At 66.8% G+C, this 57,671-nt stretch carries 56 protein-coding genes (2 of these 56 running past the window's edge); 38 read left to right on the top strand and 18 right to left on the bottom strand.

Annotation, left to right across the window (positions count from 1 at the left end):
* From J3476_RS21685 to J3476_RS21700, 4 genes are all read left to right on the top strand, one after another.
* Window positions 1-1,377, top strand: the 3' portion of a protein-coding gene (locus J3476_RS21685) for a methylmalonyl-CoA mutase family protein (protein WP_207068410.1). 213 nt of this gene lie to the left of the window's left edge; the window shows 1,377 of its 1,590 coding nt (coding positions 214-1,590); its start codon lies beyond the left edge, outside the window; its stop codon occupies window positions 1,375-1,377.
* Window positions 1,378-1,464: 87 nt separating this feature from the next.
* Window positions 1,465-1,866: a cobalamin B12-binding domain-containing protein gene (locus J3476_RS21690; RefSeq protein WP_207068411.1), complete on the top strand. Its 402-nt coding sequence runs from the start codon at window positions 1,465-1,467 to the stop codon at window positions 1,864-1,866.
* An 82-nt stretch (window positions 1,867-1,948) separates the two neighbouring features.
* Window positions 1,949-2,902, top strand: a complete 954-nt coding sequence (locus J3476_RS21695; protein WP_207068412.1) for an LLM class F420-dependent oxidoreductase — start codon at window positions 1,949-1,951, stop codon at window positions 2,900-2,902.
* Window positions 2,903-2,941: 39 nt separating this feature from the next.
* Window positions 2,942-4,036 (top strand): CaiB/BaiF CoA-transferase family protein, encoded by a 1,095-nt coding sequence (locus J3476_RS21700; protein ID WP_207068413.1) that lies wholly within the window; start codon window positions 2,942-2,944, stop codon window positions 4,034-4,036.
* Here J3476_RS21700 and J3476_RS21705 read toward each other — a convergent pair.
* A complete protein-coding gene (locus tag J3476_RS21705; protein WP_286183524.1) occupies window positions 4,024-4,347 on the bottom strand; it encodes a 2Fe-2S iron-sulfur cluster-binding protein in 324 nt (107 codons plus the stop codon). The two genes, J3476_RS21700 and J3476_RS21705, sit on opposite strands and share 13 nt — an antisense overlap.
* A 156-nt stretch (window positions 4,348-4,503) precedes the next feature.
* On the opposite strand from J3476_RS21705, the gene J3476_RS21710 reads away from it, so the two are divergent.
* The 4 genes from J3476_RS21710 to J3476_RS21725 are packed head-to-tail and all read left to right on the top strand — an operon-like array spanning window position 4,504 to window position 8,547.
* Window positions 4,504-5,901 carry an AMP-binding protein gene (locus J3476_RS21710; RefSeq protein WP_207068414.1) on the top strand — a complete coding sequence of 466 codons (1,398 nt, stop codon included), beginning with the start codon at window positions 4,504-4,506 and terminating at the stop codon, window positions 5,899-5,901.
* Window positions 5,886-6,704: an acyl-CoA dehydrogenase family protein gene (locus J3476_RS21715; protein ID WP_207068415.1), complete on the top strand. Its 819-nt coding sequence runs from the start codon at window positions 5,886-5,888 to the stop codon at window positions 6,702-6,704. Before J3476_RS21710 ends, J3476_RS21715 begins: the two co-directional genes overlap by 16 nt.
* Window positions 6,691-7,779, top strand: coding sequence for an acyl-CoA dehydrogenase family protein (locus J3476_RS21720; RefSeq protein WP_207068416.1), 1,089 nt, complete (start codon window positions 6,691-6,693; stop codon window positions 7,777-7,779). The genes J3476_RS21715 and J3476_RS21720 overlap by 14 nt, the downstream gene beginning before the upstream one ends.
* Window positions 7,780-7,782: 3 nt before the next feature.
* Window positions 7,783-8,547: an enoyl-CoA hydratase/isomerase family protein gene (locus tag J3476_RS21725; protein WP_207068417.1), complete on the top strand. Its 765-nt coding sequence runs from the start codon at window positions 7,783-7,785 to the stop codon at window positions 8,545-8,547.
* Window positions 8,548-8,595: 48 nt separating this feature from the next.
* On the opposite strand, the gene J3476_RS21730 is transcribed toward J3476_RS21725, so the two are convergent.
* Together J3476_RS21730 and J3476_RS21735 are read right to left on the bottom strand one after the other, a co-directional pair.
* The gene (locus J3476_RS21730) at window positions 8,596-9,351 is read right to left on the bottom strand and encodes an SDR family NAD(P)-dependent oxidoreductase (protein ID WP_207068418.1); all 756 of its coding nucleotides are present in this window, start codon (window positions 9,349-9,351) and stop codon (window positions 8,596-8,598) included.
* A complete protein-coding gene (locus J3476_RS21735) occupies window positions 9,348-10,112 on the bottom strand; it encodes an SDR family NAD(P)-dependent oxidoreductase (protein ID WP_207068419.1) in 765 nt (254 codons plus the stop codon). Before J3476_RS21735 ends, J3476_RS21730 begins: the two co-directional genes overlap by 4 nt.
* A gap of 101 nt (window positions 10,113-10,213) precedes the next feature.
* Here J3476_RS21735 and meaB point away from each other — a divergent pair, with 101 nt between their 5' ends.
* Entirely contained in the window at window positions 10,214-11,086 is an 873-nt protein-coding gene (gene meaB, locus J3476_RS21740; RefSeq protein WP_207068420.1) for a methylmalonyl Co-A mutase-associated GTPase MeaB, read from the top strand.
* 12 nt (window positions 11,087-11,098) lie between these two features.
* Here meaB and J3476_RS21745 read toward each other — a convergent pair whose 3' ends face one another.
* Window positions 11,099-12,712 carry an FAD-dependent oxidoreductase gene (locus J3476_RS21745; protein WP_207068421.1) on the bottom strand — a complete coding sequence of 538 codons (1,614 nt, stop codon included), beginning with the start codon at window positions 12,710-12,712 and terminating at the stop codon, window positions 11,099-11,101.
* Between the two features lie 34 nt (window positions 12,713-12,746).
* Entirely contained in the window at window positions 12,747-13,460 is a 714-nt protein-coding gene (locus tag J3476_RS21750; RefSeq protein ID WP_207068422.1) for an IclR family transcriptional regulator, read from the bottom strand.
* Window positions 13,461-13,597: 137 nt separating this feature from the next.
* On the opposite strand from J3476_RS21750, the gene J3476_RS21755 reads away from it, so the two are divergent.
* The 18 genes from J3476_RS21755 to J3476_RS21840 all read left to right on the top strand — a co-directional run bounded on the left by J3476_RS21755 (window position 13,598) and on the right by J3476_RS21840 (window position 33,556).
* Window positions 13,598-14,464: an alpha/beta fold hydrolase gene (locus J3476_RS21755; protein WP_207068423.1), complete on the top strand. Its 867-nt coding sequence runs from the start codon at window positions 13,598-13,600 to the stop codon at window positions 14,462-14,464.
* Window positions 14,461-16,212, top strand: coding sequence for a bifunctional 3-(3-hydroxy-phenyl)propionate/3-hydroxycinnamic acid hydroxylase (locus J3476_RS21760; protein WP_207068424.1), 1,752 nt, complete (start codon window positions 14,461-14,463; stop codon window positions 16,210-16,212). Before J3476_RS21755 ends, J3476_RS21760 begins: the two co-directional genes overlap by 4 nt.
* Entirely contained in the window at window positions 16,157-17,077 is a 921-nt protein-coding gene (locus J3476_RS21765) for a 3-carboxyethylcatechol 2,3-dioxygenase (RefSeq protein ID WP_286183505.1), read from the top strand. Before J3476_RS21760 ends, J3476_RS21765 begins: the two co-directional genes overlap by 56 nt.
* Window positions 17,074-18,885 (top strand): FAD-binding protein, encoded by a 1,812-nt coding sequence (locus tag J3476_RS21770; protein WP_207068426.1) that lies wholly within the window; start codon window positions 17,074-17,076, stop codon window positions 18,883-18,885. The genes J3476_RS21765 and J3476_RS21770 overlap by 4 nt, the downstream gene beginning before the upstream one ends.
* Window positions 18,886-18,891: 6 nt before the next feature.
* Complete coding sequence (locus J3476_RS21775) at window positions 18,892-20,199, top strand: LLM class flavin-dependent oxidoreductase (RefSeq protein ID WP_207068427.1); 1,308 nt, start codon at window positions 18,892-18,894, stop codon at window positions 20,197-20,199.
* Window positions 20,200-20,201: 2 nt separating this feature from the next.
* Entirely contained in the window at window positions 20,202-21,047 is an 846-nt protein-coding gene (locus tag J3476_RS21780; protein ID WP_207068428.1) for a coniferyl-alcohol dehydrogenase, read from the top strand.
* Window positions 21,048-21,059: 12 nt separating this feature from the next.
* On the top strand, window positions 21,060-22,058 hold the full coding sequence (locus J3476_RS21785; RefSeq protein WP_207068429.1) for a cyclase family protein: 999 nt from the start codon (window positions 21,060-21,062) through the stop codon (window positions 22,056-22,058).
* A gap of 8 nt (window positions 22,059-22,066) precedes the next feature.
* On the top strand, window positions 22,067-22,657 hold the full coding sequence (locus J3476_RS21790) for an NADPH-dependent FMN reductase (RefSeq protein ID WP_207068430.1): 591 nt from the start codon (window positions 22,067-22,069) through the stop codon (window positions 22,655-22,657).
* Window positions 22,654-23,481 (top strand): alpha/beta fold hydrolase, encoded by an 828-nt coding sequence (locus J3476_RS21795; RefSeq protein ID WP_207068431.1) that lies wholly within the window; start codon window positions 22,654-22,656, stop codon window positions 23,479-23,481. The genes J3476_RS21790 and J3476_RS21795 overlap by 4 nt, the downstream gene beginning before the upstream one ends.
* Complete coding sequence (locus J3476_RS21800) at window positions 23,478-24,305, top strand: SDR family NAD(P)-dependent oxidoreductase (protein ID WP_207068432.1); 828 nt, start codon at window positions 23,478-23,480, stop codon at window positions 24,303-24,305. The genes J3476_RS21795 and J3476_RS21800 overlap by 4 nt, the downstream gene beginning before the upstream one ends.
* 3 nt (window positions 24,306-24,308) lie before the next feature.
* Window positions 24,309-25,019: a TetR/AcrR family transcriptional regulator gene (locus J3476_RS21805; protein ID WP_207068433.1), complete on the top strand. Its 711-nt coding sequence runs from the start codon at window positions 24,309-24,311 to the stop codon at window positions 25,017-25,019.
* A 1-nt stretch (window position 25,020) separates the two neighbouring features.
* A complete protein-coding gene (locus J3476_RS21810; protein WP_207068434.1) occupies window positions 25,021-25,215 on the top strand; it encodes a ferredoxin in 195 nt (64 codons plus the stop codon).
* 65 nt (window positions 25,216-25,280) lie between these two features.
* Window positions 25,281-26,516 (top strand): cytochrome P450, encoded by a 1,236-nt coding sequence (locus J3476_RS21815; protein ID WP_207068435.1) that lies wholly within the window; start codon window positions 25,281-25,283, stop codon window positions 26,514-26,516.
* Window positions 26,517-26,558: 42 nt separating this feature from the next.
* Complete coding sequence (locus tag J3476_RS21820) at window positions 26,559-27,767, top strand: amidohydrolase family protein (RefSeq protein ID WP_207068436.1); 1,209 nt, start codon at window positions 26,559-26,561, stop codon at window positions 27,765-27,767.
* A 2-nt stretch (window positions 27,768-27,769) separates the two neighbouring features.
* Window positions 27,770-29,056: a Xaa-Pro peptidase family protein gene (locus J3476_RS21825; RefSeq protein WP_207068437.1), complete on the top strand. Its 1,287-nt coding sequence runs from the start codon at window positions 27,770-27,772 to the stop codon at window positions 29,054-29,056.
* Window positions 29,046-30,179 (top strand): Xaa-Pro peptidase family protein, encoded by a 1,134-nt coding sequence (locus J3476_RS21830; protein ID WP_207068438.1) that lies wholly within the window; start codon window positions 29,046-29,048, stop codon window positions 30,177-30,179. Before J3476_RS21825 ends, J3476_RS21830 begins: the two co-directional genes overlap by 11 nt.
* A complete protein-coding gene (locus tag J3476_RS21835; protein ID WP_207068439.1) occupies window positions 30,172-31,131 on the top strand; it encodes an enoyl-CoA hydratase/isomerase family protein in 960 nt (319 codons plus the stop codon). Before J3476_RS21830 ends, J3476_RS21835 begins: the two co-directional genes overlap by 8 nt.
* A 7-nt stretch (window positions 31,132-31,138) precedes the next feature.
* On the top strand, window positions 31,139-33,556 hold the full coding sequence (locus tag J3476_RS21840) for a CoA transferase (protein WP_207068440.1): 2,418 nt from the start codon (window positions 31,139-31,141) through the stop codon (window positions 33,554-33,556).
* Window positions 33,557-33,659: 103 nt separating this feature from the next.
* Here the strand turns inward: J3476_RS21840 and J3476_RS21845 are convergent, their stop codons facing one another.
* Entirely contained in the window at window positions 33,660-34,721 is a 1,062-nt protein-coding gene (locus J3476_RS21845) for an NAD(P)-dependent oxidoreductase (protein ID WP_207068441.1), read from the bottom strand.
* Window positions 34,722-34,782: 61 nt separating this feature from the next.
* Between J3476_RS21845 and J3476_RS21850 the strand changes: the two genes are divergently transcribed.
* Both J3476_RS21850 and fadD12 read left to right on the top strand, forming a co-directional pair.
* Window positions 34,783-35,577 (top strand): lysophospholipid acyltransferase family protein, encoded by a 795-nt coding sequence (locus J3476_RS21850; protein ID WP_207068442.1) that lies wholly within the window; start codon window positions 34,783-34,785, stop codon window positions 35,575-35,577.
* A 2-nt stretch (window positions 35,578-35,579) separates the two neighbouring features.
* On the top strand, window positions 35,580-37,223 hold the full coding sequence (gene fadD12 / locus J3476_RS21855; RefSeq protein WP_207068443.1) for an acyl-CoA ligase FadD12: 1,644 nt from the start codon (window positions 35,580-35,582) through the stop codon (window positions 37,221-37,223).
* On the opposite strand, the gene J3476_RS21860 is transcribed toward fadD12, so the two are convergent.
* The 4 genes from J3476_RS21860 to J3476_RS21875 form a co-directional block, all read right to left on the bottom strand.
* A complete protein-coding gene (locus J3476_RS21860; RefSeq protein WP_207068444.1) occupies window positions 37,220-38,668 on the bottom strand; it encodes a wax ester/triacylglycerol synthase family O-acyltransferase in 1,449 nt (482 codons plus the stop codon). The two genes, fadD12 and J3476_RS21860, sit on opposite strands and share 4 nt — an antisense overlap.
* A 156-nt stretch (window positions 38,669-38,824) precedes the next feature.
* Complete coding sequence (locus tag J3476_RS21865; RefSeq protein WP_207068445.1) at window positions 38,825-39,661, bottom strand: mycofactocin-coupled SDR family oxidoreductase; 837 nt, start codon at window positions 39,659-39,661, stop codon at window positions 38,825-38,827.
* A 37-nt stretch (window positions 39,662-39,698) separates the two neighbouring features.
* Window positions 39,699-40,823 carry a cytochrome P450 gene (locus J3476_RS21870; protein ID WP_286183525.1) on the bottom strand — a complete coding sequence of 375 codons (1,125 nt, stop codon included), beginning with the start codon at window positions 40,821-40,823 and terminating at the stop codon, window positions 39,699-39,701.
* A 325-nt stretch (window positions 40,824-41,148) separates the two neighbouring features.
* Entirely contained in the window at window positions 41,149-41,868 is a 720-nt protein-coding gene (locus tag J3476_RS21875; protein ID WP_207068447.1) for a TetR/AcrR family transcriptional regulator, read from the bottom strand.
* A 223-nt stretch (window positions 41,869-42,091) separates the two neighbouring features.
* Here J3476_RS21875 and J3476_RS21880 point away from each other — a divergent pair, with 223 nt between their 5' ends.
* The gene (locus J3476_RS21880; RefSeq protein ID WP_207068448.1) at window positions 42,092-42,877 is read left to right on the top strand and encodes an enoyl-CoA hydratase; all 786 of its coding nucleotides are present in this window, start codon (window positions 42,092-42,094) and stop codon (window positions 42,875-42,877) included.
* Window positions 42,878-42,893: 16 nt separating this feature from the next.
* Here the strand turns inward: J3476_RS21880 and J3476_RS21885 are convergent, their stop codons facing one another.
* The 7 genes from J3476_RS21885 to J3476_RS21915 are packed head-to-tail and all read right to left on the bottom strand — an operon-like array spanning window position 42,894 to window position 48,700.
* Window positions 42,894-43,697 carry an acyl-CoA dehydrogenase family protein gene (locus J3476_RS21885; RefSeq protein WP_207068449.1) on the bottom strand — a complete coding sequence of 268 codons (804 nt, stop codon included), beginning with the start codon at window positions 43,695-43,697 and terminating at the stop codon, window positions 42,894-42,896.
* Between the two features lie 2 nt (window positions 43,698-43,699).
* Window positions 43,700-44,821 carry an acyl-CoA dehydrogenase family protein gene (locus tag J3476_RS21890; RefSeq protein ID WP_207068450.1) on the bottom strand — a complete coding sequence of 374 codons (1,122 nt, stop codon included), beginning with the start codon at window positions 44,819-44,821 and terminating at the stop codon, window positions 43,700-43,702.
* The gene (locus J3476_RS21895) at window positions 44,818-45,264 is read right to left on the bottom strand and encodes a nuclear transport factor 2 family protein (protein WP_207068451.1); all 447 of its coding nucleotides are present in this window, start codon (window positions 45,262-45,264) and stop codon (window positions 44,818-44,820) included. The genes J3476_RS21890 and J3476_RS21895 overlap by 4 nt, the downstream gene beginning before the upstream one ends.
* Window positions 45,248-46,498 carry an amidohydrolase family protein gene (locus J3476_RS21900; RefSeq protein ID WP_286183515.1) on the bottom strand — a complete coding sequence of 417 codons (1,251 nt, stop codon included), beginning with the start codon at window positions 46,496-46,498 and terminating at the stop codon, window positions 45,248-45,250. Before J3476_RS21900 ends, J3476_RS21895 begins: the two co-directional genes overlap by 17 nt.
* Window positions 46,498-46,827, bottom strand: coding sequence for a hypothetical protein (locus J3476_RS21905; RefSeq protein WP_207068452.1), 330 nt, complete (start codon window positions 46,825-46,827; stop codon window positions 46,498-46,500). Before J3476_RS21905 ends, J3476_RS21900 begins: the two co-directional genes overlap by 1 nt.
* Entirely contained in the window at window positions 46,820-48,163 is a 1,344-nt protein-coding gene (locus J3476_RS21910) for an aromatic ring-hydroxylating dioxygenase subunit alpha (protein WP_207068453.1), read from the bottom strand. The genes J3476_RS21905 and J3476_RS21910 overlap by 8 nt, the downstream gene beginning before the upstream one ends.
* Window positions 48,164-48,169: 6 nt before the next feature.
* Entirely contained in the window at window positions 48,170-48,700 is a 531-nt protein-coding gene (locus J3476_RS21915; protein ID WP_207068475.1) for a carboxymuconolactone decarboxylase family protein, read from the bottom strand.
* A gap of 258 nt (window positions 48,701-48,958) precedes the next feature.
* Between J3476_RS21915 and J3476_RS21920 the strand changes: the two genes are divergently transcribed.
* From J3476_RS21920 to J3476_RS21955, 8 genes are all read left to right on the top strand, one after another.
* Entirely contained in the window at window positions 48,959-50,254 is a 1,296-nt protein-coding gene (locus J3476_RS21920) for an amidohydrolase family protein (RefSeq protein ID WP_207068454.1), read from the top strand.
* Window positions 50,255-50,288: 34 nt separating this feature from the next.
* Window positions 50,289-51,467: an acyl-CoA dehydrogenase family protein gene (locus J3476_RS21925; RefSeq protein ID WP_207068455.1), complete on the top strand. Its 1,179-nt coding sequence runs from the start codon at window positions 50,289-50,291 to the stop codon at window positions 51,465-51,467.
* An 85-nt stretch (window positions 51,468-51,552) separates the two neighbouring features.
* Window positions 51,553-52,788, top strand: a complete 1,236-nt coding sequence (locus tag J3476_RS21930; protein ID WP_207068456.1) for a CaiB/BaiF CoA-transferase family protein — start codon at window positions 51,553-51,555, stop codon at window positions 52,786-52,788.
* Window positions 52,785-53,585 (top strand): enoyl-CoA hydratase/isomerase family protein, encoded by an 801-nt coding sequence (locus tag J3476_RS21935; protein WP_207068457.1) that lies wholly within the window; start codon window positions 52,785-52,787, stop codon window positions 53,583-53,585. The genes J3476_RS21930 and J3476_RS21935 overlap by 4 nt, the downstream gene beginning before the upstream one ends.
* 2 nt (window positions 53,586-53,587) lie before the next feature.
* Window positions 53,588-54,733 (top strand): thiolase family protein, encoded by a 1,146-nt coding sequence (locus J3476_RS21940; protein WP_207068458.1) that lies wholly within the window; start codon window positions 53,588-53,590, stop codon window positions 54,731-54,733.
* 13 nt (window positions 54,734-54,746) lie between these two features.
* Window positions 54,747-55,895, top strand: a complete 1,149-nt coding sequence (locus J3476_RS21945) for an acyl-CoA dehydrogenase family protein (protein WP_207068459.1) — start codon at window positions 54,747-54,749, stop codon at window positions 55,893-55,895.
* A gap of 196 nt (window positions 55,896-56,091) precedes the next feature.
* The gene (locus J3476_RS21950; RefSeq protein ID WP_207068460.1) at window positions 56,092-56,742 is read left to right on the top strand and encodes a TetR/AcrR family transcriptional regulator; all 651 of its coding nucleotides are present in this window, start codon (window positions 56,092-56,094) and stop codon (window positions 56,740-56,742) included.
* Window positions 56,739-57,239: a hypothetical protein gene (locus tag J3476_RS21955; RefSeq protein WP_207068461.1), complete on the top strand. Its 501-nt coding sequence runs from the start codon at window positions 56,739-56,741 to the stop codon at window positions 57,237-57,239. Before J3476_RS21950 ends, J3476_RS21955 begins: the two co-directional genes overlap by 4 nt.
* Here J3476_RS21955 and J3476_RS21960 read toward each other — a convergent pair whose 3' ends face one another.
* A protein-coding gene (locus J3476_RS21960; RefSeq protein ID WP_207068462.1) for an NADPH:quinone oxidoreductase family protein crosses the window boundary here: on the bottom strand, window positions 57,240-57,671 show its 3' portion. Its footprint extends 534 nt past the window's final position; only the last 432 of its 966 coding nucleotides appear in the window; its start codon lies beyond the right edge, outside the window — the gene reads right to left on this strand; its stop codon occupies window positions 57,240-57,242.

The raw sequence follows: 57,671 nt of genomic DNA on the forward strand, positions 1-57,671 counted from the left end.
TACCTGCTCGACCAGGGCGGCACGGGGCTGTCGGTGGCGCTGGACTTGCCCACCCAGTGCGGCTATGACTCCGACGATCCCGAATACGGCGAGGAGGTCGGACGGGTCGGCGTCGCGGTGGACACGCTGGCCGACGCCGAGATCCTCTTCGACGGCATTCCGCTGGACAAGATCAGCACCAGCTTCACCATCAACGGCACGGCGGCCATCCTGCTGGCGTTCTACGTCGCAGCGGCCGAGAAGAAAGGCGTGCCACGGGAGAAGCTCACCGGCACGATCCAGAACGACATCCTGAAGGAATACGCGTCCCGAGGAACCTGGATCTGGCCGCCCGAGCCGTCGCTGCGACTGATCGCCGACACCATCGAGTTCTGCGCGGCTGAGGTGCCGCGGTTCAATGCGATCTCGGTCGCCGGCGCCCATTTTCGGGATGCGGGCGCCAACGCGGTGCAGGAGATGGCTTTCACACTGGCCGACGGAGTCACCTACTGCGACACCGTGGTCGAACGCGGACGGATGACCATCGACAAGTTCGCTCCGCAGATCTCGTTCTTCTTCTACACCCACGGGGACTTCTTCGAAGAGATCGCGAAGTACCGGGCCGGTCGGCGCCGGTGGGCCACGATCGTGCGCGAGCGTTACGGGGCGAGCACCGACAAGGCCTCGATGTTCCGGTTCGGGTGCGTGGCCGGTGGGGCATCGCTGTACGCGCCGCAAGCCCAGAACAATCTGGTGCGGGTGGCCTACGAGGCGATGGCGGCGGTCCTCGGCGGCGTGCAGTCCATGTTCACCGCCGCCTGGGACGAGCCTTTCGCCCTTCCCAGCGAGGAATCGGCGACCCTGGCGCTGCGCACGCAGCAGATCCTGGCTTACGAAACGGGAGTGACGAAGGTGGCCGACCCGCTCGGCGGGTCCTATTTCGTCGAGGCGCTCACCGATGCCACCGAGGAGAAGATCGTCGAGATCATGCATGACCTCGAGCTGCACGGGGGCATGGTGCGCTGCATCGAAGACGGCTACCTGCAAGGCCTGATTGCCGACGAGGCCTACAAGATCCACCAGGAAGTGGAATCGGGTGCGCGGCCCGTGGTCGGCGTCAACAAGTTCGTCACCGAAGAGGACCCGCCCGAGATCGCGACGTACGAACTCGACGCCGAAGGCCGCGACATGCAGCTCAAGCGGCTGAAAGCGGTGAAGGCCGAACGTGACGGCGCCGCGGTCGAGGCGGCCCTGGCGGCGCTGGCCAGATCCGCCGACGGTGACGACAACCTGATGCACAAGCTCATCGACTGTGCCAACGCCTACTGCACGGTGGGGGAGATGGTCACCACACTGAAATCGGTGTGGGGCGAGTTTCAGCAGCCTGTCGTCTTCTAGAGGAGGAGCTGTTCTAGTGCGCACGCGAGGAGCACAGCCGGTGATGCCGCGGGATGCCGCGCCGAGTCGGAGTGGAGGAGCGGGCACATGAGTGTGCGGGTACTCGTGGCCAAACCCGGACTGGACGGTCACGACCGGGGCGCCAAGATCGTGGCCAGGACACTGCGCGACGCCGGATTCGAGGTCATCTACACCGGCATCCGGCAGCGCATCGAGGATATCGTCTCGATCGCGCTGCAGGAAGACGTTGCACTGGTGGGTCTTTCGATCCTCTCGGGCGCGCACGTGGCACTGACCACCCGCACCGTCGACGCATTGCGGGCTGCCGACGCCGGCGACATCGCCGTCGTCGTCGGCGGGACCATTCCGCAATCCGATGTCCAGAAGCTCCTGGACGCCGGTGCGGCAGCCGTGTTCCCGACCGGTACGTCGCTGGAGGATCTGGTGCGCGACGTGCGGGCTCTGACCGCCAAGGTGGAGCAGGGGTGAGCGCGCCGACGGTGTGCGGGTTGCGACTCCGGCCGCTCGTGGTCGCAGGGGCCGCATATTCGGTGACATCGAGGGAGGGTGTATGAGACTCGGCGTGATGATCGGTGCCGAACGAGGCGACATGGCGCGCAAGGTGACCAAACTGGTCGCCGACATCGAGTGGGCCGAGCAGGCCGGTCTGGCCACGGCGTGGATGCCGCAGGTGCCCGACGACTTCGACTGCCTGACGATGGTGGCGCTGATGGCCGCGCACACCTCGCGCATCGAGCTGGGTACCGCGGTGGTGCCGCTGCAGGCTCAGCATCCGATAGCACTGGCCCGCCAGGCCCTTTCGGTGCACGCCATGGCGCAGGGCCGGCTGGCGCTCGGGGTCGGTCCGTCACACCACTGGATCGTCCGGGACATGCTGGGGCTGCCCTACGAGAAGCCGGCGGCCTATACCCGGGACTACCTCGAGGTGCTCGACGCCGCACTGACCGGCCCGGGGTCCGTCGACGTCCAGAACGACACGTTCACCGTGCACAATCCCACCGCATTGGGCGCCGAAACGCCGATGCCTGTTCTGGTCGCCGCGCTGGGCCCGGTGATGCTCCAGATCGCCGGAGCGCATGCCGACGGCACCGTTCTGTGGATGGCCGACGAGAAGGCCATCGGCGAGCACATCGCACCCAAGATCACCAAGTCTGCAGCCGAGGCCGGCCGGCCGGCCCCGCGCATCGTCGCCGGCATCCCGGTGTGCCTGTGCGCGAACTCGGAAATCGACGCCGCCAAGGAACGCGCCAACCGGATTCTCGCGGAGGCCGAGACGTCGCCGAACTATCAGCGCCTGCTCGACCGCGGTGACGCGCGTGACGTCGGTGACCTCTGTGCGGCCGGCGACGAAGAGGCCATCCTGGCGCGCTTCAAGCGGTTCGCCGATGCCGGTGTCACCGACCTGTCGGTGCGACTGCTGCCGATCGGAGACACCCGCGACGAGTTGATCGCGTCGAAGTACCGCACCCGCGAGGTGATCGCCGAACTGGCCAAGGCCGTATGATCACCGTCTGCCGTGGATGAGACGCCGAAGGGAACCGCAGTGAACAGCCCGGGCCCGTTGGCCGGAATCCGGATCCTCGAGGTCGGCGTCATGCTGGCCGGTCCGTACGCCACCATGATGCTCGCCGATCTCGGCGCCGAGGTCATCAAGATAGAGCCGCCCGGCGGCGAGATCTCTCGGCAGGTGTCCGACAGCTACTTCGCCAGCCTGAACCGCAACAAGCAGAGCGTGTGCCTGGACCTGCGCTCGGCGCAGGGTCGGCAGGCACTCGGAGAGCTGGTCGCCGAATCCCATGCGCTGCTGGTCAACATGAAGCCCTCCGCGATCCGACGTCTCGGCCTGACCTATGACGCGTTGCGGAAGTTCAACGAGGCGATCGTATGCGTCGCACTGACCGGCTTCGGTCTCGACGGTGGCGACGACCCGGCATTCGACTACGTCATCCAGGCGGCTACCGGGGTCGCGGCCATGACCGGCGATCCCGACGGCCCGCCGACCCTGCCCGGGTACTCGTCGGTGGACAATTCCACCGGTCTCACCGCGGCGCTGGGGCTGCTGGCCCAGATCCTCTCGGGCCGGGGCGGGCAGGTGGATGTGTCGCTGCGTGACGTCATGCTCTCGCAGCTGAATTACCGGGCGTCGGCATTCCTCAACGACGGCGCGGCGCCCCGCCGGTACCCGATGGGCGCGCACTCGTATTACGTTCCGGCGCAGTTGTTCACCACCGCCGAGGGTTATCTGGCGCTGTTCATCACCCATGACGCGTTCTGGGCCGCGTTCGCCGGCGAGGCCAGCATCGAGGGCTTCCCGACCATGGCAGAACGGGCAGCCCGGCGGGACGAGGTTCTTGCGGTCGTCACCGCCGCGTTGGCCCGCGATTCGGCTGCCAACTGGGAGGCGCGGCTCAAGCCGCTGGGGATCCCGGTGTCGGCGGTGCGCACACTGCCCGAGGCGCTGGCGGCCACCCCCGAGGTCGTCGTGTCAGCGGGTCGGTTCCAGTTGGTGCGCAGCCCGATCCGCATCGCCGGCTACGAACCGCACTACCGGGCGGCGCCTCAGCTCGACGAGCACGCCGACGTGATCGACGATCCCGCCCGGCCGTCTCACTCGGCTCATTCGGCTCACTCGTCATAGGTGACCGTCACCGTGGGTGTGTCCGGGACCGCCTGGCATGTCAGCACGTACCCCTCGTCGACCTCGTCTTCGGTCAGTGCATCGTTGGTACGCATCGTGGCGCGGCCTTCCTTGAGCAGCGCCATGCAGGTGCCGCAGTTTCCGGCCTCGCAGGAGAACGGGGGCCCCAGCCCGGCGCGCCGGGCGCTGTCGAGCAGCGTCTCGCCGGGCTTCGGCGGCACCGATGCGGTGCTGCCGTCCAGGTGGATCGTGATGGTGCCCGGGCTCTGGTCCTCCGCTGCCTGCGACTGTGTCTCCAACTCTGCGTCCACCCTTGCGTCCAACTCCGTCACTGCGGGCCCCTGTTCCGCGGCCAACTGACCGTCTCGACATTGTCATTCTGATAATAGGAGAATAGTATTCTCCTGAACAAGCGGTAGCGCTCTCTCCATTCCTGTTCTGTGCTACCGGGAAGGGGCGCGCGCAACGTGACAGGGCGATCGGTGCTCGCCTTCCAGGAGCGGCACTACACGCTCGCCGACCTCGACGCACTCGCTGCCGGCCTGGCCGCAGAATTGCACGAGCACGGGGTGCGGGCCGGTCACCGGGTGGCGGTGATGTCGTCGAACCGGCCGGAGTTCGTCGTCGCGTTGCGCGCCCTCTGGCGTCTCGGCGTGGCCGCGGTGCTGCTCAGTCCCGCCTGGAAGCAGCGCGAGGTGCGACATGCGCTGACGTTGACCAGTCCGGTATTCGCTGTCGGCGACCACCCGGTGCTGGCCGAGGTGATGCCGATGCGGCACCTCGATGAGCCGCTCGACGCCGCGGACCCCGGCCCGGCCCAAGCGAACGATCCGTCGTCAGATGCGGTGTTGGTGTTCAGTTCCGGCACGACGGGCATGCCCAAGGCGGTGCGGCACACCCACGCCTCGCTGGCCGCGGCGGTGCGGCACTGGCGCGAGGCTCTGCAGGTGTCACCGTCGGACCGCCTGCAGGTGATGACGCCGCCGTCGCACATTCTCGGCCTGCTGAACATCGTGATGGCGCTCGATGCCGGGGCATGGATACGCCTGCATCCTCGCTTCGACATCGACACCATGCTCGCCCACATCGAATCCGACCGGATCACCATCGAGATGGCGGTCGCCCCCATTGCGCTGGCCCTGTCGGCGCATCCGCGCCTGGAGTCGTTCGATCTGTCCTCGCTGCGCTACATCATGTGGTGCGCCACCCCGGTCACCGAAAGCGTCGCCGCGGCGGTCGCTGCGCGGACGGGTGTGCGCTGGGTGACTGCGTACGGCGCCAGCGAGTTGCCGGTGATCTCGTGCAACGACCTGTACGACGCGAAGTTGGACACCGTGGGTAGGGCGGTTCCCGGTGTCGCGCTGCGCATCGTCGCGCTGGACACCGGTGAGCTCGTCGGACCCGGTACCGAAGGCGAGATCCAGGTGCGCTCCGAGTCGGCGATGGCCGGGTACCTGCCTGCGGATTCCACCGCAGCGGCATTCGCCGACGGGTGGTACCGCACCGGTGACGTCGGCTCCGTCGACGGTGACGGTTGGTTGCGGATCACCGATCGCGCCAAGGAGATGATCAAGGTGCGCGGCTTCCAGGTCGCGCCCGCCGAGATCGAGGCGGTGCTGCACGGTCACCGCGCTGTCGAGGACTGTGCGGTGTTCGGTGTGCCCGCCGCCGACGGGGAGGCCATCGTGGCCGCCGTCAAGCTCTCGGCCGCGGTACCGCCCGACGAACTCGCCGAACTGGTCTCTGATCAGTTGGCGTCCTACAAGCGGCCCGGCCGCGTCGTCGTCGTCGACGAGATACCCCGTCTGCCTTCGGGCAAAGTGCTACGCCGAATATTGAAGGAGCGTCTGTGGACGTCCGTCTGAACGAAGAGCAACGGCAGTTGCGCGCCGCGGCAGCGGATCTGGCCGACGACCTCGGACCCGACTCGGTCGCCGATCTCGAGGACGAAGCTCGCCGCGCAAGACTGGAAAAAGCGTTGGATGCCACTGGTTTTCGTTCGCTGCGTGCCGACGGAGCATCTGGTGTCGAGATCGCCATCGTGGCCGAAGAACTCGCGCGCGGCCTCGTCGACGTCCCCTACCTCGGCCCCGTTCTCGCCGACGACCTGCGTGGCAGGCTCGGACGCGAGGTGCCGCATGGGGCCGGCTCCGGGCCGGCGTCGGTGGACCTCACCGGCAGCCTCGCCGGGGTGGTCGAATCGCCCGTCGAGCTGCCAGAGCTGTCCGACGAGGACTCCGGCCGGTGGTATGCGCTGGCGCTGTCGGCGACCGCGGCAGACATCCTCGGAGCCGCCCGGGGAACGCACGCACTGGCGACCGAATACGCCAAGGTGCGTGAACAGTACGGCGCGCCCATCGCCTCGTATCAGGCTGTCGGACACCTGCTGGCCGAGGCGCTGGCGTTGATCGAGGGGTCGGTCAGTGTCGTGCGGCATGCCGCGTGGGCGGTCGACGCGCTGCCGGTGCGTGAAGCCGTCGAGGCCGCCCGCGTCGCGAAGCTCTACTGTGCCAAAGCGGGATTGACGGTCTGTGAGACGTCGATCCAGGTACACGGCGGCATCGGCAACACCTGGGAGTGCCTGGCGCACGTGTATCTACGCCGGGTCCTGGCCGCGACCGAATGCTGGCCCGTCAACCTGGAGGAGCTGACCATTGGACTTTCGTGATTCACCGGACGAGGCCGCATTCCGCGAACGGCTGCGCGGCTGGCTGGCCGAGCAGAAGGGCAGATTCCCGACCTCCGGCGACGCCTACTGGGCCAAGGCCGGGGAGTGGCATCAGGCGCTCTACGCCGCCGGCTTCTTCGGGACATCGTGGCCGGAGAAGTACGGCGGCCAGGACCTACCGCCGGTGTACGACGTCATCGTCGACGAGGAGATCGCCAAAGCCGGCGCACCGGCTCGGCCCAGCCTGGGCTACCTGGTCGTAGGGCTCTCCCATCACGGCAACGAGGAACTGCGGCAACGCTTTCTGCCCGGCATGATCAACGGGACCGAACGCTGGTGTCAGGGCTTCTCGGAACCCGGGGCGGGTTCGGACCTGGCGTCGCTGGCGACGACAGCGGTCCGCGACGGGGACGACTACCTCATCACCGGGCACAAGATCTGGACCAGCTATTCCGACGTCGCCGACTGGTGTCTGGTGCTGGCCCGCACCGACAGGGACGTGCCCAGGCATCGAGGCATCTCGGCGTTCATCGTCTCCATGCACCAACCCGGCATCGAGCAGCGGCCGTTGAAGATGATGAGCGGGGTGACCAAGGAATTCGGTCAGGTCGCGTTCGACGGCGCGCGGGTCCCCGCCGAGAACATGGTCGGCGCACCGGGCGAGGGCTGGAAGCTGGCGATGACGATCGTCAGTCATGAGCGGGAGCCCTCCACCCTGGGATTCTCGGCCCGCTACGGGAAGACCGTGCGTCAGATGGCATCTCGGTTACAGGGGGCGCCGCCGGAGGAGCTGTCTTGGGCGTGGGTGCAGACCGAGATGCTGCGGCTGCACGTCCGGCGGCGGTTGTCCGAGCAGCTCGACGGGCTCACCCACGGCCCCCAGGGATCGCTGGACAAACTGCTCATGACGTGGGTCGAGCAGTCGGTCGGACACGCCGCGCTCAAGACCGTCGGCACCGCCGACGAGGAGTTGTTCGGCGCCTACATGTACAGCCGCGCGCAGAGCGTCATGGGCGGCACCTCGCAAATCCAGAAGAACATCATCGCCCAACGCATCCTCGGCCTGGGAGGCTAAGCCATGTACGACATGCCGGAAGAGATCGACGTCCAGGCCGACGGAGCGCTGCGCATCATCACGCTGAACCGGCCCGATGACCTCAACGCGGTCAACGACAACCTGCACGTGGGGCTGGCACGACTATGGGACGCTCTCAACGAGGACGCGGGCGCCCGCGCAGCGGTGATCACCGGTGCGGGACGGGCGTTTTCCGCCGGCGGCGATTTCCACTATCTCGACGAGTTGCGCAAAGACGAAGCCCTGCGGCAGAAGACGATCAAACACGGCCGCGACATCGTGATCGGTATGGTGCGCTGCCGGATTCCGGTTGTCGCCGCGGTCAACGGACCGGCTGTCGGTCTGGGCTGCAGCCTGGCCGCGCTGTCCGACGTGGTCTACATCGCCGAGAATGCGTTTTTCGCCGATCCGCACGTGTCCATCGGCCTAGTGGCCGCCGACGGCGGGCCTCTGGTGTGGGGAAGCCAGATCAGTCTGCTCCAGGCCAAAGAGTTCGCGCTCACCGGAGTGCGCATCAAGGCGCAGCGCGCGGTGGAACTCGGCCTGGCGAACCACGTGGTGGCCGACCCGTTGGCCGAGGCGGTGACGTGTGCCAATAAGTTGCTCGAGCTACCGCAGCAGGCCGTCGAGGCCACCAAGCGGCTGATGAACATTCAATTGGAGAAGTCGGTGATGGCCTCGCTGGACTACGCCAACCTCGCCGAGTACGTGTCGTTCGGCACCGCCGACTTCAACAGGATCGTCGACGGCCTGATCGCCAAGAACTGACCGCACTCGCGGTCAGAAGGTGCTCTCGGTCCAAAGGGTGCTTGCCGGTCAGAAGGTGAGGGCTTCGGAGCGTTGGATGGTGCCGGTGACGCCGGCGGCATCCTGCTGTGCGAGCCGCACCGCCGCATCGGCCATCGCCTCGGGCGGTTCGATCATCTCCGGTGGCACCCGCATCCCGGCGCCACTGGCCTGCCATCCCTCCGTCATCACGACCCGAGACGGGCTCAGGCAATTCACTGCGATGTTGTCGGGCCGCAGGTCGGCCGCCAATCCCAGATAGAGCCGCTCGACGGCGGCCTTGGACACCCAGTACGCGTTGGCGCCGAGCTCGGTCGTCGTGACACCGGTGGTGGTGACGGCGATCAGCGAGCCTCCACCGCGGGCACGGACATGCGGGATCACCGCCTTGGTGACCAGGAAAACGCCGGTGGTGTTGACGTCGATACACAGCTGCCAGCGCTTGAGCGGGGTCGACTCGACGGGTCCCAGCCACAACACTCCGGCGTTGGCGACCAGAATGTCGATGCCGCCGAATTCGGCAACGGTTGCGGTGACCGCGCCATCGACCGATTGTTCGCTGGTGACATCACACGGCACCGGGAGCGCACGGCCGCCCTGCTCGACGATGCCGGCCGCGACCGAGCCGATGGTGCCGGGCAGCTTCCCTTCCTGCTCGGAGCGGGCCGCGACGGTGACGGCGGCGCCCGCTCGGGCCAGCGCGCCCGCGATGGTCGCGCCGATGCCGCGGCTGGCGCCGGCGACGAACGCCACCTTGCCGACCAGCGGTCGACGCGTTGCGGTCATTTCGGCGGGAACCGCAATGCACCGTCCAGGCGGATGATTTCGCCGTTGAGGTAGTCGTTTTCGATGATGCTCTGCGCCAGCTGCGCGTACTCCGACGACCGGCCCATCCGCTTGGGGAAGGGCACCTGAGCGGCCCAGTACTGCTCGAGCTGGTCGGTGGCCTTGCCGTAGGCCGGCGTGTTGATGGTGCCCGGCGCGATCGTCACCACGCGGATACCCAGCGGGGACAGGTCGCGCGCGGCCACCAGCGTCATTCCGAGGACGCCGCCCTTGGCCGCTGCATAGGGCAGCTGACCGATCTGTCCCTCGTATCCGGCGATCGAGGCGGTGTTGACGATGACGCCGCGGCCGCCTTCACCGAGCGGTTCGGTGGTGGCGATGGCCGCCGCCGACAGCCGCATCACGTTGAACACCGCTGTCAGGTAGAACTCGATGGTGGTCTTGAAGCCGTCGAGATCCAGTGGGGTGCCGTCCTTGCCGACCAGCCGCCCACCGGTGGCCGGGCCGCCGTGGGTGTCCACCGAGATACGCAGGGGTGCAAGGGCTTGCGCTTCGGCGACGGCGATGTTCACCGACTCCTCGGAGGTGGCGTCGGTCCGCACGTAGCGCACGCCGAGTTCGGATTCGAGCGCCTTGCCCTTGTCGTCGGCCATGTCGGCGACGACGACCTTGGCGCCGGCTCCGTGCAGACGCCGTACCGTGGCTTCACCCAAGCCGCCCGCGCCGCCGACGACGAGGGCCGAACACCCGTTGATCTGCATTCGCCCTCCTGAAACGGCTACTCTCCTCAGTAGAGAATATCATTCTCGCAAATGGTAGGGATGCTGCGGAAGGGGGAACGCCTCTGCGTACTCTCGGTGACGTGATCATCGACGAGCTCATCGCCGCCGCCGCGGGTGGTTCGGCGCGCGCGACCGGGCGTCTGCTCAGCCTCGTCGAGAGCCCGCGCCGCGACGAGGTGCTCGGAGCGCTCGGTGACGTGACCGCCGCCCGCGTGGTCGGCATCACCGGGCCACCCGGCGCGGGCAAGTCGACCACAGTCGGCGCGCTCGTCGGCGCCTACCGTGCACACGGCCAGCGGGTGGCCGTGCTCGCCGTGGACCCGTCGTCGCCCTACAGCGGCGGCGCCCTGCTGGGCGACCGCATCCGGATGGCCGCTCACATCAACGATCCCGACGTGCTGATCCGCTCGGTCGCGACGCGCGGGCATCTCGGTGGCCTGGCGGCAGCCGTCCCCGCCGCGGTCACGTTGCTGTCCGCTCTGAACTACGACCTGGTCGTCGTCGAAACCGTGGGCGTCGGTCAGTCCGAGATCGAGATCGCCGCGGTTGCCGACCCGACCGTGGTGGTCCTCAATCCCGGTGCCGGCGACGCCATCCAGGCGGCGAAGGCCGGTCTGCTCGAGGTCGCCGACATCGTGGTGGTGAACAAGGCCGACCGCGAAGGCGCCGACCAGACCGTCCGTGACCTGCGTGCCGAGACCGGGGTCCCGATCCTCAAGCTGATCGCTGCGCAGGGCGACGGAATCACCGAACTCGTCGAGGCCATCGACGCGCATCACCGGACAGACAGCTCCGAACGCAGGAATGCGCGCGCCCGTTCACAGGTCCTGTCCCTGGCCCACACCATGCTGCGCCAGCACCCCGACCTCGATCGGCTCGCCGAGTCAGTCGCCAGCGGCTCCCTCGACCCCTACAGCGCTGCGGCCCAACTGGTCGCCGGCGGCCCCCACTGAACGCAGAGCCGCTCAGGGCGCGGACCTCCCGGTGGCTGCGGCGTAACCCGCGCGGTAGCCGAAGACCATGGCCGGACCGAGGGTTCCGCCCGCCCCGCCATAGGCCTTGCCGGTCGGCCCGGCCATCGCGTTGCCCGCGGCGAAGAGACCGGTGATGGCGGTTCCGTTGACGTGCAATACCCGGCCGTCACGGTCGGTGCGGGGGCCGCCCTTGGTGCCCATCGCGCCGATGTGCACCGGTACGGCGTAATACGGTGCCGTGTCGATCGGGCCGAGCGTCTTGCCGGCCGGGGTGGACGCCTTGTCGTCGCCCCAGTAACCGTCGTAAGCGCTGGCACCGCGACCGAATTCGGGATCCTGGTCCTGGGACACGTTGGTGTTCCACGCCGCCAGTGTCTCGGCGAGCCCGGTGGGGTCGATCCCGGTCTTCTCGCCGAGCTCGTCCAGGTCCGCGGACTGGCAGAACCACTCGGGCACAGGCCCGTCCGGATCGACGCCGAGGAATCCATAGTGCTTGAGGTGCAGTGAGTCGAACACTATCCACGCGGGGTCGTTGGCATAGCCGAGCTTGGGGTCCAGGAAGTGGAACGGTCCCGCCATCGAGTTGTACTCACCGGCCTCGTTGAGAAAGCGCTTGCCGGCCCGGTTGACGATGATGCTGCGGGGGCGGGTTCGTTCCAGCCGGACGCTGCGGCTGCGGGGGTGCCCGGCATAGGTGTCTCCGGGAATCTGGATGACCGGCACCCACCAGGCCTCACCCATGTTGGCCAGGTCCGCGCCGTGCGCCATCGCCATCCGCAGTCCGTCGCCGGTGTTGTTGGGCGGCGAGACCGCGCCGCGCATCGGGCCGCGCAGGTAGACCTCGACCAGCCGCTCGTCCCACTCGAAACCGCCGGTGCCGAGCACCACGCCGCGGCGCGCCCGAACCCGGAAATCTCTGTCGCCCTGCTCGATACGGACGCCGATGATGCCGAGCGGATCGGCGACGAGCTCGACCGCTCGCGCCCCGGTCCGCGGCATCACCCCGGCGTCGAGCAGCGCCTTGAGGAGGCCCGCGATCAGCGAGGTACCCGCGACGCAGTAGTCACCGGATTCGTCGTCGACGGCGGCGTGGATGCGTGCCCGGGTCTCGGCGTCGATTCCGACGTTGCTGAAGTCGGCGGGAAACGTGGTGATCCGGTCCCGCCACTCACCGAGTTCGGCCAGATCGAACGGCTTGGTGTTCAGCGACCGCCCGCCGCCGGGCTGACCGCCGGGCAGCTCGGGTTTGTAGTCGGGAAAGCCCTGAGCGACCTCGAATCGCAGATCGCTGTGCGCCTCGACGAAGTCGAGCATGTCCGCGCCGGTGTGCACGAACGTCTCGACCAGCTCGTCGTCCATGTACCCCAGCGACTGCGCCCGCAGATACGCCATCGCATCCTCGGGGGTCAATTCACCTGCGCTCGAACGCTTGTGGGCCGGAATCCACATGATCCCGCCGGATACGGCGGTGGTGCCGCCGACCGTGGCGGATTTCTCGTACACCTGAACCGAAGCACCGTGAACGGCCGCGGTCAGCGCTGCGGTCAGCCCGGCGCCCCCGCTACCCAGTACGACGACGTCGACGTCGTGGTCCCAGTCGGTCACCTCCATCTCCCTTCTGTGCTCTCGGTCGGCGTCCTCAGGACAGGGCCGCCGACAGTTCGTGTGCCGCCGCCATGACGGCGGGCCGTCCGCTCAACACGACGTCTTCGCGGTGTGAGATCAGGTTGATGCACGTGGGCGGGGCGGGAAGTCGACGATGCACCGGAACCGCGAGGCCGTAGGTGTTGGGCTCGATCTCGCCGTGGGTGATGACCCAGCCGCGCAGCCGGGTCTGAGGCACCAGCTCGCGTTCGTTCGGTCGCGGCGGCATGCTGGCCAGCAAGGCGATGCCGGCGGCGCCGCGCTCGAGGGGATAACGGCTGCCCTCGTGAAATGCCATCTGGTAGTTGACGTTCGTCGGTGCGATCACTGCGACCGCGACCTGCTGATCACCCTCGGCCACCAGCAGTGACACGGTGCTGCCGAGTTCGTCGGCCAGGTTGCGCAGGGTGGGCACGCACAGCTGCCGGACGTTGTTGTCGAACGACGCGCCGAGAACCGCCAGTGCTGCCGCCGGACGGTAGCGACCGTCTTCGCCTTTGGTCACGAACCGGAACTGGGCCAGCGTGCTGAGCAGGCGGTAGGCGATGGTTCGGTGCACCCCGATGTCGTCGGCGACCTGGGCGACGCTCATGCCGTTCGGGGAGCCGGCGACCAGCTGCAGTGCGTTGAGGCCGCGGGCCAGAGTCTGCGAGCCGGGCGCGCCGAGGCCCGCGGCGGTCGCCCGGGTTTCGGTGGACGGTCGATTCATGCGGGCCTTCCTTGACAGATCACTCTTGCGAGAGTGATGCTCTAACTATAGTGCACATGGTTGTGCGATAAATGAGCAGAACGCTTACAAAATATGAGAATACGATTCTCGCAGTCAAGGTCTCGGGAGAGGATTCGGTGACGGAATTCGAGAGCGTGTGGAGCGACCTGCAAGGTGTCGCGTTCTCACAGGGCTACCTCGACGCCGGGGGAGTGCGAACCCGTTATCTGCACGCCGGGGATCCTGCGGCACCGGTGCTGGTGTTCCTGCACGGTTCCGGTGGCCACGCCGAGGCCTATATCCGCAACCTGGAGGCGCACGCCGAACACTTCTCGACCTACTCGGTCGACATGCTCGGCCACGGTTACACCGACAAACCTGGGCATCCGCTCGAGATCGCGCACTACATGAATCATCTTGCGGCGGTGCTGGATACCCTCGGTGCCGACAAGGCCCACATCAGCGGCGAATCTCTCGGGGGCTGGGTGGCGTCGCGGTTCGCGGTCGACCACGCCGAACGGGTCGACCGACTGGTGCTCAACACTGCCGGCGGTTCGCAGGCCGACCCGGAGGTGATGAGGCGCATCATCACCCTGTCGATGGCCGCAGCGGAGAACCCCACCTGGGAGACCGTGCAGGCGCGCATCAAATGGCTGATGGCCGACAAGACCAAGGACTACGACGACATCGTTGCCAGTCGGCAGCGCGTCTATCGTCAGCCCGGGTTCGCCTCGGCGATGCGTGACATCATGGCGCTGCAGGATCCCGAGGTCAGAGCCCGAAATCTGCTCGGGGCGCGGGATTACGGTTCGATCGCCGCCCCGACCCTGGTGGTGTGGACCAGTGACGATCCGACCGCCGACGTCGCGGAGGGGCGCCGGATCGCCTCGATGATCCCGGGTGCGCGGTTCGAGGTGATGGCCGGGTGCGGGCACTGGCCCCAGTACGAAGACCCCAAGACCTTCGACCGGCTGCACCTGGACTTCCTGCTGGGGCGCGGATGACTGTGCCCGCGGAGCAGCGGACTCGGGACGCCGACGCCGATGTCGATGCCGCTGTCGATGTCGTCATCGTCGGCGCCGGTCCCGCGGGCCTCACGCTGGCCAACATCCTCGGCCTGCAAGGGGTCCACACCCTCGTCGTCGACGAGCGCGAAACGCTGATCGACTATCCGCGTGGAGTCGGGCTCGACGACGAATCGTTGCGCACCTTCCAGTCGATCGGACTGGTCGACCGTGTGTTGCCCCACACCGTGCCCAACCAGATCCTGCGATTCTTCGACGGCAATCGCCGACTGCTCGCCGAGATGGCGCCGCCTGACGCCCGCTTCGGCTGGCCCAAGCGCAACGGTTTCGTCCAGCCGATGGTCGATGCCGAGTTGTACGCCGGTCTCGACCGGTTCGACTGCGTCGAGGTTCGATTCGGACACCGCATGCACACCTGCGTCGAGACGACCGACGATGTCACCGTCGAGTTCGCCGACGGAGAGCGGGCCGTGCGCGCGCGTTACGTCGTGGGCTGCGACGGCGGGCGAAGTGCCACCCGGCGGCTGATGGGCGTGTCGTTCGACGGCACCACCTCGTCAACCCGATGGCTGGTGGTCGACTGCGCCAACGATCCACTCGGACATCCCAACAGCGAGGTCGGGGCCGATCCGCGGCGCCCTTACGTGTCGATCGCGATCGCCCATGGCATCCGCCGGTTCGAATTCATGATCCATCCCGACGAGACCGACCAGGAGGCCGACGACCCGGCTTTCGTGCGGCGGATGCTGGGGCAGCTGGTGCCCCATCCGGAGCGCGTCGAGATGATTCGGCACCGGGTCTACACCCATCACTCCCGCATCGCCTCGTCGTTCCGCAAGGGTCGGCTGTTGCTGGCCGGCGACGCGGCGCACCTGATGCCGGTGTGGCAGGGCCAGGGCTACAACAGTGGCATCCGCGATGCCGCGAACCTCGGCTGGAAGCTCGCCGCGGTGGTGACCGGCAATGCCGGTGACGAGCTCCTCGACACCTACGACGTCGAGCGCCGCAAGCATGCCCGGGCGATGATCGATCTGTCGACGATGGTGGGGCGGGTCATCTCCCCGACGAACCGGCGGGTGGCGGCACTGCGCGACCGGGTCATCCACGCCGCGTCCGTCGTCCCGACCCTGAAGCGCTACGTCCTGGAGATGCGGTTCAAACCGATGCCGCGCTACCAGCAGGGCGCCGTCTGCCACCCCGAGGGCGGGTCACCCGACTCGCCCACGGGCACGCTGTTCATCCAGCCCCGCGTCGACACCCGCGACACCCAGAACGCGATGCTCGACGACGTCCTGGGAACCGGCTTCGCCGTGCTGTGCTGGAGCAACAACCTGCGCGCCGTGCTCGGCGAAGCAGCATTTCGGCACTGGAAGGCGTTGGGCGCCAAATTCGTCGAGGCGAGACCGATGACGCAGCTGCCGTGGACGGGCCATGACGATCCCGAGGTGGTCATCGTCGGTGACCGCACCGGTGCGCTGAAGTCCTGGTTCGACGTCCACCCCGATTCGGTGCTGTTCCTGCGGCCGGACCGCTGCATCGCCGGCGCCTGCATCGCACAACGTGCTCCTGAGATGTCCGAAGCCTTGACTCGTGTGCTGCATCTGACCCAGGGAGGAGGCTCCGGTACCGATGGCGCAACCACAGACGGAAAGTCACATCGCGCTGTGCTGCATGTCGCACAGTCCGCTTCTGAATCTTCCGGGACCGTCACGCGAACTCCTCGATGACATCGAGGAGGCCATCGACGGCGCTCGCGCGTTCGTCGCCGAGTTCGACCCCGACCTCGTGGTCACCTTCTCCCCGGACCACTACAACGGATTCTTCTACCGGGCGATGCCGCCGTTCTGCATCGGCACCTCCGCCGAAGGGGTCGGTGACTACGGCACCCACAAGGGTCCCCTCGATGTTCCCGCCGATCTCGCCACCGACTGTGCGCGAGCGGTTCTCGATGCCGACGTCGATGTCGCGATCTCTGCGGCGATGGATGTCGACCACGGCACCGTCCAGCCCCTGCAGAAGCTGTTCGGCGACGCGACGGCCAAGCCGGTGATCCCCATCTTCATCAACTCGGTCGCCACGCCGCTCGGACCGCTGCGCCGGGTGCGGGCCCTGGGCACGGCCGTCGGCCGGCACCTGGCCACCCTCGGCCGACGTGTGCTCGTCATCGGTTCCGGCGGGCTTTCGCACGATCCGCCGGTGCCGACCCTGGCCACCGCCCCGCCGGCTGCCCTGCAGCGCATCGTGCATGGCGTTCCGATGACCGACGAACAGCGACAGGCTCGCCAGACCGCCGTCGTGGCGGCGGCTCGGGAGTTCGCGTCCGGAGCCGGAACGCTGGCGCCCCTCAACCCGTCTTGGGACCACGCTTTCCTCGACCTGCTCGACACCGAGCGTCTCGCCGAGGTCGACGGCTGGGACAACGCATGGATCGCCGAGCAGGCAGGGAATTCCGCGCACGAGGTGCGGACCTGGGTGGCCGCCTTCGCGGCGCTGGCCGCCCACGGCAGCTATCGAACGGCTGACCACTTCTACCGAGCGGCGCCGGAGTTGATCGCCGGCTTCGCGATCAGAACGGCGGTGACGACACCATGACCCCGGACACGGATCCGCCCTTCGACCGCGTCACCGATGTGCTGGTGGTCGGCTCAGGAGGCGGCGGGATGACGGCAGCGCTGGCCGCCCACGCGGCCGGGCTCGACACACTCGTCGTGGAGAAGGCATCCCGCTTCGGCGGCTCCACGGCGTTGTCCGGCGGCGGGATCTGGGTACCCGGCGCGCCGCCGCAACGCCGGGAGGGGCACGTGCCCGATCCGGAGCAGGTGTTCACCTACCTCAAGACGATCACCGAGGGCACTGTCAGCGACGCGCGGCTACGCATGTATGTCGAGGCTGCTCCGAAGATGATGGAGTTCCTCGAAAAGCTCAGCCCGTGGCTGCAATTCGTCTGGAAGCCCGGATACGCCGACTATTATCCCGAACTGCCCGGCGGTTCCGCCCTGGGCAGCACGATCAATGTGCCGGAAATCGATCTGCGCGCACTCGGTGACGAGGAGGAGCGCCTACTTGCGCCGCTGGCGTTGGCGCCGAGGGGTATCTGGTTCGCGCCCAAGGATCTGCGGTTGTTCTACCAGGTTCGGCAATCCTGGCGGGGCAAAGTCGTTCTGCTGAAATTGATCTGGCGGATGTTTCGGGCGCGGTTTTTCGGTGAGCGGATGGCGGCGATCGGCCAGTCGCTGGCTGCCCGGCTGCGCCTGGCGATGAAGCAGGAGAACGTGCCGCTGTGGCTGGACGCGCCGATGACCGAGCTGATCGCCGATGCCGATGGTGCCGTGGTCGGCGCTGTCGTCGAGAAGGTTGGCCGGCAGATCCGCCTGCGGGCCAGGCGTGGCGTGGTGTTGGCCAGCGGTGGCTTCGATCACGATATGGAGTGGCGGCTGCAGCACCTTCCCGAACTCAAGCGGATCGAGGAGATGCCCGGCGACGCAAAGGACTGGAGCTTCGGCAATCCGGCTGCCATGGGGGACGGGATCCGGGCCGGCGAGAAGGCCGGCGGCGCCACCGCGCTGCTCGACGAGGCGTGGTGGTTCCCGGCCATCTGCTGGCCGGACGGACGTCTGCAGTTCATGCTCAACGAACGGATGATGCCGGCACAGTTCGTGGTCAACGGTGACGGTGTGCGCTTCATCAACGAGGCGGCGCCCTACATGGATTTCGCCCACGCCATGATCGAAGGTCAGCGTTCGGGGGTGACCCACATCCCGTGCTGGCTGATCACCGACATCCGGTCATTTCACCGGTATGTGGTGGGCGGACACCTCCCCATCCCCAAGGTGCCGTTCGCGCCCGTGCCGACGGGACGCACAGTGCCTCAGGCATGGCTCGATTCCGGTGTGGTCAAGCAGGGTTGCAGCTGGGAGGAACTCGCGGCCGCGATCGGGGTGCCCGGCGACCGGTTGCGCGCGACCGCCGAGCGATTCAACGAACTTGCCTGCCGGGGCCACGACGACGACTTCAACCGCGGGGACAGCGCCTACGACAACTATTACGGCGACCCGACCCTGCCGAACCCGAATCTGCACCCGCTGGGGGATCCGCCCTACTACGCCTTCCAGATCATCCTCGGTGATCTCGGAACGTCGGGCGGTCTGCGCACCGACGAGCACGCGCGGGTGCTCCGCGCCGATGACAGTGTGGTCGCCGGCTTGTACGCCGTCGGTAACGCATCCGCGGCGGTGATGGGCCGCAGCTATGCGGGCGCGGGGGCGACCATCGGCCCGGCCATGACGTTCGGTTATGTCGCCGCCCGGCACATTGCCGACACGACCCCGGAGGCGGCCGGCCGGTCGACCTCTGCCGAACCCGGCTCAGCCATCGATTCACCCGGAACTTCAAGGAGGTAACCGACAATGAAGATTTCCCTGTTCTACGAATTCCCGTTGCCCCGACCGTGGTCGGAGGACGACGAACACCAGCTGTTCCAGCACGGCCTCACCGAGGTCGAGGCGGCCGACAAGGCGGGTTTCTCCACGGTCTGGCTCACCGAGCACCACTTCCTCGAGGAGTACTGCCATTCGACGGCGCCGGAGATGTTCCTGGCCGCGGCGAGCCAGCGCACCGAGAACATCCGGCTGGGTTTCGGGGTCATGCATCTGCTGCCGAACATCAACCCGCCGGCGCGCATCGCCGAGCGTGTCGCCACCCTCGACCACCTGTCCAACGGCCGGGTGGAATACGGCACCGGTGAGGGTTCCTCGGTGGCCGAGCTCGGCGGCTTCAACGTCGACCCGGCCGACAAGCGGGCCCAGTGGGAGGAGGCGCTCGAGGTCTCGATCCGGTGCATGACCGAGGAACCGTTCAGTGGGTTCAAGGGTGAGCACGTCGAGATGCCGGCCCGCAACGTGGTTCCCAAGCCGCTGCAGAAGCCGCATCCGCCGGTGTGGGTGGCCTGTACCCGCCCGTCGTCGGTCGAGATGGCCGCCCAGAAGGCCATCGGCGCATTGAGCTTCGCCTACACCGGACCGGAGGCACTCAAGGAGCGCGTCGACGGGTACTACCGAGATTTCGAGGAGCAGGGCACACCGATCACCCCGGCGATCAACCCGAACATCCTGGCCATCGGTGGCGATCTGTCGATGATGGTCGCAAAATCGGACGAGGAGGCGCTCGAGCGGCTCGGTACCGGCGGCGGCTTCTTCTCGTTCGGCATCATGCACTACTACCTCACCGGCATGCACACCCCCGGCCGGACCAAGGTGTGGGAGCGCTATCAGGAAGCGGTCAAAGAGGATCCGACGCTGGCCTACGGCCCGGGCCGCGGCGCGATCGGCTCACCGGACACCGTGCGGGAGTTCCTGCGAGGTTACGAGGCCAGCGGCGTGGACGAGATCATCCTGCTGCTCAACCCCCGCAGCCATGAGGGCACCATGGAATCCATCGAGATCATGGGCAACCAGATCCTGCCCGAGTTCATCGAGCGCGACGAGAAGGCGGTAGCCGAGAAGGCGAAACGGCTGGAACCGGTGATCGAGAAGGTCGAGGCGCGCCGGCAGCCCTCGGAGGCGCCGTTGTTCGACGAGACCTACGCATTCGGCGGACTGCCGACCGGACGCAACAAGTTCACCGCCGGTGAGATCCCCGAGGCGATGGCCGAGATCAACGAGGGCCGCGTCAAGGCCGCGCAGCAGGAGAAGGCAGCGCGGGAAGCCGCGGGCTGACGGTGAGCGCGTTCGACGAGCTGGTGCGCTACGACGGCAAGCATGTCGTCGTCACCGGGTGTGCATCCGGGATCGGAGCGCAGGTCGCGCACCAGCTCGGCCGGCTCGGTGCCCGTGTCACGCAGTTGGACCTGCGGGCACCGACCGAGACGTCCGGCGGCCGGTACATTCCGATGGATCTGGCCGATCCCGGGTCGGTCGCCGCCGCCGTTGCCGCGATCGAGGGCGACGTCGATGCGCTGTTCAACGTCGCCGGCGTGTCCTCGGGCATCGGGGATCCGCTGCTGGTGGTCTGGATCAACTTCCTGGGTATGCGGCAGTTCACCGAGGCGCTGATCGACCGGATGCCGGTCGGCGCAGCGATCACGAACGTGTCCTCTTTGGCGGCCTCGGGTTACCGCGAGAACGCTGACGTCACCGCAGGACTGCTGCGGACCCGATCGGTCGACGAGGGGTTGCGTTGGTGCGCCGATAATCCCGGGGCCCTCGCCGACGGCGGGTACCGGCTGTCCAAGGAGGCGGTCATCCTCTACGGCATGAGCCGGGTGGCCCACTTCGGCGCCCGGGGCATCAGGATCAACTGCACGGCACCCGGGGTCACCGAGACCCCGATCCTCGACCAACTGCGATCGGCCTACGGGCAGCAGTTCCTCGACTCGTTCACGGCCCCACTCGGCCGCGTCTCGGATGCCGGCGAGCAGGCCGCCGCTCTGGTGTTTCTAGGCAGCGGGGCCGCGGGCTACATAACCGGTCAGGTGCTGTGGACCGACGGCGGAATCCTCGCCCAGCGGTTCGCCGAAGCGCTACGCGACGCCACGGAGACCGCGCAAGCGGCGCAAGGGAACTGACGGGATTCGACTATGGCCGACAGCATGAGCGAATTCCGCCGGATGGCCGACGACGTACGCAACTGGGGTCGCTGGGGTGACGCCGACGAGATCGGCACGCTGAACTTCATCACCGCCGACAAGGTGGCCGAGGCGGCCGCGACGATCAAACAGGGCAAGGTGATCTCGCTCGGGGGTGACTTCAGCGCCGGGGGACCGCAGGGCGCATTCAAGTTCCGGCAGAACCCGCAGCACGTCATGACCGTCGACGGCGGAGACGCCTCGACGTTGGTCGAGTACGGGCCGCAATGGTTGCGCAACGCCGTGGCCTCGGACGTCAGCGCCTTCTTCGCCGACAACCCGTTCCGCTTCAACGACGACCTCATCGTGATGCCGTTGCAGGCGGCAACCCAGTGGGACGCGCTGTCACACGTGTACTACGAGGACAAGCTCTACAACGGATTCCCGGCCGATTCGGTGACCAGCTTCGGTGCCTTTCACTGCGGTATCGAGAAGGTGGACACCAAGGGCATCACCTCGCGGGGGGTGCTGCTGGATGTGGTGGCGCATCGTGGCGCCGAGGTGTTCTGCGAACCAGGGGCGCCCATCACCCCGGCCGAACTCGACGATGTGGTCGCCGCACAGAACATCGAGATCCGTTCCGGTGACGTCGTGATCGTGCACACCGGTTGGTGGACCCGGTTCCTGCGGACCGGCAACGGCGCCGAGGCGGGCTCCGGGCTGCACTGGACGTGTGCGGCCTGGCTGCACGAGCACGAGGTGGCAGCGGTCGCCGCGGACAACCTGATGGTCGAAGACCCTGACCCGGGCAACGGCGTCGACGGAACCTTCCTGCCGATGCACATGCTGTGCCTGCGGGACATGGGCCTGATGCTCGGCGAGTACTGGGACCTGGGGCCGCTGGCGGCCGACTGCGCCGCCGACGGCGTGTACGAATTCCAGCTCGTCGCAGCGCCGCTGAAAGTGGTCGGTGCGGTCGGAGCACCTGTCAGCCCGATTGCGATCAAGTGAGTGAGCACGTGACAACCACATCTCAACCGTTCATCGTCGGCCTCGGCGGAACACTGCGCGCCAACTCGTCGACCGAGCGCGCGCTGCGCCGCTGCCTGGCCGCGGTGGAGCGGCAGGGCGGGCGGACCAGATTGTTCGCCGCCGAGGAGATCGACCTGCCGATGTACGCGCCGCACGAACTCGAGCGAACCCCGCGGGCACTGGAATTGGTCAAGGCCTTGCGGGACGCCGACGCGGTGGTGGTGGGTTCGCCGGGCTACCACGGGGCGGTGTCGGGTCTGGTCAAGAACGCCCTCGACTACATCGAGGATCTGCGTGAGGATCCACGGGTCTATCTCGACAACACCCCATGGGGCTGTATCAGCTGCGCGTACGGCTGGCAGGCCGCGGTCGGCACGTTGACCCAGCTGCGCAGCATCGGGCATGCGCTGCGGGCCTGGCCGACCCCGCTGGGCGTGGCCATCAACTCCGCCGACCCGGTCTGGGCACCCTCGGGTGAGCTTGCCGACACCGCTCAGGGCAAGGTGGTCGCCAATCAGCTGGAGTTGCTGGCCACTCAGTTGCTGGCGTTCGCCCAGACCACGCAGGTGTCGGCGTGATCGACCAGCACCGCGTGCTGGTCGGCGGCCTGGTCACCGGCTACCTGGAAGCCGGACAGGGCGACCCCGTGGTGCTGCTGCACGGTGGGGAGTTCGGAGCCAACGCGCGCATCGGGTGGGAGCGCACCATCGAGGCACTGGCCGTGCGGTACCGGGTGCTCGCGCCGGACATGCTCGGGTTCGGCGAGTCGGCCAAGGTCGTCGACTTCACCGACGGGCGCGGCATGCGGATCAGACACCTCGCCCGCTTCTGCGAGGTGGTGGGGGTCGACTCGGCGCACTTCGTCGGCAACTCGATGGGCGCCATCAACATCCTCGTCGACGCCACCTCGGAAGCGCCTGTCCTGCCGGTGCGCAGCATCGTGGCCATCTGTGGCGGCGGTGAGATCCAGCGAAACGAGCATGTCAGCACGCTCTACGACTACGACGCCACCCTCGAGGGGATGCGCAAGATCGTCACGGCCTTGTTCCACGACGCGTCCTACCCGGCCGACGAGAGCTATGTGCGACGGCGTTACGACTCGAGCATCGCGCCGGGAGCATGGGAATCGCTGGCAGCAGCACGGTTTCGCCGTCCCGGCCTGGAGCCGCCGAACACTCCGAGCAGTGCGCGCGCCTACGAGCGCATCACCGTGCCGGCCCTCGTGGTGGAGGGCGGCGCCGACAAGCTGCTCCCCAAAGGGTGGGCTGCCGAGATCGCCGGTCAGATCGAACACGGGTGCAGCGTGGTGATCGACCGTGCCGGGCACTGTCCGCAGATCGAGCAGCCCGACGTGGTCAACGCGCTGCTGTTGGATTTCTTCGAAGGGATCGGGAACGAATGACGGACGAACTGGCGGGCAAGGTCGCGATCGTCACCGGCGGCGCGTCCGGCATCGGCCGCGGTATCGCCGAGCGGTTCGCCGCGGAGGGTGCCAGCGTGGTCATCGCCGACGTCCGTGACGACCTGGGCGCCGAACTGGTGGACAAGCTGAACTCAGCCGGGCATCGGACGACGTACCGCCACACCGATGTCGGTGATCAGACGCAGGTCGGCGAGCTGGTGGCGTCGGCGGTCTCCGCATTCGGCGGGCTGCATGTGATGGTCAACAACGCCGGCATCTCCAGCCCGCTGCGCAAAGGGCTGTTCGCCGAGGACTTCGAGGAGTTCGACCGTGTCATGCGGGTCAATCTGCTCGGCGTGATGGCCGGCACCCGCGAGGCCGCCCGGCACATGACCGACAACGGCGGGGGGTCGATCATCAATCTCGGCTCGATCGGCGGCATCCAGGCAGGCGGCGGTGTGTCGACCTATCGGGCGTCCAAGGCGGCCATCATCCACTTCAGCAAGTGCGCGGCCATCGAACTGGCGCACTACGAAGTACGGGTGAACTGCCTGGCCCCGGGCAACATCCCCACCCCGATTCTGGCCACGTCGGCCACCGACGAGGACCGTGAACGCCTCGAGCGGTTCGAAGCTCGCATTCGTCAGCAAATGCGCGATGATCGGCCGCTGAAAAGGGAGGGGACCGCCGAGGACGTGGCCGAAGCGGCGCTGTACCTGGCGACGTCCCGGTCACGGTACGTCACGGGCACCGTGCTGCCCGTGGACGGCGGAACCGTCGCGGGCAAGGTCATCGTCCGGAAGTCCGACCGGGCGAGCGGCTGAGCGATGATCTTTTTAAAGCAGTCGATTGACTTAGCTGTTGTGACCCGGTTCACTGAAGGGGTGACGACGGCGAGAAGCGTGCGGGCAGACCGGGCGAGCACCACCCAGGAAGCGATCTTGAAGGCGGCCGAACGGCTCTACGCCGAGCACGGGGTTTTCGCCGTGTCCAACCGGCAGGTCAGCGAGGCCGCCGGGCAAGGCAACAACGCTGCGGTCGGCTATCACTTCGGCACCAAGGCGGATCTGGTGCGCGCCATCGAGCACAAGCATCGCGGTCCGATCGAGGAGCTGCGTCAGCGGCGCATCGCGGACATCGGTGGCTCGACCGACATGCGCGACTGGGTCGCCGCATTGGTCTGCCCGCTCACCGATCACCTTGCCGCACTGGGGAATCCGACGTGGTATGCGCGGTTCGCGGCGCAGGTGATGACCGATCCGGCCTATCACAACATCATCGTCAAGGACGCCCTGTCGTCCGAGTCGCTGGTGCGGGTGCTCGACGGCATCAACGGATGCCTGCCGGAACTGCCGGCCGACGTGCGCATCGAACGCAACATCATGGGCCGGAACCTGTTGATGCACAGCTGCGCTGAACGCGAACGCCTGTTGGCGCAAGGTGCGGCGGTGGCCCGGCCGTCCTGGCAGGCCGCCGCCACCGGCCTGATCGACGCCATCATCGGTCTGTGGCACGCGCCGGTGACGGAGGTGCCCTGACGTGCGGGTCACCGTCGACCAGGACAAGTGCGTCTCCTCGGGGCAGTGCGTTCTGAACGCCGGCGAGGTCTTCGACCAACGTGACGACGATGGTGTCGTCGAACTCCTGATCGCCGAGCCCGGCCCCGAACACGCCGAGGAGACCCGAAAGGCCGCGGCCGCCTGTCCGGCCCTGGCCATCCACATCGAGGAGTGATCCATGACCGACGAGCGCTTGCGCGTGGGGGTACCGCCCCGCCGAAGGCCAGGGGGAGAGGCGAAATGACCGACACGCTTGCCGAAGGCAAGGTTTCCGCTGACGTCCCGGAGTATCCGATGGAGCGGGATGCGCAGTGTCCGTTCGCGCCGCCGCAACAGATGCTCGACATGAACGACCGCAAGCCGCTGTCGCGGGTGCGGATCTGGAACGGAACGACTCCGTGGCTGGTGACCGGACACGAAGTGGCCCGGGCGTTGTTCGCAGATTCCCGAGTCAGCGTCGACGACCGCCGCGAGGGCTTCCCGCACTGGAACGAGCACATGTTGGCGACCGTCGACAAGCGGCCCAGGTCGGTGTTCACCTCCGATGCCGAGGAGCACACCCGCTTCCGCCGAATGCTGTCCAAGCCGTTCACCTTCCGGCGCGTCGAGGGCCTGAGGTCGGTGATCCAGGAGGTCACCGACGAGTGCATCGACCAGATCCTCGCCGGTCCTCAGCCCGCCGACATGGTCGCCGAACTCGCCCTTCCGGTACCCACCCGCGTGATCAGCGACATGCTCGGGGTGCCCTACGAGGACCATGAGTTCTTCCAGGAACACGCCAACGCCGGTCTGGCTCGCTATGCGGCGGCCGATGCGATGCAAAAAGGCGCGATGAGTCTTCATCAGTATCTGATCAATTTGGTCGAGGAGAAGCAGGCCAACCCTGCCGAGGACGCCGTATCGGATCTGGCTGAGCGGGTCACCGCCGGCGAGATCAGCGTCAAGGAGGCTGCACAGCTCGGCACCGGATTGTTGATCGCCGGGCACGAGACCACCGCCAACATGATCGGTATCGGTATCCTCGCGCTGCTGGAGAACCCTGAACAGGCTGCGCTACTGCGGGATTCGAACGACCCGAAGTTCATCGCCAACGCAGTCGAAGAGCTGATGCGTTACCTGTCCATCATCCAGAACGGTCAGCGCCGAGTGGCGATCGAGGACATCGAGATCGGCGGCGAGACCATTCGGGCCGGTGAGGGCATCATCCTCGACCTGGCGCCGGCCAATTGGGACGCGCACGCCTTCCCGCACCCCGAGAAGCTGGACCTCACCCGCGATGCGGGCCAGCAGCTCGGGTTCGGCTACGGCAGGCACCAGTGCGTGGGCCAGCAGCTGGCGCGTGCCGAGCTGCAGATCGTATTCCACACCCTGCTCCGCCGTATGCCGACGATGAAGCTGGCGATCCCGTTCGACGAGGTGCCGTTCAAGCACGACCGGCTCGCCTACGGCGTCTACGAGCTCCCGGTGGCCTGGTAACCACCGCAAGACCAGCCCTACAGCCCGATTGGAGTACCAACGATGTCGACCCCTACAGCCACACCGTCACCCGCCGCGACACCTTCACCCGCTCAACCCCCGGCCTGGTATCCGCCGGAGGGGTTCGGCGCACCCAAGAACCGGCACGGCCACTCCGGCGGCGGAATCCCCGGGCTGCCCGCCGACACGACGATCTTCTCCGCGGACAACCACATCTCGGTCGCCGACGACATCTTCTACGAACGCTTTCCCGAGGAGCTCAAGGGCGCAGCGCCGCGCATCTGGTACGAGGACGGCGCTTACATGGTCGGCATGAAGGGCAAGGCGTGGACCGGTGGTGACTTCGGTCGCGTCCTCATGCAGTACGACGACCTCGCCGGTGCGGCGTCCAACAACATCGAGGCACGCATCCGCGAACTCAAAGAGGACGGCATCGACAAGGAGCTGGCGTTTCCCAACGCCGTGCTCGCGTTGTTCCACTACCCGGACAAGTCTCTGCGCGAACGCGTCTTCCGCATCTACAACGAACACATCGCCGACCTGCAGGAGCGGTCCAGCGGGCACTTCTATGGGGTCGGGCTGATCAACTGGTGGGACCCCAAGGGCGCCCGCAGCACGCTCGAGGAACTGAAGGCGTTGGGGCTCAAGACGTTCCTGCTACCGCTGAATCCGGGTAAGGACGACGACGGCAACATCTACGACTACGGCAGCACCGCCATGGACGCGGTGTGGGACGAGATCGAAGCATCCGGTGTCCCGGTGAGCCACCACATCGGTGAGACCCCGCCCAAGACGCCGTGCCAGCACAACAGCGTCGTCGTCGGCATGATGGTCAACGTCGACTCGTTCCGCGAGCAGTTCGCCAAGTACGTCTTCTCCGGCATCCTCGATCGCCATCCCTCGCTCAGGATCGGGTGGTTCGAGGGCGGAATCGCGTGGGTGCCCACCGCGCTGCAGGACGCCGAGCACATGCTGGCGTCCTACCGGCACATGTTCAATCACCAGCTCGAGCACGACGTGCGCCACTATTGGGATCACCACATGAGCGCGTCGTTCATGGTGGACCCGCTCGGGTTGCAGTTGATCGACCACATCGGCGTGGACAACGTCATGTGGTCGTCGGACTACCCGCACAACGAAAGCACGTTCGGCTATTCCGAGAGGTCGCTGGCTTCCGTCGTCGAGACGGTCGGCCCTGAGGCGGCGGTGAAGATCGTCAGCACCAACGTGCAGAAGTTCCTGGGGCTGTGACAATGTCCGGGACTGCGTCCAGAACCGCGTCCACTGAACCTGGCGTCACCCAGATCGCCAAGACCGGGTACACCTGGCTGGACATCCCGCCCGAGCCCGATTTCGCCCGGATGCGCAGAGAAGTCGGTGCACGACTGCACGCGGCGATGGCCGAGCAGCGCATCGACGCTGTGGTCCTGCTCGGCAACGGCAACGTCACGTACGCCACCGGGATCAGCTGGCCGCTGGCAGACGCCGGGCTGTCGCATGTCGAGCGGCCGGTCGCCGTGGTTCTCGCCGGCGACGAGCATCCGCACCTGTTCCTGCCCTTTCGAGAAGGTGCGGCCACGGAGTCCGGCCTGCCCGACGACCACATGCACGGGCCGGTCTACCTCGAATTCGACGAAGGCGTCGCACAGTTCGCCACCATTCTGGCCGGCCTCATCCCGGTCGGTGCCACCGTCGCGACGGACGAGCTGACCGGGGCGATGCGGCGCGCCGGCAGTGCGCTGTTTCCCAGCGCTCCGGTGGACGCAGGCCCGGTGATCGGCGCGGCGAAACTGGTCAAGACCATCGACCAGATCGCCTGTATCCGGCGCGCCTGCCAGATCACCGAAGTGGCGGTCGGGGAGATCCAGAGGTCCCTGGCGCCCGGCGCCCGTCAGATCGACCTGTCCGCCGAATTCGTCCGGCGCACCTTCGAACTCGGCGCGACCACGAACATGTTCGATTCGATATGGCAGGTCATGCCCGCCTCGAAAGCCGAGGGAACCTGGACCACCACCGGTGATCTCGCCCTCCCGCTGCTGACCACCGAGCGGGAACTGGCGCAGGGCGATGTGCTGTGGACCGACGTGTCCATCGCCTACCACGGCTACTGCTCGGACCACGGGCGCACCTGGATCGTCGGCCAGGATCCGACTCCTGCCCAGCAGAGGCAGTTCGACAGGTGGGGACACATCGTCGACGAGGTGCTCGCGGTGACCAAGGCCGGTGTCACCTGCGGTGACCTGGGCCGAGCCGCGACCGCGGCGGCGGGCGGTGAGAAGCCGTGGCTGCCGCACTTCTATCTGGGTCACGGTATCGGGACCAGTGCTGCCGAAATGCCCATGATCGGCACGGACCTCGGTCAGAAATGGGACGACGAGTTCGCTTTCCCGGCCGGCATGTTGTTGGTGCTCGAACCGCTGGTGTGGGAGGACGGCACCGGGGGCTATCGCGGTGAGGAGATCGTGGTGGTCACCGAAGGCGGCTGGATGCCGCTGACCGCGTATCCGTACGAGCCGTATGAGGTGACCGATGGGAACTGAGATCGAGGCCGACGGCCGAGCGTTGCGCTTGAGCCGGCGCGAACGAGCGCTGGCCCAGATGGAGGCGCACGACCTCGACGCCCTGGTGCTCGGACGCCAGGCCAACGTCCGCTACATCTCCGGGGCCCCACAACTGTGGGTGGTCGGCACCCGCCCGTTCGGTCCGGTCTGCGAGTTTGTGCGGGAGACCGGAGAGATCCATCTCAACAGCACCTGGGACGAGGGCATACCTGCGGAGATCCCGCACGAGAACCTCTACGGCTTCGCGTGGAATCCGATGACGCTGGTCGGGATCCTGCAGAACATCAAGGGCGCCGAGACGTTCCGGCGCGTCGGCACCGACGCTCTGACCCCGATGTTCGCCCAGCTGCTACCGATGGCGTTCCCGAACGCGGAGCTGGTCGATGCCGAGCAGGCCTTGCAAGCAGCTCGTCGCATCAAGACACCCGAGGAAGTGGCGGCCCTGCGCAACGCTCTCGTGATCGCCGAGAAGGGCGTCGCCGCCGGTGTCGCCGCGCTGAGCGCCGGTGTCAGCGAAAAGGCCTTGGCGGGAACGATACTGGAGGCCGAGGCCGCCGGAGGGGTCAGTACCCCGGCAACGCAGGACGCCGCGTGGGTGACGTCGAAGCAGCATCCGTGGCGTCGCGCCGAGGGGGACGGCCGGGTACGCGACGGTGATCTGGTCGTGTTGTCGGCCGGAGTGCTGGCCGACGGTTATGTCGCCGAAGTGGCGCGCACGCTCGTGGTCGGCGAACCCACCGAGGCAAGCACAGCGCTCTACCGCCGCAGGGACGAGTTGTGGGACAGGCTGGTCGCGTCCTGTCGGCCCGGTGCGACCACGAGCACCTTGCTGGACGCCTATCAACAGGCAGGGGAGGCGCTGCCGGCGATGCCGGTCGCCCACGGTCTGGGTCTGGGATTCGACCCGCCGGTGGTATCGCCGGGGTTACGGGCGACCGCCGAGACCGACGTCCTCGAGGCGGGGATGGTGCTGGCGCTGACCGCCTATGTCTGGGAGCAGGGCGTCGGCGCGGTGCTCACCCGCGATGCGGTGCTGATCACCGACGACGGCGCCGAGATACTGTCGACGTTGCCGGCCTACGGCGAGGCCGTTCATGGCTGAGCGTCCGTCGCCCGAGGAGATCATCCTCTACGACAAAGACCCGAAGACCAAGATCGCGACGATCACGTTCAACCGTCCGGAGTTCCTCAACGCGCCGACCTCGATGGCCCGGCTGCGCTACGCCGACGTGCTGCGCGCAGCCAACGCCGACAACGACGTCAAGGTGGTCATCATCCGCGGCGTCGGCGACAACCTGGGCAGCGGCGCGGACCTACCGGAGTTCATGGAGGGCAACGACGATCCCGCCGTGCGGCTGGCCGAACTGCGGCTGGAGGACGACGGGGTCGGTGAGGTCACCTATCCTCCGAAAGGCACCTTCCGCAACGGTGCCACCATCAGCGCCTGGTACGCCAACTCGCAGGCCGGCAACCGTGCATTGCAGGACTTCAAGAAGATCAGCATCGTCGAGGCGAAGGGCTACTGCTACGGCTGGCATTTCTACCAGTGTGCCGACGCCGACCTGGTGATCTCGTCCGACGACGCTCTGTTCGGTCACCCGTCGTTTCGCTACCACGGGTGGGGTCCCCGGATGTGGACCTGGGTGCAGATGATGGGCCTGCGCAAGTTCCAGGAGATGGTCTTCACCGGTCGGCCGTTCACCGCCGCCGAGATGTACGACTGCAACTTCCTCAACAAGGTGGTCGCGCGCGACCAGTTGGAGGCAGAGACGCAGAAGTACGCGCTCGCCTGCGCGCGGAACCGCCCCGTGGACACGGTGTTCCAGCAGAAGATGTTCTTCGAGATCTTCAAGCAACAGCAGGGCGAGTACCTGGGTAGCCTGCTCAGCGCGTTCTTCGAGTCGATGGGTAACGGGGTGGCCAACGACAGCGACGACGACCTGGACATGTTCGAGTCGATCGACTCCGGCCTCTCTGCGGCAGTCAACGACAACGACAGCAAGTTCCCGCCCGAATTCCGGTTGAGCAAGCGCAACCGGGCCAAGGAGGACTAGACCTTCGGTGCGCCCAGAGCCTGACCCGCCTCTTGCCGGCCACGTCGTCGTCGACCTGTCCAGCGGGATTGCGGGCGCGTACTGCACGAAACTGCTCGCCGACGGTGGCGCCGAGGTGATCAAGGTCGAGCCACCCGAAGGTGACCAACTGCGCGGCTGGTCGGCATCGAGAGCCGAGATCCTCGACGGCACCGATGGTGCGCTGTTCTCGTTCTTGGCCTGCTCGAAGCGCTCCGTGATCGCCGAGCCGGACACCGACGGTGCGTTTGTCGACGCCCTGCTGGCGGGAGCGGATGCCGTCGTCTGGTCCCCGGGGCCGGGCGTGGCCGGCGACGGGCGGTTCGCGCCTGAGGCGATGCGGCGGCGTCACCCGCACCTGACGGTCACCGCGATCACCTCGTTCGGGCTCGAGGGTCCCTGGAAAGACAAGGCCGCGACCGAATTCACGCTGCAGGCCTGGTCGGGCGGGATCGTCGGTCTGGGCCGCGGGGCCCCGGACCGGGCGCCGGTCCACGTCGGCGGTCAGGTGGGCGACTATCTCGCCGGTGCCTACGCCAGCGCAGCGACGATGGCCTCCTGGATGCGCGGCGGCGCCGAGCTCGTCGATGTGTCGAGGCTCGAGACCTCCGTCCTCGGGCTGACCTACTATCCGGTCAGTTACTACGAGATGCTGGGTCGGCCCTGGCGCGACGCGCGCCGCCTGACAGTGCCGGGCATCGCCCGTGCCATGGACGGTCTGATCGACATCGGTTGCGGCACAGCTCAACAGTGGTTCGACCTGTGTGCGATGACCGGCCACGACGACTGGATCGACGAGGACTCGCCGCTGTCGATCACCCAACAGGCCAACGAGAAAGCCGACGAGCTCTACGCGTGGGTGGGCGAGCAGACCGTCGACGAGATCCGGGACCTGGCCACCGCCTTCCGCATCCCCAATGCCCCGGTGGCCAACGGTGCCAACGTCGAAGGGCTGGATCACTTTGTCGCCCGCCGATCGTTCGTGGTCAATCCACGCGAGGGGTTCACTCAACCCACCCACCCCTACCGCATGACGCCCGCGGCGCTACGCCCTCCCGAGCCCGCGCCGCGCCTCGGCGAGCACACCGAGCACTACCGCTCGCGAACGTGCATTCCCCGTAGTGCCGATGCCTGGCCTGCTACCGGGAATGCACGTTCGCGGAAAGGGTTGCCGTTCGCCGGTCTGCGGGTGATCGACATGACCACCTTCTGGGCCGGCCCGAGTTGCACCCACCTGGTGGCCATGCTCGGCGCCGACGTGATCCATGTGGAATCGACCCGCCATCCCGACGGCACCAGGCTGATCGCCGGCATCCCGGTCACCGAGGAACTCTGGTGGGAACGCTCACCGATCTTCTCGGGCCTGAACACCAACAAGCGGGGGGTGACGCTGAACCTGCAGAGCGCGGAGGGCCGCGACCTGCTCAAACGACTGATCGCCACCGCCGACGTCGTGGTGGAGAACTTCACCCCCCGGGTGCTGGAAAGCATGGGACTGACCTACGACGAGGTCAGGGCCGTCCGCCCCGACGTGATCATGCTGCGGATGCCGGGTTTCGGCCTCGACGGTCCGTGGCGCGACAACCCGGCGTTCGCCTACGTCATCGAAGCTGCCGCCGGAATCAGCTGGCTGACAGGTTATCCCGACCGCAATCCGTACGAGCCCTACTCGGTCGGCGACCCCAACGCCGGCATTCACGCCCTCAACGCTCTGCTGCTCGCGCTGGCGCACCGGCAGCGTACCGGCGAGGGCTCGATGGTGGAGGCCGCCATGGTCGACGCAGCGCTGAACGTGGCGGCCGAACAGGTCATCGAATACTCGGCATACGGCGCGGTGCTGGAACGTGCCGGCAATCGCGGTCCCGCCGCCGCGCCGCAGAACCTCTACCGCACCAACGAGATCGATGAGTTCGGCCGCGCTGACAGCTGGGCGGCGATTGCGGTGGCCACCGACGCGCAATGGTGTGGTCTGTGCGATGCGCTGGGCCGACCCGAGTGGATGGTCTCCGGTGAGCTGGCCACAGCGGAACGGCGGTATGCGCACCACGACCTGATCGACCGGCATCTGTCCAGCTGGTGCGCCGATCGCACCGGTGACGAGATCGTATCTGCCCTCTGGGCACATGACGTGCCGGTGGCCAAGGTGCTCCAGCCGCACCGCCAGACCGAACTCGCGCAGCTGCGGTCGCGGAAGTTCTTCGAGCCGGTCGGGCACCCGGTCAATCCGACCTCGCTCCACAGTACGTTGCCGTTTCGCTTCTCCGGAGGCCCGGACCGGGTGCACACCACGCCTGCCCCACTTCTGGGCCAGCACAACCGCGAACTGCTCCGGGAGATCGGGCTCGACGACGCCGACGTCGATCGGCTCGAAGCCGAAGGCGTCATCGGAAGCACGCCGGCCCGCTAGCCTCAGAATCCGTGACGATCGCGTCGACGGTGGCACCGAGGCCGCCGGTGGTTGGTACTTCCATCCGCGGACGGGCGGGGCCACCCTCGGGCCGGGGTGAGGGTCACGCGTCGGGGGACGGGTCTCCCAGCTTGCGGCGGACGGCACCCCAGGGATCGGCGTACTGCCCCGGCTGCTTCCAGTAGGCCCCGCGGCGCTTCAGCAGCGCCCGCACCAGCGGTGCCAGCGCAGTGAGCACATACCGGGACGGCCCGGCCTGCGCGCGTGACTCGTCGAGCATGTCCTGCCACGAATAGTGCTGGAACTGCAGCGCTTCCTGAGCTCGGGCGGTGTCCATCCAGTCGGTGACGAACCAGTCGTCGTCGCTGTTGGGGTCGCCCTTGCGGCCGGGCACCAAGCCGCCCTTGAGGCCGCGGGACTCGGCCAGCGCCTTGCCGACCTCACCCTGGACCCGTCGGTGGGAGTCGTCTCCGGCGATCAGCAGGATCTCACCCACCACGTCTGCGGTCGTAGCGGCGGCGAACGCCCATGCGACGTCGCGAACGTCGACGCTGTGCAATCTGCCGTCGGTGGGCAGCAGGCTCTCGAAGTACAGCGCGTCGGAGGAGAACGGGATCGCCTTGGGATCGGTGCTGAGGACCCCACCGAGTCGCAGCACCACCCACGGGAGCGACGACGCCCGCACAATCTCCTCGGCCTGCGCCTTGTGGGCGCTGTAGAGGTCGGAGTGCTTCAACGGCATGTCCGCGGTCACCGGTCCGGTTGCGCGGTGCGGATTCCGTGAACCGAAGACAGCATTGCTGGACGCCTGCACGAACCGCGGGGGTTCGGGCTGTCCCTCGGCGATCTTCACCAGGGTCGCGGTGGCGTCGACATTGACTTTCCGGGCCAGCGACCGGTTCTTGTAGATCCCCGGAGGAATGATCGCGGCCAGGTGGATGATGACCTCGGGGGCCACGTCGGCGACCAACTCCGCGGTCTGCTCGGCGTCGGTGAGGTCGACCCACCGTGCCGTGACTCCGGCGGGTAGTGCCGCCTGCGCCTCGCGGTTGGCGGGGCTGCCCAAGTCGGCGACGACGACGGTGCGTCCGAGCTCGGCCAGTCGTCGCACCGTGGCCGATCCGACCAGCCCGAACCCCCCGGTGACAAGCACCGTACCCGGCATCAACGCCCCCTAGCTGCGGATATGACATTCTCCAAATCTGAGAGTAGCATATCCATCTACCATGTCCGACGAGCCGGCCGAGACGGCCAAATGGGATCCCGGTTTCACCCGTCAGATCACCAGCTGGGTGGGGCCGGTCATCAAACGATACTTCCGTGCGGAAGTCCGTGGCATGGACGCCCTGCCCGCCGCCGGCGGTGCGCTCGTCGTGTCGAACCACTCGGGCGGCATGCTCACCCCTGACGTGCTGGTTTTCGCGCCGCAGTTCTACGGACACTTCGGCTTCGACCGGCCGCTCTACACCCTGGCGCACTACGGCGTGTTCGTGGGTCCGCTCGGCGACTACCTGCGGAAGGCGGGCGTGATCGAGGCCAGCCGGGAGAACGCGGCAGCGGCATTGCGATCGGGTGCGGTGCTGGTGTTTCCGGGTGGTGACTACGACTCCTACCGTCCGACGATGACGGCGAACGTCGTGGATTTCAACGGCCGCACCGGATATGTGCGTACCGCCGTCGAATCCGGTGTGCCCATCGTGCCGATGGTGTCCATCGGTGCGCAGGAAACTCAGCTGTTCCTGGCCCGCGGCGCCTCGCTCGCACGCCGCCTCGGCCTGACCCGTGCGCGGATGGAGATTCTGCCCGTCAGTGTCGGCTTTCCGTTTGGGCTCTCGCTGATCGTCCCACCCAACCTCCCGCTCCCGGCCAAGATCGTGACCCGCGTCCTGGAGCCGATCGACGTGGTCGCCGAGTTCGGCGAGAACCCCGACGTCGACGAGGTCGACGGGCACGTGCGCGCGGTCATGCAGGCGGCGCTCGACGATCTGGCTCGCAACCGCCGTTTTCCGATTCTGGGCTGAGCATGGCGGATGCCCGGGCGTTGTTCCGCACGCTGTGGCGTGCCCGGCTCATCGCGCCGATGCGCCCGGACCGATACCTGCGCATGGGGATGGCGATGCGTCGTGCCGGCCTGACCGCCACAGTGGGCTTCGCCGCGGCGGCCCAGCGCTGCCCCGACCGCGCGGGCCTGATCGACGAACGCGGCACATTGACCTGGAGGCAGCTCGACGACCGTTGTGACGCACTCGGTGTCGCGCTGCAGCAGAAGAATTCGCACTCCGGCCTACCGGCGACGGTGGCGGTGATGTGCCGAAATCATCGCGGTTTCATCGAGGCGCTGGTGGGCGCCAACCGCATCGGTGCCGATGTCGTGTTGTTGAACACGTCGTTCGCCGGGCCCGCCATGGCAGAGGTGATCGAGCGGGAGAGCGCCGGCAGGCCGATCAACGTGATCTATGACGAGGAGTTCACCGACACCGTCGAGCGGGCGCTGCGCGACATTCCGAACGCCACGCGGATACTGGCCTGGGCCGACAGCGCCGACGGAACCGACGTAACCCACAGCGCCACCGCCACAGTCGACTCACTTATCGAGGCTCACCTCGGCCGACGGCCGCAGCCTGCCAGCCGCAAGAGCGACGTGATCCTGCTGACTTCCGGCACCACCGGAGCGCCGAAGGGCGCCAAACGATCTGCCGGCAGCGGCGGCGCGGGCGACCTGAAGGCAGTCCTGGACCGCACTCCGTGGCGCGCCGAGGAGCCGATCGTCATCGCCGCGCCGATGTTTCACGCGTGGGGCTTCTCGCAGCTGCTGTTCGCCGCGCTGCTGGCCTGTCCGATCGTCACCCGTCGCAGGTTCGATCCGGAGGCCACGCTGGCGCTGATCGACCGGCACCGGGCCACCGGTCTGGCCGTGGTGCCGGTCATGTTCGACCGCATCATGGACCTGCCCGACGACGTGCGAAACCGCTACAGCGCCAAGTCGCTTCGTTTCGCCACCGCGTCGGGCTCGCGGATGCGCCCGGACGTGGTCACCGCGTTCATGGACCAGTTCGGCGACGTGATCTACAACAACTACAACGCCACCGAGGCGGGCATGATCGCGACCGCCACTCCCGCAGACCTGCGCGCGGCGCCGGACACCGCGGGCCGACCCGCCGACGGTACCGAGCTGCGCATCCTCTCCGCCGACCACCGGGAGGTGGCCGACGGAGAGGTCGGCCAGATCTTCGTGCGCAGCTCGACGCTGTTCGACGGATACACCTCGGGTGCCACCAAGGACTTCCACGACGGTTTCATGGCCTCGGGGGACATGGGATACCTCGACGCGGCCGGCAGGCTGTTCGTGGTCGGTCGCGACGACGAGATGATCGTCTCCGGCGGGGAGAACGTCTATCCCATCGAGGTGGAGAAGATCCTCACCGCCCATCCGGGCGTGGCCGAAGCGGCGGTGCTCGGTGTGGACGACGAGCAGTACGGCCAGCGGCTCGCCGCGTTCGTGGTACTCGACAAGGGGGCGTCCGTCGAGGTGGACGACCTCAAGCAGCACGTCCGTGACAACCTCGCCAATTACAAGGTGCCTCGCGACATCACACTGCTGCCCGCGTTGCCGCGCGGCAGCACCGGCAAGATCCTCCGCAACGAGTTGCGCAACCGGGCAGGTTAGCTCTCGGCCGGCGCCGGAGCCATCGCCGAATCCACGACGCCGGGGATCGGTAGTCCGCAGACGCGACGTAATTCTGCGAACGCGTGGACCATTGCGTCGGTGGCCTCGTGCGGATCGTCGAAGGTGGCATCGTCGGACAACACCGCGATGTCGACCTGATCGACATAGCTCCACACTGTCATGTTGAACGCACTGCCCGCCGAAAGCACACCCACCGAGTAGATCTCGGTGACCGGTGCCCCGCCGATGTGTCCCCGCCGTCGGGGGCCGGGCACGTTGGACACCGCGACGTTCATCAACCGGTTGTGATCGGCGCGCTTGGCCTGCAGGCGGAACAGCGTCGGCGCGAGCGGCGGGGGCAGGTACTCGAGCATGCGGCTCTGCAGGGCCGGCCCGAGCAGGTCGTTGTCCTCCTTGGCCCTGGCGGTCGCCAGCGACGTCAGCCTCACCCGTTGCATTGCGTCGTCGACGTGCACCGGCAGCGAGACCATCATCCCGCCGATTTCGTTGCCCGTGACCCGCTCCGCGGATTTGTCGATCGCGACCGGGACCGTCGCCAGGATGGGGCGGTCGGCCCGCCCGTCGTGACGCAACAACAACTCGCGCAGTCCACCGGCGGCCACGGCCAGTACGACGTCGTTGAATGTCACGCCCAGGTGTTTGGCGGTCTCCTTGACCTCGGGCAGCGACAGCGACGCCGTCGCGAACGTGCGGACCGGCGACACGACGTGGTTGAGAAACGTGGGCGGGGCATTGAAGGGTCTGGCCAGATCCGGATGAGCGCGGCGTTGGCGGGACCGCCGTCGTAACCGAGTGAAGCCCCGCGCCGCGTCGGCCACGAGTCCGGGTAACCCGGCGATGTTCCGAAAGTGGTCCAGCTGAGCTTCTTTGAGTAGTTCCCCGTCGGACGGGTTGTCACAGCCGGCCGGGGGATCGTCGCGTTCGTCCTGTTCGTCGCCGGACAGATCCATCAGCCGGGCAAGCAGATTGGCCGACGCCACCCCGTCGGCGAGGGTGTGGTGCACCTTCCCGATCAGGGCGAACCGCTGGTCGGCCATTCCCTCGGCGAAGTGGAATTCCCACAACGGCTTGGTGCGGTCCAGCGGCGTGCTGGCGATCTCGCCGATCAGCCGGTCGAGTTCACGGCGACCGCCTGGGGCGGGCACCCGGACCCGACGCAGGTGATAGTCCAGGTCCACCGGACAGTCCTGCAACCACATCGGGTGATGCAGGTGCCATGGTATGTCGACCAGCCGGTAGCGCAACGGGTCCAGCAGATGCAGCCGGCGCGCGACCGTGCGGTGGAACGCGTCGAATCCGTACGGGGCTCTGTCCTCGTCGGCGTAACCCGACGCATCGAGTATCGCGACTTTCAGCGTATGGGTGTGCAGGTTCGGGGTCTCGCTGTACAACAGCATGGCGTCCATGCCGTTGAGCCGCTTCATGGACAGACATGCAACCACCCGAACGCCATGATCACTGCGGATTCGGCGGAATGCCTCAGCCGCCGAGGATGTTCAACGCATCGGGGGTCTTCACGTCGACGGACGCCGCCGCGTAGCGCTGTGCCCAGTGCTGCGGGGAGGGCTACGCCGACGTCGTCACTTCAGGCAGCTGCCGCCGTCCACCGGCAATGTCACACCGGTGATGAAGCGCGCCTCGTCGGAGGCGAGGAACAACACCGCGTTGGCGATGTCCTCCGGCTCCACCCAGCCGATCGGCAGGGTGTGCATGAGCTGGCCGACCACCTTCATGTCGTCCGGACCCGGGTTCTCCAGATCGGGACGGAACAGCTTCATCGTCGGTTCGTTCATGAACAGCGGGGTGTTCACGTTGGTCGGGTGCACCGAGTTCACCCGGATGTTCTGCGCCCCGAGCTCGACGGCGAAGGTGCGCATCAAGCCGACCACACCGTGCTTGGCGGCAACGTAGTGCCCGGTGTGCGGGTACGCCTTCAGGCCGCCGACCGAGCTGGTCAGGATGATGGAACCGCCGTTGCCTCCGGCAAGGATGTGCGGCACACCGGCTTTCACCGTTTTCCACACCCCGGACAGGTTCACCCCGATCATGTCGTCCCAGTCGGGTTCACCGGTCTTGTCGAGCGTCTGACCGCCGTTGCCGATACCGGCGTTGGCGATGATGATGTCGAGCTTGCCGAACTCCTCGACACCGGCGTCGACGGCAGCCTTGAGCGCGTCGTAGTCACGAACGTCGACCTCTGCGGTGTGGATGCGGCCACCGGCGTTCTTGACCATATCCGCGGTCTCGGCCAGGTCCTCCGGTGAGGACAAGGGGATCAGCACACTGTCGATCTGCCTGCAGATGTCGACGGCGATGATGTCGGCGCCCTCCTGGGCCATGCGCACAGCGTGCGCCCGTCCCTGACCGCGCGCCGCGCCGGTGATGAACGCGACCTTGCCTTCTACCCGTCCTGCCATGATGTGTGGTCCTTCTGATCGATGTGATGGTTGAACGTCAGGAAATGAAAGTGGGCATGGCTTCCCAGCCCCGCACGGCGGTGGTCTGCGACGGCGCGGCGTTCGCCCAGTCGACATCCCACTCCGGGAACCGCTTGAGGATCTCCTCGAGCGCGATGCGGCCTTCGAGTCGGGCCAGCGCATTGCCCATGCAGAAGTGGGTTCCAGCACCGAATGTCATGTGCGAGCGCTGTTCCCGGTGGATGTCGAAGACGTCGCCATCGGGCGCGAAACGGCGGTGGTCCCGGTTGGCGGCGCCCACCAGCATCAACATTGCCGAGCCCTCGGGCACCGTCTGTCCGTAGTAGGAGACGTCTCGACTGACATAGCGCGCGATCTGCAGCGCCGGAGGCTCCCAGCGCAGGATCTCTTCGATCGCCTGCGGAATGAGGTCGGGGTTCTCGGCGAGCTCGCGTCGCTGGTCGGGGAAGTCGGCCAACGTCTTGCCGGCCCACCCGATCAGGCGGGTGGTGGTCTCGGCCCCCGCGGTGGCGACCACCGTCAGATACATCAGCAGTTCATCACGGCGCAGCCGCCGCACCGTCCCCGTCTCGTCGGTGAACTCGGCGGTCAGCAGGTCGGTCATGATGTCGTCGGAGGGATGCTCGGCGCGGTAGTCGATGAACTCGGCGAACACCTCACCGGTCGCCAGCAGGTCGACCTGCTCGTTCATCAACGTCGCCTCGCCGTGGTCGGCGACGCGGCGCTGATGCTCTTCGGGAATGCCGAGCAGCATGCCGATCACGCGCATGGGCATCTGTTCACCGAGGTCGTTGACGAAGTCGAAGCGCCCGGACCCCACGAGCGGATCCAGGCAGCGTGCGGTGAACTCGCGGATCTGCGGTTCCAGTGCCAGCACCTTGCGCGGGGTGAACATGCGCGACAGCAGATTACGGTGGATGTTGTGGATCGGCGGATCCTCGAAGATCAAGGTGCCGGGCGGGATCTCCATGCCGGACTTGATGATCTCGAGAAGCGCCCCGCGCCCCGAGATGAAGGTGTCGTGATCGATGACGGCCTTGTTGACATCGTCGAAACGGCTCAAGGCATAGAAGTCGTGCTTGTCGTTGTAGTACAACGGCGCTTCTTCGCGTATCCGGGCGAACACCGGATAGGGGTTCATGTTCAGTTCGACGCTGTACGGGTCGTAATACAGGTCGTCGACCGTCGAGGCGCCCGGTAGGTCGGAGTTCTCGGCGCTGATCGTCACAGGTGTCCTCTCGCTGGACCGGTCTTGGCGTAAGACATCAGGCTACGATTTGTCTCACAACTCTGGCACCGTGGCCATGTGCGTGTCAATGCCCGACTCTTCTGAGGCGAGTGCAACTCTTGGAAAAGAAGAATGGTCTTCTCGAATGCGGAAGTCTTGTCAACGGCGTGGTACGCGACGCCCCATGGGGCGCGCAAGCGTTAACAGGATTCTAGCGAGCGGAGAGCGAGATTCTTGCCTATTCGGCGGCGAAACCGTGGGAGCAGAAGTCCCACACCTCGTCGGCTGTGATCGGATGGGCAGCTCCGTCTTCGCCGTCGCTGCTCGACTGCGCGACGAACATCACCGTCTGCATGGTCATGGCTGCCATCCGCTTGGCATTGATGCTGTCGCGCAGCTGGCCCGCGGCGCTGGCCTCTTCCATCAGCTCGGTGAGCAGCGCGAGCAGCGGGGCGTGGGCCACCTTGACCTCGGACGGGTGGGACACCAGCAGTCGTGGGGCGAAATCGGTGAACAGCGGACGCTTGGCCGATGGGTCCGGGCGAGACGACTCGAACAGCAGCTTGACGGCCACTTCGAGGCGTTCCAGCGGGTCGGCCTGGCTCGCCGTCGCGGCCCGAATCTGGTCCGCGGACCGACTCAGGGCATCCTCGAACAGGGCGAGCAGGAGCTCGTGCTTGCCGTCGAACTGCAGGTAGAAGCTGCGCAACGACTGTCGGGACCGGTCGACGACTTCCTGGACGGTGAAGTCGGTGCTGCCCTTCTCGATGATGATTGCCTGCGCAGCGTCGAGGAAGCGCTGCACACGCTGAGCTGCCCGCAGTTTGGCGGTTTTGATGGAACGCTCGACCGCCCTTTGCTTCCAGGCGGGCTCTTCGCTGGGACTTGTCACCGGCGACTCGACTGTAGGCCGACTGGGGAGAACATGAACTGACTGTACCGGAGAACGCCTTGCCATAGCGGTCCTCGACCCCCTCTCGGCCCACGTGTCAGAGATTGTAACTTCCTCATCCTGAGAATAGTATTCTCATTTTCGAGATAACAGAAGGGCCTCGTGGATAGTCGGACGTGACACGGTTCAACTCAACCGTTGTGCTCGCTACCGGCATTCCCGTGCGGCCCGCTGCGCCATCCGTGGTACCCGCCCATGCCGTCCGTAACCCCGTCTGGAGAACGCCCCCGTGTACATCGAATACGACGTCGCCGACAGGATCGCGACCATCACGCTCAATCGTCCCGAGGCGGCCAACGCCCAGAACCCCGAGTTGCTCGACGAACTCGATGCGGCGTGGACCCGCGCGGCCGCGGACAGCGAGGTGTCGGTGATCGTCCTGCGGGCCAACGGCAAACACTTCTCCGCCGGACACGACCTCAAAGGCGGCGGGCCGGTGCCGGACAAGATCACGCTCGAGTTCATCATCGAGCACGAGGCCAAACGCTATCTCGAGTACACCCTGAGATGGCGCAACGTCCCCAAGCCGTCGATTGCCGCCGTGCAGGGCCGGTGCATCTCGGGCGGACTGCTGCTGTGCTGGCCGTGCGACCTGATCATCGCTGCTGATGATGCGCAGTTCTCCGACCCGGTGGTGTTGATGGGCATCGGCGGCGTCGAATACCACGGGCACACCTGGGAACTGGGCCCCCGAAAGGCCAAGGAGATCCTGTTCACCGGGCGGGCGATGACTGCCGAGGAGGTGCTGAGCACCGGCATGGTCAACCGGGTGGTGCCGCGAGACGAACTCCACACCGAGACCCGGGCGTTGGCCGAACAGATCGCCAAGATGCCCCCCTTCGCCCTGCGACAGGCCAAACGGGCGGTCAACCAGACCCTGGACGTGCAAGGCTTCTACGCCGCCATCCAGTCGGTCTTCGACGTGCACCAGACAGGGCACGGCAACGCGCTGTCAGTCGGTGGCTGGCCGGTCCTGGTGGACCTGGCGCAGATGAAGGCCGCCAACAGCAGCTAGATGCTCACGGAAGGCGTCAGAGGACGGCCAGGCGGGGCGCCGAACCGCGCGCCCGCAGGCCGGCACCGGCTCTGCGAGCCAATTCCCGTGAGCTGCCCAGCAACCCGTCGAGGACCAGCGCGCGTTTGACATGATGCTGCAGCGCGTGTTCTTCGGTGAAGCCGGTACCGCCGAGCACCTGCTGGCAGTGTTTGGCGGCCGTCAGCGCCGCCTTGCCGGCGGCGGCCTTGGCCAGCATCGCGGTGAGGTCGGGGCTCTCGATCCCGGGTAGACGCAGTGTCGCCTCGGCGCCTTCGACGGCGACCAATGTCTCGGCCAGCCGGTGGCGGACGGCCTGGAAGCCGGCGATCGGCTTGCCGAACTGCGTCCGGTCCAGCGCGTGCTGACGCGCCAGGGTGAGCATGGCCCGTGCGGACCCGACCAGCCACCAACCGGCCGCCCGGCGCGCTTCGCCCAACCGCATCGTCTGCCCGTCGGGCACACGATGGATCGGCAGCCCACCCAGGGTCGGGTCCTCGACCGGTGAACGGCTCCACACCACCCAGTCCCCGCCGGCATAAGGCATCGGCGGAGTACCGCCGGGTACACCGCCGATGGTCTCCAGGATGACATCATTGAGAATCGATGCGTGCGAACCTGTTTCGCCGAGGAGTCGGAAAACCAGCGGTATCGCCTGGTCGGGTACGTCGGCCAGCATCTCGGCCCAGCCCAGCTCGGCCAGTGCGGCATCCAGTTCGGCGCCCGAATGGCTCAGCATCGTCTTGCGCAACGCGTCTTCGAGCAGGTCGAGTTCGAGAGTCTCGGCGTCGCGGTCGGTCATCGTCATTCCTTCCCGAGGTCGAGCAACCGGCGCGCGATGATGTTGCGCTGCACTTCGGCGGTACCGCCGTAGATGGTGGCGGCGCGCGAATACAGGAACTCGGTGCGCCATTCGTCGTCGTCGAGCTCGATCGTGCCCGGTCGTAGGTCGCGCACAGTGTCGTAGAGCAGTTGCTCGGCACCGGCCAGCAAGACCTTGTCGACCGAGGTGTCGGGCCCCAGCTTCATGCCGTCGGCCAGTCGCTGCTGGGTGACCAGTGAGCGGCACCGCAGGGTGTGCAGCGCCAGGTAGACCTCGCCGAGCTCGGAGTCCACACTCTGACCCTGACCCTTGACATCCTCGATCAGCTCGTCGAATCGCGAGTACAGGTAGGCGATGCGCTGCCAGAAGCATGTCGAGCGTTCGTAGGGCAACAGATCCATGGCGAGCTGCCAGCCGTCTCCCGGATTGCCCAGCATCCTGTTCGCGTCGACGACGACGTCGTCGAAGTAGACCTCGCAGAATTCGTCGACGCCGTGCATGGTGCGTAACGGGCGCACCGTGATGCCCGCGGTGTCGAGGTCGACGAAGAACGCCGTGATCGCCTGGTGATCGGGTGTGCCCGCGTCGCCGGTGCGGGTGAGCAGGACGCACCGGTGCGAGTACTGGGCGAAGCTCGTCCAGACCTTCTGCCCGTTGATGACCCACCTGCCGTCCTTCTCGACGGCTCGGGTGGTCAACGAGGCCAGGTCGCTACCCGAACCCGGCTCGGAAAAGCCCTGGCACCACTGTTCGTCGCCGCTCAGCAGGCGCGGCACCATCTCGGCGGCCAGCTCCGGTGAGGCGTAGTCGATCATCGTCGGTGCCAACACCTCGAGCATCGAATACGGTCCCGGCTCGGCCAGTCGGCGGCCGACGACCTCCTCGCCCACGATGGCGCGCAACACCGCAGGCCCGCCGAGCCCTCCCGCATGCTCGGGCCAGCCGTAGCGGCTCCATCCGCCGTCGTAGAGCGCGCGTTGCACCCGGGCGAACTGCCGGAGGTGGCCCTCGAGGCTGTGGTCGTCGGGGGGAGTGAGGTCATTGTCACCGAGCCAGGCCTGCAGTGCGGCCCGGAATGCGGCGGGCTCGAACAGGTCCGTCATCCTGCTTCGGGCCTTCCGATGGCGTGCGGACGACCCGAGTCGTGATCGCCGCTGCGGCGGATGAACGTCATCGCGCGGGTCTTCAACCGCCAGCCGGCATCGGTGCGGACGTAGGTGTCGTTGTAATAGCCGATGCGCATGTCATGTTGGGAGTGCTCGATGAAACACAGCGGCTGGGTGCCGGTCGCGCTGTCCGGGTCCGCGGGGTCGAGTTCGACCAGTGACGTGCCGGTCATGAACAACCCTTTGGGCGCGGCCTCGACCAGTTCCGGGAAGCGCGCGAGCGTGTAGGTCGAGCCGAAGGCGCTGTAGGTCCCGTCCGGTGTGAACACCGACATCAGCCCATCGGTGTCACCCTGGGTGATCGTGACCGCGTATTTGGCGAGGAGCTGTTGGATCTCGACCAGGTCCGCGGTGCGTGAGGGGTCAGTTGGCACAGTCATTCTTGAAGACCTTACCGCCCTTCATTACAAAAATGACATTCTGTGTAACGGTAATGTCCGACAGCGGGTCACCGGGAACCGCGATGATGTCGGCCAGGCATCCTTCGGCGAGGCGGCCGAGCTCGGGCTTGTCGATCAGGTCGGCGGCCACGATTGTCGCTGCGCGCAACACCGCCGCGGGCGGCATGCCCCACTCGACGAGGGTGAGGAGTTCGTCGGCATTCCTGCCGTGCGGGATGGCCGGCGCGTCGGTGCCGACAGCGATCTTGACCCCGGCTTCATACGCGGCTTTGATCGACGTCTCGGCTTTCGGAAACATCTCGGCGGCCTTGTCCTGCAGTACTTTCGGCGCCTTGGAGACATCCATCGCCTGCGCCAGGCGCCTGGTCGTCACCAGGAAGCGGTCATGGTCGACCAGCATCTGGATCGCTTCGTCGTCCATCAGGAATCCGTGTTCGATGCAGTCGATGCCGCAGGCCACCGCATGTTTGACCGCTTCGGCGCCGTGGGTGTGCGCCGCCACCTTGAGTCCGCGGCGGTGCGCCTCGTCGACGATCACCCGCAGCTCTTCGTCCGAATAGTGCTGGGCGCCCGCCTCACCGGTCAGCGACATCACCCCGCCCGAGCAACACACCTTGATCAGCTGCGCGCCATGCTTGATCTGGTAACGCACCGCTTTGCGGATCTCGTCGACGCCGTTGGCGATGCCCTCTTCGACGGTCAACTCGAGCACTCCGGGCATGAACGCCGCGAACATCGTCGGGTCGAGATGCCCGCCTGTCGGCGTGATCGCATGCCCGGCCGGAATCACCCGCGGTCCGTCGATCCAGCCCGCGTCGATCGCCCTGCTCAGCGCGACGTCGAGCAGGTAGCCACCGGTCTTGACGAACAAGCCGAGATTTCGCACCGTGGTGAAACCCGCACGCAGGGTGCGTCGTGCGTTGCCGACCGCTCGCAGCACCCTGGTGGCCGGATCGTCCTGGACCTGGGACAGGCCGGGGTTCTCTCCCCGGCCGCCCATCAGCAGGTTGACCTCCATGTCCATCAGCCCGGGCAGCAGAATCGCGTCACCCAGATCGAGAACATCCCCTTCGTCGGCGGAGCCGACAGGGCCAGCCTGAGCCGTGCCGCCGATACCCACGATGCGGCCGTCGTCGACGGTGATGACACCGGGCCGGATGATCTCGCCGGCGTCGACGTCGAGCAGACCCGCGGCCTTGAGGGTCAAGCGCACTAGACCACCGGCTCCTTGACGAGCTGGATGTATGCCGCGCCGCTGTCGAGCACCCGCGGCTGCTTCCACACCTCCACCGGAAAGCTCACCATCACGATCGACTGTCCCAGATGGACGAGCGCCTTGGCATCGTCGGGCATGCCCTTGAGGGGAAAGCGCGCGTCGACGTAGACCATGATGTCCTCGAGGCGGGCCATGCCGGCATCGTAAAGCTCCTGCATCTCGTCCATCGACGAATTGAGCCGCTTCTGATAGCGCTCTTCCTCGGTGGGCAGGCACCAGTCGCTGAACCGCTCGAGATCGGCGAATTCCTCTGGCAACTTAGGCATTTACTTCGTCCTTCGTCGTGGCTTTGTGGCCGGCAGCGGCGTGGTCGGCCGACGAACCGTTACCGTTGAGGCCCGCCTTGTACGCGTCCACGTACTTGTGGGCGGTGTGGTGCAGGTGGCGGAGCAGGACCTCCTGGTCGCACAGCGGGAAGTCGAGAACGGCGCGCGTGCCGATCTGGGTCTGGGTGGCCTCCAACGTATTGGCGTCCTGGAACGCGTACTCCTTGAATGTCACCGCGGCGAGTTCCTGGGAGAGGCGTTCACGCAGATTCTTCGGCGGCACGAAATACAGGTTGGCCTCGAAGATGTGGGTGTCCACCCCGGTGGGCCAGTAGTTGTAGGTCAGATACCAGCCCGGCACCCAGAACAGCAGCGTGAAGTTCGGGAAGAACTCGAACGAGTCCTGGCCCCAGGTCTTGTGGCGGCCCGGGTTGATCGCCGGCGGCAGCTCGTCGGGCAGGATTCCCTTGATCGCGGGCCGGTCCCACGGCCCGAACAGGCCGCTGTGCAGGATCCGCTCGATGGGCTTGACCATGTTCAGATCCTTCGGCGGGCTCATCCCGCCCCACGACGAGATCATCGAGTGGTCACCCTTGATGTCGTAATGCAGTGCCTCGAAGCCGAATTTGGCCAGCTTCTCGGCTTCCGCCTTCTCGGCCTGCTTCATGTGCAGGATCGGCGCGTGGTAGAACTCGACGAACGCGTCGATGAACAGCTTCCAGTTCGATTTGACCTCGGCGCGATAGCTGTAGTGCTCGGTCATCTCGTGGAAGGGATAGCCTTTCAGGCCCTGGCCGAACTCGCCCAGATACTCCTCCAGCGAGACCGCGTCGTCATCGAAGTTGACGAAGATGAACCCCTCCCACACCTCGCACCGCACCGGCTTGAGCGGGTACTCGGCCTTGTCGACGTCGAAGAACTCCTGCTCCTGCTGGATGAACGTCAGGTTGCCCTGCAGGTCGTAGCGCCAGGCGTGGTACTTGCACACGAACTGGCGGCAGCTCCCGGACACCTCTTCGCCGGGGTAGTCGTTCCAGACCAGCTTGTTGCCACGGTGGCGGCACAGGTTGTAGAACGCGCGGATCTGCTCACCGTCGTTGACGATGATGATCGACGTGCCCGGGCCGACCGAGGGCAGCTCGCGGGTGATGTAGCGGCCCTTCTTGGGGATCAGCTCGACCCGGCCCATCTGAAGCCAGGTCTTGCGGAAAATGGCCTGCTGCTCCAGCTTCCACTGTTCCGGGTCGATGGAGTCCTCGTAGTTGACCGGGCCCGTGCCGAGCTCGGGCCAATTCTCGGTCCAGCTGCCGACATCCGGCTTCTTGAAAAATGCCACGGGTGTCTACCTCTCCTGATCGGGCTCTACGCCGAAGGTGTTGATCGCCATGGCCAGCGAGCCATAGCAGCCGATTGTGAAGACCAGATCCATCAGCTGGCGTTCGTCGAGATGGGCGGACAGCGTCGTCCAGGTCGTGTCGGAGACGTTCGTGTCTCGCTGCAGTTCGTCGACGGCCGCGATGATCGCGGCGTCGAGCTCGTTCGGTGCCTCACCGCGCTCGATTCCGGCGATCACCTCGTCGGTGAGTCCGGCGTTGCGGGCCATGGCGACATGGTGGCGCCACTCGTACTCGCACTTCGTCACGTGCGCGACGCGCAGGACGGCCAGCTCGCGCAGCCGCTCGGGCAGCGTCGAGCCGTAAAGCAGGTGGAAGTTGAACCGCAGGAAGCCGCGCGCCAGCTTCGGGTGACGCATCAGCGTCGCGACCAGATTCCCGGTCGACTCGGGGTTGCGGCGATCAGCGGGCATCAGGCCGGACAGTGCCTGGTCAACGGTGTCGTCCCACTGATCCGCAGGCAATGGAGCCACTCGCACCGCCGTACTCCTCTCGCTCACGAGAATCAGATTCTCATATTCGACCAACAGGTTTTCATTTTTCGGTCGGAACGTCAACGGTGCCGGGTGGGAACGGCGCCGGCGACGTCTCCGTCGGAGGCGCGACGTGCCAGCCAGATAGCTCCAGAACCGTCTTCGGACGTTGATTCTCGCCTGTGGAGAAGATAGTTTCCTCAGTAGGAGAACAGCGCGGTCGTTAGTCTGCGCCCGGGTCGCGCAGACGGGAGGAGCTTCGCCATGCACAGGGACGACATGATTCTGATCAGCGTCGACGATCACATCGTCGAACCGCCGGACATGTTCAAGAACCACCTGCCGAAGAAGTACCTGGATGAGGCGCCGCGGTTGGTGCACAACGAGGACGGTTCCGACACGTGGCAGTTCCGCGACGTGGTGATCCCCAACGTGGCGCTCAACGCCGTCGCGGGCCGGCCCAAGGAGGAGTACGGCCTGGAGCCGCAGGGGCTCGACGAGATCCGCCCCGGCTGTTGGCAGGTCGACGAGCGGGTCAAGGACATGAATGCCGGCGGCATCCTCGGCTCGATGTGCTTTCCGTCGTTCCCGGGTTTCGCCGGTCGGCTGTTCGCCACCGAGGATCCGGAGTTCAGCCTGGCGCTGGTGCAGGCCTACAACGACTGGCACGTCGAGGAGTGGTGCGGGGCGTATCCGGCGCGGTTCATCCCGATGACGCTGCCGGTGATCTGGGACCCGGTCGCGTGTGCCGCCGAGATCCGGCGCAACGCCGAACGGGGTGTGCATTCGCTGACCTTCTCGGAGAATCCCTCGGCCATGGGCTATCCCAGCTTCCACGACTTCGACTACTGGAAGCCGATGTGGGACGCGTTGGTTGACACCGACACCGTGCTCAACGTGCACATCGGGTCCTCGGGCCGGTTGGCGATCACCGCTCCGGACGCGCCGATGGACGTCATGATCACGCTGCAGCCGATGAACATCGTCCAGGCCGCCGCCGACCTGTTGTGGTCCAAGCCCATCAAGGCCTATCCCGACCTGAAGATCGCATTGTCCGAAGGCGGCACCGGGTGGATCCCGTACTTCCTTGAGCGTGTGGACCGTACGTATGAGATGCACTCGACCTGGACCGGGCAGGACTTCGGGGGCAAGCTGCCCAGCGAGGTGTTCCGGGATCACTTCCTGACCTGTTTCATCGCCGATCCGGTTGGCGTGTCCACCCGCCATTCCATCGGCATCGACAACATCTGCTGGGAAGCCGACTACCCGCACAGCGACTCGATGTGGCCGGGCGCGCCCGAGCAACTCGACGAGGTGTTCACCACCAACAACGTGCCTGACGACGAGATCAACAGGATGACCTTCGAGAACGCCATGCGCTGGTATCACTGGGACCCGTTCAGCCACATCGCCCGCGAGCAAGCCACCGTGGGCGCGCTGCGCAAAGCGGCCGAAGGGCACGACGTGTCGATCCAGGCGTTGTCTCATCGGGAGAAGACCGGCGCCTCTTTCGCTGACTTCGCGGCCAGCGCCAAAGAACTGACCGGCAACAAGGATTGACGCGCTGAGCGCAGAGCGAAAAGAGGAGACGACGATGCCGGAAGGCATGAGTTTCGAGTTGACCGAGGATCAGCAGTTGATCCGCAAATCCGTGGCCGAGTTGGCGGGCAAGTTCGACGACCACTACTGGATGCAGAAGGATCAGGACCACGAGTTCCCGCAGGAGTTCTACGACGCCATCGCCGGCGGCGGGTGGCTCGGCATGACCATCCCCGAGCAGTACGGTGGCCATGGGCTGGGCATCACCGAGGCCACCCTGCTGCTCGAGGAGGTCGCCCGTTCAGGTGGGGCGATGAACGCCGCGAGCGCGATCCACCTCTCGATCTTCGGCATGCAGCCCGTCGTCAAGCACGGATCCGACGAACTCAAGGCCCGCACGCTGCCCCGCATCGTCGACGGCGACCTGCACGTGTGCTTCGGCGTCACCGAACCCGGCGCCGGGCTGGACACCAGCCGCATCACCACCTCGGCCAAGCGGGAAGGGGATCACTACCGGGTCAACGGCCGCAAGGTCTGGATCTCCAAAGCGGTCGAATCCGAGAAGATCCTGCTGCTCACCCGGACCACACCGTATGACCAGGTCACCAAGAAGACCGACGGCATGACGCTGTTCCTGACCGACATCGACCGCGATCACGTCGACGTCCGCCCGATCAACAAGATGGGCCGCAACGCGGTGAGCTCCAACGAGGTCTTCATCGACGACCTGATGGTGCCCGTCGAGGACCGGGTCGGCGAGGAAGGCCAGGGGTTCAAGTACATCCTGGACGGGCTGAACCCGGAACGCATGCTCATCGCCGCCGAGGCGCTGGGCATCGGCCGGGTGGCGCTGGAGAAGGCCGTCAAGTACGGCAACGAGCGGCACGTGTTCAACCGCCCCATCGGGATGAACCAGGGATTGCAGTTCCCCCTGGCCGACTCGCTGGCCCGCCTGGATGCCGCCGAACTCGTGCTGCGCAAGGCGACCTGGCTCTACGACAACGGAAAACCGTGCGGACGCGAGGCCAACACCGCCAAATATCTTTGCGCCGAAGCAGGTTTCGGGGCGGCCGACCGTGCGTTGCAGTTGCACGGCGGCATGGGCTACTCCGAGGAGTACCACGTGTCGCGCTACTTCCGGGAATCACGGTTGATGAAGATCGCGCCGGTGAGTCAGGAGATGGTGCTGAATTTCCTGGGCGAGCACGTGCTCGGCCTGCCCCGAAGCTACTGAAGTGGGTGACGTGGCGTCCGCCGCGGCGTGCTACCCCACCGGGCAAATGCGGCCGGTCGACGGCGGAATGGTTATGTAGTCATTCATGACAGTCTCGGAAAGAGATGAGCGGCCTACCGGACCGTTGTCCGGAATCACCGTGGTGACGCTGGAACAAGCCGTGTCGGCTCCGATGTGCACTCGCGTGCTGTCGGATTTCGGGGCACGGGTGATCAAGGTCGAGAACCCCAAGGGCGGTGACTTCGCCCGCCACTACGACGACGTCGTGCTGGGCCCCGGCGGGCTCGCCGCGCACTTCGTGTGGTGCAACCGCAACAAGGAGTCGGTCGCGATCGACCTGAAGTCCGCCGAGGGTCTTGAGTTGTTGCACCGGCTGCTCGATGGTGCGGACGTGCTGGTGTCCAACCTCGCGCCGGGATCGACCGGACGCCTGGGCATCACCGCGGCCGACTTGGCCGAACGGCATCCCGGGGTGATCGCCGTCGAGATCGACGGCTACGGGCCGGGCGGGCCACTGTCGCACAAACGTGCGTATGACCTGCTGATCCAGGCCGAGTCGGGCACCTGCGCGGTGACCGGGCAGGCCGGCGCGCCCGCCAAACCCGGCCCGCCGGTGGCCGATGTGTCCTCCGGTTTGTACTCCGCCCTGTCCATCCTGGCGCTGCTGTATGCCCGGGACACCGGCCGCCGCCCCGGTGGCGGCGGCGTCGCGGTCAGCCTGTTCGACACGATGATGGACGTGATGGGCTATCAGCTGACCTACACCCAACACTCCGGCGTCGACCAGCAACCTCTGGGAATGAGTTCTCCCGCGGTCGCCCCGTACGGCTCGTATGCCACCGCAGATGACCAGATCGTGGTTCTCGGCACCACCAACGACAACGAGTGGCAGCGGCTGGCCCGAGAAATATTGCAGCGCAACGATTTGGCCGACGATCCGCGCTTTCGCGCCAACTCCGGGCGGGTCGTCCACCGAGCCGAACTCGACGAAGCCATCGGCGCCTGGTGCGGCCGGCACGACCTCGCCGAGATCCAGCGCACCGCTGATGCCGCGGGGATCGGGAACTCGCGATACAACGTGCCCAGTGAGGTGGTGGCTCATCCCCAGCTCACCGCCCGCGACCGGTGGCGCGAGGTCCAGACTTCCCGCGGCCCGATCCAGGCGCTGCTGCCGCCTCCCGTGATCGACGGCTTCGAACCTCCGATGGGTCCGGTTCCGGCGCTCGGGCAGCACACCGACGCCGTGCTCACCGAATTCGGAGTCGCGCCTGCCGAGCTCGAGTCGCTGCGGGAACGCGGTGTGATCGGGACGCCCCGATGACCGCGTCGGAGCCCACGCTGCTGTGCCGCGACGACGACGGGGTGCGAACCCTCACGCTCAACCGACCGCACCGTCGAAACGCGATCGACGCCCGACTGTGGGAGGAACTCGCCGATGCACTGCGCGCCGCGGCGCGTGACGATCTCGGGGCCCTGGTGATCACCGGTGCCGGAGGCGCATTCTGCTCGGGCGCCGACGTCGGAGCGGGCGAGACCATCCATCCGCGGCACAAGATGCGCCGGCTCAGCGAGGTCGCCCTGGCGCTGCACGAACTTGCGGTCCCCACCATCGCAAAGGTCACCGGTGTGGCCGTCGGCGCGGGCTGGAACCTGGCATTGGGCTGCGACCTGGTGGTGGCCACCCCCGAGTCGCGCTTTTGTCAGATTTTCGCCAGACGCGGGCTGTCGATGGACCTCGGTGGGTCGTGGCTGCTACCCAAGTTGGTCGGTCTGCAACAGGCCAAGCGGCTGGTGCTGCTGGCGGACATGATCGACGCCGCAGAGGCGCATTCGATGGGGCTGGTCACCTGGGTCAAGAACGCCGAGGAGATCGACGCCTTCGTCGCCGACCTGGCGCGGCGGCTGGCGCAGGGACCGTCTTTCGCGCTGGCGCAGAGCAAGGCTCTGCTCAACGACGGTGCGTGTACGACGCTGCCGCAGGCGCTGGCCAACGAGGCACGCGCGCAACCCGGTAATTTCGCGACCGAGGACTCGACGGAGGCGTACGCCGCGTTCGCCGACAAGCGCGACCCGGTGTTCACCGGACAGTGGTCGCCACACCTGAACACGAAGGAGTAGACATGCGTGACACGGTGATCGTCGAGGCGGTCCGCACCCCCATCGGCAAGCGCAACGGCGGCCTGGCGGACATGCACGCCGCCGACCTGTCGGCGGTGGTGCTCAACGCGTTGGTGGAGCGGGCGGGCGTCGACCCGAGCATCATCGACGATGTGGTCTGGGGCTGTGTGTCCCAGGTCGGCGACCAGTCCAGCAACATCGGTCGTTTCTCGGTGCTGGCAGCGGGATGGCCCGAGAGCGTTCCGGGTACCACCGTCAACCGCGCATGCGGGTCCAGTCAGCAGGCACTGGATTTCGCGGTGACTTCGGTGATGTCGGGACAACAGGACGTGGTGGTTGCCGGGGGAGTCGAGGTGATGAGCCGGGTGCCGCTCGGCGCGGCGCGTGCCACCGGTATGCCCTACGGACCGAGAGTGCTTGCCCGTTACGGAGATTTCTCGTTCAACCAGGGCATCTCGGCCGAACTGATCGCGCAGAAGTGGGGGTTGTCTCGCACCCGGCTCGACGACTTTTCGGCCCGCTCGCACGAACTCGCCGCCGCCGCCCAGGACGCCGGCGCGTTCGACGCCCAGATCCACCCCGTGTTGACCGACGCCGGCCCGGTGTCCGCCGACGAAGGCATCCGTCGCGGCACGACCGCCGACAAGCTGGCCGGTCTCAAACCGGCGTTCAAGGACGACGGTGTGATCCACGCCGGCAACTCGTCGCAGATCTCCGACGGTGCGGCTGCGCTGCTGATCATGGCCGAAGACAACGCGCTGTCGCTGGGGTTGACTCCGATCGCACGCTACCGCGCCGGGGCGGTCACCGGTGCGGATCCCGTGCTGATGCTGACCGGTCCGATCCCGGCCACCGAGAAGGTTCTGCACAAGTCGGGTGTGAGCCTGGACGAGGTCGGGGTGTACGAGGTCAACGAAGCCTTCGCCCCGGTGCCGCTGGCGTGGCTGGCCGAGACCGGCGCCGACGAAGCGCGGCTCAACCCGCTCGGTGGGGCGATCGCGCTGGGCCACCCGCTCGGTGCATCCGGTGCCGTGCTGATGACGCGCATGGTCAACCACATGCGGGACAACGACATTCGTTACGGGCTGCAGACCATGTGTGAGGGCGGCGGCACCGCGAACGCCACTCTGGTCGAGCTGATCGCCTGACCGGGAGAAGCACGTGCGTAGAGATCTGTTCACCGAGGACCACGAGGCGTTCCGTGAGTTGGCGCGCGACTTCGTCGAGAAGGAGGTCGTGCCCGACTACCCGCTGTGGGAGAAGGGCGGCCGGATGCCGCGCGAGGTGTTCGAGCACATGGGTTCGCTCGGCATGCTCGGCATGGCGATCCCCGAGCAGTACGGCGGCGGTGGCGAACCCGACTACCGCTACAACGTGGTGCTGCAGGAGGAAGCCGCCCGGGCGCTGGTGACGTTGTCGACCGTGCGCACCCAGCTGGAGGTGATCCTGCCGTACTTCCTGCACTACGCCAACGCCGAACAGCGCGAACGATGGTTCCCGGGATTGGCGGCGGGCACATTGCTCACCGCGATCGCGATGACCGAGCCCGGTACCGGCTCCGATCTGGCGGGCATGCGCACCACCGCCGTGCGCGACGGAGACGACTTCGTCGTCAACGGCGCCAAGACGTTCATCACCGGCGGTATGCAGGCCGACCTGGTGGTGGTCGTGGCCCGTACGTCGACCGATCCGGACAACCGTCGCAAGGGGCTGACGTTGCTGGTCGTCGAGGACGATATGGCGGGCTTCACCCGCGGACGCGAACTGGAGAAGATGGGCTGCAAGGTGCAGGACACCGCCGAACTGTCGTTCGTCGATGTCCGGGTGCCGGCGGCCAACGTCCTGGGTGAGGTCGACGAGGCGTTCGGCTACCTGGGGCACAACCTCGCCCAGGAGCGGTTGACGGTGGCCGTCGGATCCGTGGCCCAGGCGCGCTCGGCGATCACCGCGGCCATCGACTACACCCGCAACCGCACGGCGTTCGGCACGCCGGTGGCATCGTTCCAGAACACCAAGTTCGAGCTGGCGGCCTGCTCGACGGAGGTGGAGGCCGCCCAGGCGATGCTCGACCGTGCGGTGGCGCTGCACGTGGAGGGGGAGCTCTCCGGGGCGGACGCCGCCCGGGTGAAGCTGTTCTGCACCGAGATGCAACAGCGGGTCGTCGATCGGTGCCTGCAGCTGTTCGGCGGCTACGGCTACATGATGGAGTATCCGATCGCCAGGCTGTACACCGACGCGCGCGTCGCCCGGATCTATGCAGGCACCAGCGAGGTGATGAAGGTGATCATCGCCAAGTCTCTGGGTCTGTGACGTCGGCTGAGCATGTAATGCGAATGGCGCACCACGCCAGCCGAATACGCCGCCGCGGGCTCGACTCCCGACCGGTCTGACAGCGCTGACCTGCAGCGTTACACGTGTCAATAAATTTGTTAATTGAGACCCTTGTCACAACGCTCGAACCTACCTACTGTGTGTTCACTAGGTTGGATTGTGCCGAAGGAGTCATGTGTCAGCCCCCGAGCCCGCCACCGCCCTGGAGACGCCGAGGCGGCCCTATGCGGCCCTTCTCGCCAAAGGTGAGGATCGTCGGCAGCGCATCCTCGGCGTGGCCGAGCGGCTCCTGGCCCGCAATGGATGGCGGAACACCTCGCTCGCGCAGATCGCCAAGGAGGCCGGCGTCACCCCGGCCGGACTGCTGCACCATTTCGAGTCGAAGGAGCAGTTGCTCAACGCGGTGCTCGATGCGCGCGACGCCGATGACGACGCGCACGCTGATTACCGCAGCGGCGACCTGATCATCGAGCTGAGCCGGGTGCCGGAACGGTTCCAGCGCGCACCCGAACTGGTCGGCACCTTCATGGTTCTCCTGGCGGAGAACATCGCTCCTGACGCTCCTCTGCACGACCGTCTGCACAAGCGCTACCGCGACGCCGCCGACATCATCACGGCGATCATCGAACGCGGTCAGCGCAACGGTGACTATCGCAACGACTTCGACGCGGCCACCAAGGCTGTGGAGATTCTCGCCTTCATCAACGGAATGGAGACCCTATGGCTGCTCGATCCTTCAATCCCGCTGACCGAGGTATTCGAGGGGTACGCGGACTCGCTGCGTCGGGACCTGGCCCCGACAAGGCCGCAGCCCATGCCGACATGAGATACCGGCTCGACGTCGTCGCGCCGACGGTGCTCGATGCGGTTCACTCCGCCGGAGGGTGGATCTACGACCGGGTCATGGCCGGCTGGGACGTGACGGTTCTGGTGGGCAGCGGTGACAACGTCCGTCCGCTGGAGATCCTGGGGGCCGCGACGGCAGATCTCGAATCTGTCCTGGAGGAGTGGGCTGATCGCCCGCACCCGCAGACCGTTGCCGTGTCCGCGGATCTGTTCAGCCGCGACGAAAGGGTGCGCCGCGGCGTGGTCGGGGCGTTGGATCAAGGTGCCACGGAGGTCACGCTCTGGGGGCAGGCGCTGCCGGCGGAGTTGGACAGCAGCGTCGACTCGGTGGTGCATCGGCTCAGCGCCGCTGCCCGTGCCTTCAAGGCACAGGCGCTGGGTGCGTGCGGGGTCGCCGAGCAGGGTGTCGCGCCGGTGGAGACGTTCTGCTGCGGCATGATGGCCTCGGTCGCCGCGGATCTCGTTCCGGCAAGCTGATCACCGCAGATCGATCAGAACCTTGCCGATCGCGCGGCCATCGCGCACGTGCCGCAGCGCCGCGGCAATGTCGTCCAGCGCAAATACCGCCCCGACATGAGGTTTCACCCGTTCTGAGGTGAGGAGCTCCCGCAACTCGCCCTCGTTGCGGTCGAATTCGTCGGCGGGCACATCCTGGAACTGGAACCCCACCAGCTGAACACCTTTGAGCAGAATCAGGTTCAACGGGATACGGGGGATCGCGCCCGACGCGAAACCGACGGTGACGAACCGGCCACGGCGGCGCAGCGACCGAAGAGCCGGCTCGCTGAGGGCGCCGCCGACCGGGTCGAGGACCACATCGGCTCCCTCCGGCACGGTTTCGCGGAGGGCGGCGCGCAGGTCGACTGCCGTGTGATCGAGCAGCCGCGTGGCGCCGTAACAGGCTGCGGC

Source organism: Mycobacterium sp. PO1 (assembly GCF_017312405.1).
Classification (GTDB): Bacteria; Actinomycetota; Actinomycetes; order Mycobacteriales; family Mycobacteriaceae; genus Mycobacterium.

Coding starts and splice junctions, on each gene's coding strand:
- J3476_RS21725 (WP_207068417.1), top strand. CDS start 7,783: ATGTACGACATGCCGGAAGAGATCGACGTCCAGGCCGACGGAGCGCTG.
- J3476_RS21735 (WP_207068419.1), bottom strand. CDS start 10,112: ATGCAGATCAACGGGTGTTCGGCCCTCGTCGTCGGCGGCGCGGGCGGC.
- J3476_RS21730 (WP_207068418.1), bottom strand. CDS start 9,351: ATGACCGCAACGCGTCGACCGCTGGTCGGCAAGGTGGCGTTCGTCGCC.
- J3476_RS21770 (WP_207068426.1), top strand. CDS start 17,074: ATGACCCCGGACACGGATCCGCCCTTCGACCGCGTCACCGATGTGCTG.
- J3476_RS21815 (WP_207068435.1), top strand. CDS start 25,281: ATGACCGACACGCTTGCCGAAGGCAAGGTTTCCGCTGACGTCCCGGAG.
- J3476_RS21845 (WP_207068441.1), bottom strand. CDS start 34,721: ATGCCGGGTACGGTGCTTGTCACCGGGGGGTTCGGGCTGGTCGGATCG.
- fadD12 (WP_207068443.1), top strand. CDS start 35,580: ATGGCGGATGCCCGGGCGTTGTTCCGCACGCTGTGGCGTGCCCGGCTC.
- J3476_RS21695 (WP_207068412.1), top strand. CDS start 1,949: ATGAGACTCGGCGTGATGATCGGTGCCGAACGAGGCGACATGGCGCGC.
- J3476_RS21820 (WP_207068436.1), top strand. CDS start 26,559: ATGTCGACCCCTACAGCCACACCGTCACCCGCCGCGACACCTTCACCC.
- J3476_RS21765 (WP_286183505.1), top strand. CDS start 16,157: ATGTCGCACAGTCCGCTTCTGAATCTTCCGGGACCGTCACGCGAACTC.
- J3476_RS21930 (WP_207068456.1), top strand. CDS start 51,553: ATGACAGTCTCGGAAAGAGATGAGCGGCCTACCGGACCGTTGTCCGGA.
- J3476_RS21875 (WP_207068447.1), bottom strand. CDS start 41,868: ATGGCAAGGCGTTCTCCGGTACAGTCAGTTCATGTTCTCCCCAGTCGG.
- J3476_RS21920 (WP_207068454.1), top strand. CDS start 48,959: ATGCACAGGGACGACATGATTCTGATCAGCGTCGACGATCACATCGTC.
- J3476_RS21895 (WP_207068451.1), bottom strand. CDS start 45,264: ATGACTGTGCCAACTGACCCCTCACGCACCGCGGACCTGGTCGAGATC.
- J3476_RS21890 (WP_207068450.1), bottom strand. CDS start 44,821: ATGACGGACCTGTTCGAGCCCGCCGCATTCCGGGCCGCACTGCAGGCC.
- J3476_RS21750 (WP_207068422.1), bottom strand. CDS start 13,460: ATGAATCGACCGTCCACCGAAACCCGGGCGACCGCCGCGGGCCTCGGC.
- J3476_RS21850 (WP_207068442.1), top strand. CDS start 34,783: ATGTCCGACGAGCCGGCCGAGACGGCCAAATGGGATCCCGGTTTCACC.
- J3476_RS21940 (WP_207068458.1), top strand. CDS start 53,588: ATGCGTGACACGGTGATCGTCGAGGCGGTCCGCACCCCCATCGGCAAG.
- J3476_RS21775 (WP_207068427.1), top strand. CDS start 18,892: ATGAAGATTTCCCTGTTCTACGAATTCCCGTTGCCCCGACCGTGGTCG.
- J3476_RS21955 (WP_207068461.1), top strand. CDS start 56,739: ATGAGATACCGGCTCGACGTCGTCGCGCCGACGGTGCTCGATGCGGTT.
- J3476_RS21870 (WP_286183525.1), bottom strand. CDS start 40,823: ATGAACCCCTATCCGGTGTTCGCCCGGATACGCGAAGAAGCGCCGTTG.
- J3476_RS21800 (WP_207068432.1), top strand. CDS start 23,478: ATGACGGACGAACTGGCGGGCAAGGTCGCGATCGTCACCGGCGGCGCG.
- J3476_RS21860 (WP_207068444.1), bottom strand. CDS start 38,668: ATGAAGCGGCTCAACGGCATGGACGCCATGCTGTTGTACAGCGAGACC.
- J3476_RS21830 (WP_207068438.1), top strand. CDS start 29,046: ATGGGAACTGAGATCGAGGCCGACGGCCGAGCGTTGCGCTTGAGCCGG.
- J3476_RS21865 (WP_207068445.1), bottom strand. CDS start 39,661: ATGGCAGGACGGGTAGAAGGCAAGGTCGCGTTCATCACCGGCGCGGCG.
- J3476_RS21935 (WP_207068457.1), top strand. CDS start 52,785: ATGACCGCGTCGGAGCCCACGCTGCTGTGCCGCGACGACGACGGGGTG.
- J3476_RS21905 (WP_207068452.1), bottom strand. CDS start 46,827: ATGCCTAAGTTGCCAGAGGAATTCGCCGATCTCGAGCGGTTCAGCGAC.
- J3476_RS21925 (WP_207068455.1), top strand. CDS start 50,289: ATGCCGGAAGGCATGAGTTTCGAGTTGACCGAGGATCAGCAGTTGATC.
- J3476_RS21835 (WP_207068439.1), top strand. CDS start 30,172: ATGGCTGAGCGTCCGTCGCCCGAGGAGATCATCCTCTACGACAAAGAC.
- J3476_RS21760 (WP_207068424.1), top strand. CDS start 14,461: ATGACTGTGCCCGCGGAGCAGCGGACTCGGGACGCCGACGCCGATGTC.
- J3476_RS21825 (WP_207068437.1), top strand. CDS start 27,770: ATGTCCGGGACTGCGTCCAGAACCGCGTCCACTGAACCTGGCGTCACC.
- J3476_RS21805 (WP_207068433.1), top strand. CDS start 24,309: ATGATCTTTTTAAAGCAGTCGATTGACTTAGCTGTTGTGACCCGGTTC.
- J3476_RS21690 (WP_207068411.1), top strand. CDS start 1,465: ATGAGTGTGCGGGTACTCGTGGCCAAACCCGGACTGGACGGTCACGAC.
- J3476_RS21785 (WP_207068429.1), top strand. CDS start 21,060: ATGGCCGACAGCATGAGCGAATTCCGCCGGATGGCCGACGACGTACGC.
- J3476_RS21885 (WP_207068449.1), bottom strand. CDS start 43,697: ATGACCGACCGCGACGCCGAGACTCTCGAACTCGACCTGCTCGAAGAC.